This is a genomic window from Pseudomonas sp. B28(2017), assembly GCF_002113025.1.
GTDB lineage: Bacteria > Pseudomonadota > Gammaproteobacteria > Pseudomonadales > Pseudomonadaceae > Aquipseudomonas.
In genome coordinates, this window is sequence record NZ_NEJH01000010.1 from 57,256 (window position 1) to 114,926 (window position 57,671).

Consider the following 57,671-nt stretch of genomic DNA (forward strand, 5'->3'; position numbering starts at 1 on the left):
CACAACCTGACGCCTTACCTGGAATGGCGTTCGTGGCCGCTGATCATTGCCTGTGTGTTGTTGTTTGGTTGGGCACTGATTGCGAGCCGGATGGCCAAGACCGTTTAAAAGCTTCCTCGGATCGCCTTCGCGATCCGACTTGCCCGCGAAGGTGTCATCACAGACACCTCATCAACCAGCGCCGACATCACCTCAATAGAACAACGAATAACCGATCTGCCCCACCGCCTCGTTCATCAATTGCCCGTTCTGCCAGATCGCCTTGAACTCCGGCATCCAGCCACCCAATGGCCGCGCATTGTCGCCGCCCAGAAACCCTACCGGTGCCGGCACCACCTCAAACCCGGCCTTGCGGAAACTCCAGACCGCTCGAGGCATATGCCAGGCCTGAGTCACAACCACCACACGCTTGATGCCCTGAGGCAGCAATACCTCGGCGCTCAACTGCGCATTCTCCCATGTCGTGCGGCTGCGCCCCTCCTGCCAGCGCACGGTCACGCCAAAATCGTCACGCAAGGAGTCAGCCATCATCTGCGCCTCGCTGGGCGGCGTGCCATAGTGCAAGCCGCCACTGGTCAGTACCGGCAGGCCGGAAGCCTTGGCCAGCCGCGCGGCAAAGCGCTGGCGTTCCAGACCGACGCCCGTGGGCTGATCAGCGCCCCAGGCCACGTCACCGCGCTCGCGCCCCGAACCGAGAATCACGATTGCATCCGCCCGTTGCCCCAGGCCTGCCCATTCATCGCGGGTCAACGGTGGCTCCCGCTCGAGCAGGCCGGCACTCCACTGCACCACCACCGGCAGGCTCATCAACCAGAAGCCCCCCAGTCCCAGCGCAAAGCACACACTGGCAAGCCTCGGCCTTGAGCGGCGCAACCACCAGGCAAGCAAAAGCAGCAGCAATAGAATGCCAGGGGGCAAAAGAAGTTGTTTTACGAAATAACGAAATGGCATCGAGCATCTCCCGGAGATGCCCGAAGCCTAGGTGGGTTGATGCAATGCGACAATCAATACGGAAGGACTATGCTTCAAAAATACTTGGAGCATGGCTCTGTACCCTATTTGAACTGCAAAGACCGGACCTTTACCGCGTCTCTGCCGCGAACCTTATCCTTGAGCCAAATGATCTTGGCCGAACGTGGTGCATCGAGTTGTTTTACCGCCTCTGACAAGCATCCGTGTGTCTCACGCTCACTGCGATCCAGATACGCTTTGACCAGTGCAAACTCTGCGGGGCTCAGGCCGCGCAGCTCCAGTTCCAGAGGGCGTTCGTCGCGCAACCGGCTAGCGGTCCTTGCCGCATCCAGGGCCAAGGCCAAACGATCGATCAGCCTTTCGTACAGCTCCGGTTTTGTAGCTTTTTGCTGTGACTCAACCATCCCTCACCTCATTGGAAGATAAGACCTACTCCCCAGTTAGAGCTTAGCTTCCATGAACAAACCGGCTGAACGCCGCGACCAACGGCCCTCACAGCGGTTTTTGCAGGACGTGCGGCAGCAATCAGGGTTTCCCTCGGCAGAGCACGGTCATGTATGCTACGGCGCTTCCTGTAACTCCACTTCCAGCTCGGCTGGGCATCGAAAACGCCAATGTGGCGCGATCACCGTCCAGCGTTGCATTGAAGAGGATTAGGCCACCCCTATTCAGTTCAAAAGTAGCCATGCACGAACAATATCAGCCCCGTGAAATCGAAGCCGCCGCCCAGTCGTTCTGGGACGAGCAAAAGTCCTTTGAAGTCAGTGAACAGCCAGGCAAGGAGACTTACTACTGCCTGTCGATGTTCCCTTACCCCAGCGGCAAGCTACACATGGGGCACGTGCGCAACTACACCATCGGCGACGTGATCTCCCGCTACCAGCGCATGCAAGGCAAGAACGTTCTGCAACCAATGGGTTGGGACGCTTTCGGCATGCCGGCGGAAAACGCCGCGATGAAGAACAACGTAGCGCCGGCCAAGTGGACCTACGAAAACATCGCCTACATGAAATCCCAGCTACGTAGCCTGGGCCTTGCGGTGGACTGGTCGCGCGAAGTGACCACCTGCAAGCCGGACTACTACCGCTGGGAACAATGGCTGTTCACTCGCCTGTTCGAAAAAGGCGTGATCTACAAGAAAAGCGGCACCGTGAACTGGGACCCGGTCGACCAGACCGTCCTGGCCAACGAGCAAGTGATCGACGGTCGCGGCTGGCGTTCCGGCGCGCTGATCGAAAAGCGCGAAATCCCGATGTACTACTTCAAGATCACCGCCTACGCGGATGAACTGCTGGAGAGCCTCGACGAACTGACTGGCTGGCCTGAACAGGTCAAGACCATGCAGCGCAACTGGATTGGCAAGTCCCGCGGCATGGAAGTGCAGTTCCCGTACAACGTCGATTCCATCGGCGAAGCCGGCACCCTGAAAGTCTTCACCACCCGTCCGGACACTTTAATGGGAGCGACTTACGTCGCCGTGGCCGCCGAGCACCACCTGGCCACACTGGCCGCGCAGAACAATCCTGAGCTGCAGGCATTCATCGCTGAATGCAAGGGCGGCAGCGTGGCCGAAGCCGACGTCGCCACCCAGGAGAAAAAAGGCCTGCCGACCGGACTGTTCGTCGAGCACCCGCTGACCGGCGAAAAACTGCCGGTATGGGTCGCCAACTATGTGCTGATGCACTACGGCGATGGCGCGGTAATGGCAGTTCCAGCCCACGACGAGCGTGATTTCGAATTCGCCCACAAGTACAACCTGCCGGTCAAATCGGTAGTACGCACCAGTTCCGGCGATAGCAACCCGACACCATGGCAAGACGCCTACGGCGAGTACGGCACATTGATCAACTCCGGCGAGTTCGATGGCCTCGATTTCGCGGGTGCCTTCGACGCCATCGAAGTCGCGCTGATCAAGAAAGAACTGGGCGCCTCGCGTACCCAGTTCCGCCTGCGCGACTGGGGCATCAGCCGTCAGCGTTACTGGGGCTGCCCGATCCCGATCATCCACTGCAACACTTGCGGTGACGTGCCGGTGCCGGAAGATCAACTGCCTGTCGTGCTGCCGGAAGACGTCGTACCCGACGGTGCCGGCTCGCCACTGGCGCGCATGCCCGAGTTCTACGAGTGCACCTGCCCTAAATGCGGCGCACCGGCCAAGCGTGAAACCGACACCATGGACACCTTCGTCGAGTCCTCGTGGTATTACGCCCGTTACGCCTCGCCGCACTATCAAGGTGGCCTGGTCGAAAAATCCGCGGCCGATCACTGGTTGCCGGTGGATCAATACATCGGCGGCATCGAACACGCGATCCTGCACCTGCTCTATGCGCGCTTCTTCCACAAGTTGATGCGTGACGAAGGGCTGGTGAGCTCCAACGAACCGTTCAAGAACCTGCTGACCCAGGGCATGGTGATCGCCGAGACTTACTATCGTCGCGAAGCCAACGGCGCTTACACCTGGTTCAATCCGGCGGACGTCGAGCTTGAGCGTGACAGCAAGGCCAAGGTTATCAGCGCGAAGTTGAAAGCCGACGGCTTGCCGGTGGAAATCGGCGGCACCGAGAAGATGGCCAAGTCGAAGAACAACGGCGTCGACCCACAGTCGATGATTGACCAGTTTGGCGCAGACACCTGCCGCCTGTTCATGATGTTCGCCTCGCCACCTGACATGAGTGCTGAATGGTCCGACTCGGGCGTTGAAGGTTCGCACCGTTTCCTCAAGCGCGTCTGGCGTCTGGCTCAAGCCCACGTCACCCAAGGCCTGCCGGGGAAACTGGACGTTGCCAGCCTGAACGACGAGCAGAAAGCCGTTCGCCGCTCGATCCACCAGGCCATCAAGCAGGCCAGCCACGACGTCGGCCAGAACCACAAGTTCAACACCGCCATCGCCCAGGTGATGACGCTGATGAACGTGCTGGAAAAAGCCGCGCAAGGCACCGAACAGGATCGCGCACTGGTCCAGGAAGGCCTGGAAACCGTGACTCTGCTGCTGGCCCCAATCACCCCGCACATCAGCCACGAGCTGTGGCATCGCCTGGGTCACGCCGATCCGGTGATCGACGCCAACTGGCCGGTACTGGACGAAAGTGCACTGGTGCAGGACAGCCTGCAACTGGTGATTCAGGTCAACGGCAAACTACGTGGTCACATCGAAATGCCAGCCAGTGCCAGCCGCGAAGAAGTCGAAGCAGCCGCCCGAGCCAACGAGAACGTCCTGCGCTTTGTCGACGGTCTGACCATTCGCAAAGTGATCGTAGTGCCCGGGAAACTGGTCAATATCGTCGCCAGCTAATTGGATCAGGCGCCAGGTGAGCCTGGCGCCGAGTAAAACCTTTCGGGCCGCTTGATCGGCCCACATGGTTTCAAGGGGAGCAACAAGATGATCAAACGCAATCTGCTGGTGATGGGTCTCGCGGTTCTGCTGAGTGCCTGCGGTTTCCAGCTGCGCGGAACCGGCACCGACGAACTGGCGATCAAGGAACTCGACTTGAGCGCCCGTAACGCCTATGGCGAAACCGTGACTCAGTTGCGCAAGGCACTCGAGGGCAGCGGCGTCAAGGTCTATAACGGTGCACCGTACAAACTGGCGCTGACCAATGAACAGGAAAGCCAGCGCATCCTCAGCTACGCAGGTGCCGGTCGTGCAGGCGAGTACCAGGTGACCACCGTGCTGAACTACGACATCCGTGGTCGCGGCGATCTGCCACTGATGAGCGACAAGCTTGAAGTGCAGAAAATCTACATGCACGATGGCAACAACCTGGTGGGCTCCGACCAGGAAGCCGCAACCGCACGGGCAGAAGGCCGCCGGGAGCTGGTCCAACGCATGATGCTGCGTTTGCAACAACTGACCCCGGGTCAACTGGATCAGTTGCAGCAGACTGCCGAAGCCAGGGCCAAGGCTGACGCCACAGCACTGGAAGCGGCGAAGAAGGCTGAAGCGGAAACCCCGCGCCAGTCGCCAATCGAACTGCCGCAGCAGTAAGACTTACGGGGCGCTCAGGCGCCCCGTTCGCCCTCTCTTATGAAGCTCGCCCCCGCCCAACTCGCCAAACACCTGCAAGGCGCCCTTGCGCCGGTCTATATCATCAGCGGTGATGACCCGCTGTTGTGCCAGGAGGCGGCCGACGCTGTTCGCGCTGCCGCCCGCCAGCAGGGATTCGATGAACGCCAGGTGTTTGCCGCCGACGCCAGTTTCGACTGGGGCACGTTGCTGCAAGCCGGCGCCAGCATGTCGCTGTTCGCCGAAAAGCGCCTGCTGGAACTGCGCCTGCCTTCCGGCAAACCCGGCGACAAAGGTGCCGCCGCGCTGATCGAGTACTGCTCGCGCCCGGCCGACGACACTGTGCTGCTGATCAGCCTGCCAAAACTCGATGGCAGCGCGCAGAAAACCAAGTGGGGCAAAGCGCTGGTCGAAGGACAGCAGACCCAGTTCGTGCAGATCTGGCCGGTCGATGTCGCCCAGTTGCCAAGCTGGATCCGTCAACGTTTGTCCCAGGCCGGGCTTTCCGCCAGCCAGGACGCCGTTGAATTGATCGCTGCGCGGGTCGAGGGCAACTTGCTGGCCGCCGCCCAGGAAATCGAAAAGCTCAAGCTGATGGCCGAAGGGGGTCAGATCACCGTTGAAACCGTGCAGGCTGCGGTGGCCGATAGTGCGCGCTTCGACGTCTTTGGCCTGACCGATGCAGTTCTCAATGGTGAAGCAGCCCACGCGTTACGCATGCTCGAAGGGTTGCGCGGTGAAGGCGTCGAACCGCCGGTGATTCTCTGGGCCCTGGCCCGGGAGTTGCGCCTGCTGGCCAACATTTCGCTGCAATACAGCCAGGGTACGCCGCTGGACAAGGCCTTCAGCCAGGCCAAGCCGCCGGTCTGGGACAAACGTAAACCGTTGATGAGCAAAGCACTGCAACGCTACTCGGCACAGCGCTGGGCGCAACTGCTGCTGGAAGCACAACGTATCGACGCGCAGATCAAGGGCCAGGCTGCGGGTTCGCCGTGGATGAGCCTGAGTCGGTTGACGTTGTTGATGGCTGGGCAGCGCTTGTCGTTGCCGGGGGAGTGAAAAGCCTTACGCAATGCAGGGACTAGACAGATCCACCACTTCGGCCGATGATTCGCCTCGCAAAACCCACTTACTTGCGAGAAATCATCATGAGCAAAAAGCCATCGAAGCATGGCCCCAACAAGGCCAAATCCATCATCGCCCAGCCATTGTTCCGCAGCCGCCAGGAACGCCCTGGCAAGGGAAAAGGCAGCTACCGCCGCGAAGCCTTCCAGTCTGACAGCTGGGAGGCTTCTTACTTTCTGGCAGCCTGAAAGGCAAGCATCCGCTCAACATGTTAAGGTCTGCACCTGATACGTTTTCCCTGGACCTGTGCATGCCCTTTTGTATTTCCCGTCGTTGGCATCTGCGCCAATTGATTGCTGCCTCCAGCCTTGTTTTGCTAGTCGCCTGTGCGGAAAAACCGACCGCCGCCGACGCACAGCCGCTTCAGACGCTCCCTGTCGCCACCGCTCCCGCAGTCATTGCGCCTGTGGTTCCGAGCGCCGAAAACCTCGATATCCAGCCAACCCAGACCTTTGCCGAATGGCAAGCGGGTTTCCGCAAGGATGCCCTGGCCGCCGGTATCCGCGCCGATCTGTTCGACCGCGCCTTCGCCAATGTCAACTTCGACCCCAGTGTGATTCGTGCCGATCGTAGCCAACCGGAATTCGCAAAACCGGTGTGGGAATACCTCGACGGCGCCTTGTCGCCGCTGCGGGTACGCAAAGGTCAGTCGCTGCTCAGCCAATACGACGGTATCTTGCAGAGCATCGAACAGCGTTACGGCGTCGACCGTGAGGCACTTGTCGCTGTGTGGGGCATGGAAAGCAACTTCGGCCAGTTCCAGGGCAGCAAGTCGGTGATCAATTCGCTGGCAACCCTGGCCTACGAAGGCCGACGCCCGGGCTTCGCCCGCGCGCAATTGATTGCCGCCCTGCAGATCCTGCAACAAGGTGATATCGAACCGGAGAAAATGCTCGGATCCTGGGCCGGTGCCATGGGCCAGACCCAGTTCATCCCGACCACCTACAACACCCATGCCGTGGACTTCGATGGCGATGGACGCCGCGATATCTGGGGGAGCTCGGCCGATGCCCTGGCCTCGACTGCGCATTACCTGCAAAGCTCAGGCTGGCAGAAAGGCCAGCCGTGGGGCTTCGAGGTGCAGTTGCCAGGCGGATTCAACTATGTGCTGGCCGATGGCACGATTCGCAAAAGCGTCGCGGAATGGCGGCAACTGGGGATTACGCTGCCCAATGGTGGCCAGGTCCCTGCCGGTTCCGAGCAATTATCCGCGGCCCTGTTGCTGCCGGCCGGTTACCGTGGCCCGGCGTTTCTGGTGCTCGATAATTTCCGGGCAATTCTCAAGTACAACAACTCATCGTCCTACGCCTTGGGCGTGAGCTTGTTGTCCGAACGCTTCAATGGCGCAGGCCTGATCAGCAGCACGTGGCCAAAAGATGATTTGCCGCTGAGCCGTACCGAGCGGATCGAGCTGCAAAACTTGCTGAGTGCCCAGAATTACGACGCGGGCAATGCGGACGGGATTATCGGTGCCAATACCCGCAAGGCGATTCGCAGCGCACAGCAGTCGTTTGGCTGGCCGGCGGATGGGTATCCGACGCACAAGTTGCTGGAAGGGTTGCGTAACCGCTAAAAGCATCGTCGGAACGCCGCCCGGAGCCGGCTCACTCCCACAGTGGTTTGTGTCGTTCACAGATCCAGTGTGGGAGCGAGCCGGCTCGCGAAGGCGGACTATCAGGAGATGGAGACCTACTGCCTGACCACCACATCCTGCTCCAACACCAACTCCCTGTTCCCCGCATCCAGCCTGACCAGCGCGCCCATGGGCAATGTCAGGTTCGGATCGCAATGCCCGCTTCGCCATCCGGACAACACCGGTATCCGCAACGGCTCGAACGTCTGCTTGAGCAACCGCTCCAGCGCAGGTACCTCCACCCCCGCCACATCCCCCACCAGCACCCCACGCAACTTGCCCAGAGTGCCAGCCAGCCGCAGTTGGGTCAGCAATCGATCGATGCGATACAGCGGCTCGTTGATGTCCTCGATAAACAGGATGATACCCTCGGCATCGATCTCATAAGGCGTGCCCATGGTCGCGGCGATCATCGACAGGTTGCCCCCCAGCAAACGACCGTGGGCAATGCCTGGCTCGATCATCGTCAATGGATAGACAACGGGATGCGCCAACACGCTGCCGGCCTTCACCTGACCGCGCAGCATATTGAAAAACGAAGGTTCGGTGGGCTTTTGCTTGTCGCCCAGCAGATCGGCATTGAGCATCGGGCCATGGAAGGTCACGAAGCCTGCATAACGACTGATCGCCAGATGCAGTGCAGTGATGTCGCTGTAGCCGATGAACGGCTTGACGTTGTTACGCAGCAGTTCGAAATCGATTCGATCAAGCAACCTCGGTGTGCCATAACCACCGCGCAGGCAAATGATGGCATCGACCTCGTTGTCGGCGAACGCCGCGTGCAGGTCATTGAGCCGCACCTCGTCACTGCCAGCAAGATAGCCATCCTTCTCGTAGACGCCGGGAAAGATCTTCAGCGAATAGCCGCGGGCGCGCATCCATTGCACAGCTCTATCGGTGTCCAGTGGCGCGGGACCGGCAGGCGCTATAACGCCAATCAGCCCTTGCGACGGCAAAGCCGGAACCGGGGTGTGAGGGCAAAGAGTGTGAGACGGTCGAACGGTCATCCTTGAATCTCCCTGGGTGAAAACGTCACCACACAGTAGTCAGGAACGTGGACAAACAGAAGCGGGGTCGTTACCCCGCAAATTGCAGGAAACGGCTGCTGTTGCCGTAGGCAAGGCAAAAAAACGCCCGCAAGACTAAACGCCATGCGGGCCATTTTCATTGCTGCCCGCCGGTCAGGACGACATCAGCTCGGCCTTGACCAGCTTCGCTTGCTCGTCGGCGTGATACGAAGAACGTACCAGAGGACCAGACGCGACATTCTTGAAGCCCATCTTGTAACCTTCCTCGGCGAACCAGGCGAAGGTGTCGGGGTGCACGAAGCGCTGCACCGGCAAGTGGCTACGCGAAGGTTGCAGGTACTGGCCCAGAGTCAGCATGTCGATGTCATGCTCGCGCATGCGCTTCATGACTTCGATGACTTCTTCATCCGTTTCCCCCAGACCCAGCATCAAACCGGATTTGGTTGGGATGTGCGGCATCATCTGCTTGAAGCGTTGCAGCAGAGTCAGCGACCACTGGTAGTCCGAACCCGGACGTGCAGCCTTGTACAGGCGCGGCACGGTTTCCAGGTTGTGGTTGAACACATCCGGCGGCTCGGCGGCGGTGATTTCCAGGGCGATGTCCATGCGGCCACGGTAGTCCGGGACCAGGGTCTCCAGCTGCACGTTCGGCGACAGCTTGCGGATTTCACGGATGCAGTCGGCAAAGTGCTGGGCACCGCCGTCGCGCAAGTCGTCGCGGTCCACCGAAGTGATCACCACGTACTTCAGACGCAAGTCGGCAATGGCGATGGCCAGGCTTTCCGGTTCGTTGACGTCGAGTGGTTTCGGACGGCCGTGGCCGACGTCGCAGAAGGGGCAACGACGGGTGCAGATGTCACCCATGATCATGAAGGTCGCGGTGCCGCCAGAGAAGCACTCGCCCAGGTTCGGGCAGGAAGCTTCTTCGCACACGCTGTGCAACTTGTGTTTGCGCAGCAGGGCCTTGATGCGGTCGACTTCCGGCGAAACCGGGATGCGGACGCGAATCCAGTCCGGCTTCTTCGGCAGTTCGGTGGTCGGAATGATCTTCACCGGAATGCGTGCAACCTTTTCGGCGCCGCGCAGCTTGACGCCGGCTTCAACCTTGGGACGCGGGGCCGGGCGCTCGGTGGCATCGAGCGTCGGGATCATGGTTTGCACTGCATCAGTAGTCATATCAGTCGATTCCGCCCGTCAGGGTCGTCTGCTCAGCATAGTCGAGGTGTTTGACGAGCTGCGCACGCAGCCGGGCACTTACCTCGGCAAATTCAATCGATCCTGCGTGATCGCTCAGCTGGGTCATCGCCAGCCCGGCATAGCCGCAGGGATTAATCCGTCGAAACGGTTCAAGGTCCATGTCCACGTTCAAGGCCAGGCCATGAAAGGAACAGCCGTGGCGAATCCGCAGCCCCAAGGAAGCGATTTTCGCTCCGTCGACGTAGACACCCGGTGCATCGGGCTTGGCCACGGCGGTCACACCGTAACTGGCCAGCAGCTCGATCAGGCATTGCTCCATCCGGCTGACCAGATCGCGCACGCCAAAACCCAGCCTGCGCACGTCCAGCAGCAAATATGCCACCAGTTGACCAGGGCCGTGGTAGGTCACCTGACCACCACGGTCGACCTGCACCACCGGAATATCACCGGGAAGCAGCAGATGCTCGGCCTTGCCGGCCTGCCCCTGGGTGAACACCGCAGGGTGTTCCACCAGCCAGATCTCGTCGGCAACATCGGTGCCGCGTTCGTTGGTGAAGCGTTGCATGGCATGCCAGACCGGCTCGTAAGCCATCTGGCCAAGCTCGCGAAAGCCCAGCGTGCCGGACATCACAACACCATGTGCACGAAACCGGTAGCCCGCAGTTCGCTGTTGATGTTGTACAGCTGGTCCTGGTCGGTCGCGACGATGTGCAACTGAATGGTGGTGTATTTGCCGTTGGTGCTTTGGCGCTCATCTACGCGGTCATGGTTGATCGTCGCGTGTTTCTTGACGATCTCGATGATCTTGTCCTTGTTGCCCACACCCGTATCGCTGATCACCTTAACCGGGTAATCAACGTTGGGGAATTCGATCTTAGGCGCCTTTACTTCGGTATCGGTCATGGCGTAACGGCCTCGTAAGCGTAAGCCGTGGCGACGGGCATGGCCCCGTGCCGGATCAGCGCGGGGCCATGCAGGTGCACACTATCAGTTGAACAAGCCGTAGAAGAATAGACGGATGCTATCCCACATGCGACGGAAGATACCACCCTCTTCGACGCCATCCAGAGCGATCAGGTCGGCGCTGTGCACTACCTTGTCGTCCAGTTTGACTTCGACTTTACCGATCACGTCACCCTTGGCAATTGGCGCAACCAGTTGCGGGTTCATGGTCATGCTGGCAGCGAGCTTTTTCAGTTGGCCTTTCGGCAGGGTCATGGTCAGGTCTTCAGCCAGGCCGGCCTTGACTTGATTGGTGGAGCCTTTCCAGACAGGCGCCTGGGCCAGTTCGGCGCCCTTCTGATAGAAGGTCTGGGTTTCGAAGAAACGGAAACCGTAGGTCAGCAGCTTTTGGGTTTCGGCGGCACGGGCCACTTCGCTGTTGGTGCCGAACACCACGGCGATCAGGCGCATGCCATCACGTACGGCCGAAGACACCATGCAGTAGCCGGCTTCGTCGGTGTGGCCGGTTTTCAGACCGTCGACGGTCTTGTCACGCCACAGCAGCAGGTTGCGGTTCGGTTGCTTGATGCCGTTCCAGAAGAACTCTTTCTGCGAGTAGATCGCGTAGTGAGCCGGGTCTTCGTGGATGATCGCACGGGCCAGAACAGCCATGTCGTGAGCCGACGAATAGTGCTCAGGGTTCGGCAGGCCGGTCGGGTTCATGAAGTGGGTGTTGGTCATGCCCAGGTCGGCGACGGTCTTGTTCATCAGGTCGGCGAACGCGTCTTCGCTGCCGGCGATGTGCTCGGAGAGCGCGACGCTGGCGTCGTTGCCCGACTGGATGATGATGCCGTGCAGCAGGTCGCTGACAGTGACCTGCGAGCCGACCTTGATGAACATCCGCGAACCGCCGGTACGCCAGGCGTTTTCGCTGACGGTCACCGGATCGTTTTCACCGATCTGGCCACGGCGGATTTCCAGGGTCGCGATGTACGCAGTCATCAGCTTGGTCAGGCTGGCCGGTGGCAGACGCTGGTCACCATTGTTCTCGACCAGCACGTTGCCGCTGCTGGCATCCATGAGCACGTAGGCCTTGGCGGCCAGTTGTGGTGGCGACGGCATCATCTCGACCGCGAACGCGGCAGGTGAGAGGAGCAGCGGGACTAGCAGGAACAGGCGTTTGGCAAAGGTGGTGATGTTCATCCGTCTCTCGAAATCGCTAATGGAAACTGCCCGAAGGCAAAACTAATCAGACAGCTTTCTAACGAGCTGTCGCGTGTTCAGTTGTTCACTCAGAACCCTTGCCGGGCTTTTGTTCTTCAACGAGCCAACAACCAGATTCACCCCCCAAAACCGCAAGTGAACCGTCAATCAAGATCTACGTATTACTCTGCGACCACGCTCGGCGAACCGAGATTGGCCAGGCGCACGCTGTTCTGCACCTGCTGGACTTCACCCGGCGATCCGATCGGGCCCAGACGAACCCGATGCAGGGTCTGCTGATTGCGCACGATCGAGCTGATGAACACCGGAGCGCTCACCATCCCGCTGAGCTTGGATCTCAGGAGTTCTGCAGCGTCCGGGTTGGCGAACGCGCCCACCTGCAGATACTGGCCAGAGGCTGGCACAGAAGCGTTTTTTTTTGCATCAAGCTGCACCGGAACCACTGCGGCGGCGTGTTGCTGCGGCGGCGGTGTCCATTGCTCGACGGTGCCGGCCGAAGCCGTGATCACCGGGGCGCTATTCTGCGCGACTTGCGGCTCGTTGAGCATCAAAGGCGCCGGACGGCCTTTGGCCGCCCAATACGCCTGTGGATCGATGCCCTCGACCTTGACCCGCGCAGTGCCGATTTCGGCATAACCGAGCTTCTTGGCGGCGGCGTAGGACAGGTCGATGATTCGGTCCGAGTAAAACGGCCCACGGTCGTTGACTCGCAGGATAACGCTCTTGTTGTTGTCCAGATTGGTCACCCGGACATAACTTGGCAGTGGCAATGTCTTGTGCGCGGCACTCATGCCGTACAGGTCATACACCTCACCATTGGCGGTGTTCTGACCGTGGAACTTGGTGCCATACCAGGACGCCGTGCCCGAGGCCACGTAGGTCCTGGACTCTTGCAACGGGAAGTAAGTCTTGCCGAGTACAGTGTACGGATTTGCCTTGTACGGGCCGGTGTGCAGGGTCGGCGTGGCGTCCGGGATACGCGAAACATCGACATCCCACCATGGCGCGCCATCCTTGTGGGCGCGATTGATGTCCAACCCCGGCGTCGAGCGCACGGCGGTGGAGGACTTCTGGGCCGGCGCACGGCTGGTCGAACAACTGGCGACCAGCACTGTCAACGCGGCGAATGCCATCAGCTTCAGGGGTTTATTGATAGGCAATGCCCGCATTACTTGACGCCCCGTGCTTGGACCAGCTGTTCAGACAGTTGATGTACGGCCATGGCGTACATCACGCTGCGGTTATAACGCGTGATCGCGTAAAAATTCTTCAGGCCCATCCAGTACTCGGAGCCATTGTCGCCTTCCAGGCGGAAAGCAGTAACCGGCATATCATCGCGCAGCGCATCATGACTTGACCACCCCAGGACTCGCAACTCCCCGACGGTTTTCGCCGGTTCGATTCCAGTGGTCAAACCCTCGTCGACCTGATCGCCACGGACATCGGCGCGGCTGACTACCGGTTCGCCGGCGACCCAGCCATGACGCTTGAAGTAACTGGCGACACTGCCAATGGCATCGTCCGGGTTGGTCCAGATGTTGATATGACCATCACCATCGAAATCCACCGCATAGGCGCGGAAACTGCTCGGCATGAATTGTGGCAATCCCATTGCGCCGGCGTAGGAGCCTTTGAGCGTCAACGGATCGACTTGCTCTTCGCGGGCCAGCAGCAAGAACTCACGCAATTCCTTGCGGAAAAACTCGGCACGGGGAGGATAGTCGAAACTTAGGGTCGACAAGGCATCGATCACCCGGAAATTTCCGGTATTACGGCCGAAAAAGGTTTCAACGCCGATGATCGAGACAATCACCTGGGCCGGCACGCCGTATTCCTGCTCGGCACGGGCCAGCACCGCTTCGTGCTGACGCCAGAAGTCCACACCCCGGGCTATGCGCGCATCGGTGATGAACATCGGGCGATATTCGCTCCACTGCTTGACCCGTTCGGCGGGTTTCGAGATGGCGTCCAGAATCGACTGCTTGCGCTCGGCTTCGCGGAACACACCCATCAATTGTTCACCGGCGAAACCGTAGTCGCGGGTCATTTCACCGACGAATTCGGCCACCTGGGGTGAGCCTTCGTAGTCGCCGGCCAACGCTTCCTGCACGGTGCCAAGGATGCTTACCAGGCCGACCCATGGCGCATATCGAGTCGCCCAGCCACGCATTACTTGCATTGAAAATTTCACCTTATTCAAACCTGCGCGATCCACTTGCGATGGGTATGGATCGACATCAAAACCCCAAACGCTGACAGCAGCGTCACCAGCGAAGTTCCTCCGTAGCTAATGAATGGCAACGGCACCCCCACCACCGGCAACAGGCCACTGACCATACCGATGTTGACGAAAACATAAACAAAAAACGTCATGGTCAGGCTGCCCGCGAGCAACTTGCCGAACAATGTCTGCGCCTGGGCGGTAATCACCAGGCCGCGGCCGATCAACAGCAGGTAGATCAGCAACAGCGCGCAGATTCCCACCAGACCGAACTCTTCACCCATGACCGCAATGATAAAGTCGGTATGGCTTTCCGGCAGGAAATCCAGGTGCGACTGGGTGCCCAACAACCACCCCTTGCCGAATACGCCACCGGAGCCGATGGCCGCCTTGGACTGGATGATGTTCCAGCCCGTGCCGAGCGGATCGCTCTCCGGGTCGAGGAACGTCAGGATTCGCTGCTTCTGGTAGTCGTGCATGATGAAGAACCACATGGCGATGGCCACGGGCACGGCAGCGGCCAGCACGCTGAGGATCCAGCGCCAGCGCAAGCCACCCATGAACAGGACAAAAGCTCCGCCGGCCAGGATCAGCAGCGAAGTGCCAAGATCCGGTTGTCGCACGATCAGAATGAACGGAATGCCGATAAGCATCAGGCTGATACCGACGTGCTTGAGCTGTGGCGGCAAGGTGCGTTTGGACAGGTACCAGGCAATGGTTGCCGGCATCAGAATCTTCATGAACTCCGATGGCTGGAAGCGGATGACACCGGGGATGTTGATCCAGCGCGTGGCACCCATCGCGTTGTGGCCCATGACGTCCACTACCACCAGCAACAACACACCGATCACATAGCCGACCGGTACCCAACGTGCCATGAAACGCGGTTCGAACTGGGCGATGACGATCATCGACACCAGGCCGATGCCGAACGAAGTGGCTTGTTTGGCCAGCAGATCCCAGCTTTTTCCACTGGCCGAATACAGGACGAACAGGCTGCCGGCGGCAAGCGTCAGCAGCAGGATCAGCAACACGCCGTCGATGTGCATTCGTTGCAACAGCGTTGCACGGCGACGCATCACATCCTCGCTGGAGAGCATGCGATCAAAATTATTCATCACGGGCTGTTGCCTCTGCACTGATAGGGCTGGCGTATTCGGGCTTCAACCGACCGTCCTGGTCCAGGAGCCAGGCGTCCATGACCTGACGCACAACCGGTGCGGCCACGCCGGAGCCCGACTCACCGTTCTCGACCATCACCGAAACCACGATTTTCGGATCGTCGGCCGGTGCGAAACCAACGAACAAGGCGTGATCGCGATGGCGCTCCTGCACCTTGGAGCGGTCGTACTTCTCGCCCTGCTTGATCGCGACCACCTGAGCCGTACCACTCTTGCCGGCAATCCGGTACTGCGCGCCGATCGAGGCCTTGCGCGCCGTACCGCGGGCGCCATGCATCACCTGTTGCATTCCATGGTTCACCCGGGTCCAGTCCGCCGGATCGCGCAGGATGATGTCAGGCATCGGGTTCGGATCCACCGGCTTCTCGCCTTCGATGGTCTTGGCCAGGTGTGGACGGTTCCAGACACCCTTGTTGGCCACCAATGCGGTGGCCTGGGCCAGTTGCAACGGCGTCGACTGCATGTAGCCCTGACCGATACCGAGAATCAGTGTCTCCCCCGGGAACCACGCCTGACGACGCGTCGCACGCTTCCATTCCCGGGTCGGCATCAACCCCGGCGACTCTTCGAACATGTCCAGAGAGACTTTCTGGCCGATACCGAACTTGCTCAGGTACGCCGACAGCCGGTCGATTCCCAGCTTGTGGGCCAGGTCATAGAAGTAGGTGTCGTTGGAACGCATGATCGCCGTATCGAGGTCGACAAAGCCATCGCCGGTACGGTTCCAGTTACGGTACTTGTGATCGTAGTTGGGCAGCATGTAGTAACCCGGGTCGAACACCCGGGACGAGGCCGTCACCACGCCCGCATCCAGTCCGGCAATCGCCACGGCCGGCTTGATCGTCGAGCCCGGTGGGTAAAGGCCACGCAACACGCGGTTGAACAGCGGCCGGTCGATGGAATCGCGCAGCTCGGAATAGGCCTTGGAGCTGATGCCGGTGACGAACAGGTTCGGGTCGAAACTCGGCTGGCTGACCATCGCCAGCACTTCGCCGGTTTTCGGGTCCAGGGCCACCACCGCACCACGACGACCACCGAGTGCGGCTTCAGCGGCTTCCTGCAATTTGATGTCCAGGCTCAGGACAATGTCCTTGCCGGAAATCGGTTCGGTACGCTTGAGTACCCGCAGTACACGGCCGCGAGCGTTGGTCTCGACTTCCTCGTAACCCACCTGACCGTGCAATTGCGGCTCGTAGAAACGCTCGATGCCAGTTTTGCCAATTTGATGGGTGCCGCTGTAACTCACCGGATCGAGGGTCTTCAGTTCTTTCTCGTTGATCCGCCCCATGTAGCCCACCGAGTGCGCAAAGTGCGCGCCCTGGGGATAGTGACGAACCAATTGCGCAACCACTTCCACCCCGGGCAAGCGGAACTGGTTCACGGCGATCCGGGCGATCTGCTCTTCGGTCAGCTCGAACAGGATCGGCACCGGCTCGAACGGCCGGCGCCCCTGACGCATGCGTTTCTCGAAAATCACCCGGTCCTCGGGCGTCAGTTCCAGCACTTCGACGATCACGTCGAGCACCTGCTGCCAGTCGCCGGAACGCTCGCGGGTCATGCTCAGGCTGAAGCTGGGCCGGTTATCGGCAATCACCACGCCGTTGCGGTCGAAAATCAAGCCACGGGTCGGCGGAATCGGCTGCACATGGACGCGGTTGTTTTCCGACAGGGTCGAGTGGTACTCGTACTGAATCACCTGCAGGAAATACAGACGCGCGATCAGCACGCCTATCAGTGCCACCACTGCAATAGCCCCGAACACGACGCGGCCACGCACCAGACGGGCGTCTTTTTCGTGGTCCTTGATACGGATCGGCTGGGACATGAGGGCAGAATTACTTGTGGTAAGGGTGACCGGACAGCACGGTCCAGGCACGGTACAACTGCTCGCCGATCAGAATCCGCACCAGCGGATGCGGCAGGGTCAGCGGCGACAACGACCAGCGCTGGTCAGCCCGGGCACAGACTTCCGGCGCCAGCCCTTCAGGGCCGCCGACCATGAAGTTGACGGTGCGCGAGTCCAGCCGCCAGCGATCGAGCTCGACCGCCAGTTGCTCGGTACTCCAGGGCTTGCCATGGACTTCGAGTGTGACAATCCGCTCGTTCGGCCCGACCTTGGCCAGCATGGCTTCGCCTTCCTGGCGGATGAAACGGGCCACGTCGGCGTTCTTGCCACGGGTATTGAGCGGTATTTCCACCAGTTCCAGCGCCAGCTCGGACGGAAGACGCTTGGCATATTCATGCCAGCCTTCTTCCACCCACTTGGGCATGCGTGAACCGACGGCGATCAGTCGCAGTCGCACAGCGGTCCCTTATTCCTGATCTTTGTTGAGCTTGTTGAAGTGCTCGTGACCAACTTCAGGGCTGTGGTGCTTGCCATCGGCCGCACGGCTCTGCTCGGCACCTTTCCACAGGCGCTCCAGGTCGTAGAACTGACGAGCGCTGGCAGTCATCATGTGAACGATCACGTCGTCCATGTCCAACAGCACCCAGTCGCTGTCGCCCTTGCCTTCTTCACCCAGCGGTTTGATACCCAAGGCTTTGACGGCCTCGCGGACCTTGTCCAGCATCGCGCCGATCTGACGGTTGGACGTACCGGTGGCGATGATCATGTAGTCAGTGATGCTCTGCTTGTCGCGAACATCAATCACCAGCACGTCCTGGGCCTTGACGTCTTCCAGGGCGGCTACGGCGATCTTGACCAGCTCGTCGCCTTTGGGTGGCTCGGCAGCAAGGACCTTCTCAGGCAGCGGGGCACTCTTGAACGTGCCTTTGCGCTTAACTTTGTTTACGTCGTTGTTCGTCATATAAAACTCGTTTTGCTCGTATGTTCGGGCGCTTCAATACACGTTGTTGCCACGTGCCTTGAGGCACTCCTATTCAGTTCGACGCACGGTAGAGTCCGTGCGCATCGATGTAGGCCAGGACCGCGTCGGGCACCAGGAAACGTACCGACTTACCGCTGGCCAGCAGTTGACGGATCTGGGTGGCGGATACCGCGAGCGGTGTCTGCCAGACGAATGCAATCTGTCCGCTCGGCCCTTTGAGGGCCAGCGGGTCGCTCACCGAGCGCGCTGCCAGCAGGTTGCGCAAGGCATCCGGCGGTTCGCTGTCGGCATCCGGGCGTTGCAACACCAGGATATGGCAATGCTGGAGCAACTCTTCCCAGCGGTGCCAAGTGGGCAGGCCGCAAAAAGCGTCCCAGCCCAAAAGCAGAAAAACCTGGTCTGATACGGCCAGTTCGGCACGCATCAGTTCCAGGGTATCAATGGTGTAGGACGGTTTGTTCCGCTGCAATTCGCGGGCATCCACCACCAACGGCGCCACACCGGCCACCGCGCACTCGACCATCGCCAGACGGTCTTTCGCCGACACCTGCGGCGTATCCCGATGGGGAGGCCTGGCACTGGGTGTCAGACGCAGCTCATCGAGCGCCAGGGTTTCGGCGACTTCCAGCGCACCGCGCAAATGGCCGATGTGCACCGGGTCGAACGTTCCGCCCAGCACACCAATACGGCGAGGGGCAGGCTCGCTGACGGTGACCGGGGCTGACGGGTCGAAGTCGCCCAAGTCAGACCGGCTCCTGTCCGCGCAACTGCCCGTCGCCGACCACGATGTACTTCTCGCAGGTCAGTCCTTCGAGACCCACCGGGCCGCGGGCGTGCAGCTTATCAGTAGAAATGCCGATCTCGGCACCCAATCCGTATTCGAAGCCATCGGCGAAGCATGTCGGGGTATTGATCATCACCGACGAGGAGTCGACTTCAGCCACGAAACGCCGGGTGTCGCCCTGGTGTTCGCTGACAATCGAATCGGTGTGATGGGAACCGTAATGGTTGATGTGCTCGATGGCCTGGCCCAGTCCATCGACCACACGGATCGACAGAATCGCTGCCAGGTATTCGGTACTCCAGTCTTCTTCAGTAGCGACCACGGCATCGATGATTGCCCGGGTACGCTCGCAACCGCGCAGCTCGACGCCTTTTTCGCGGAACTGTGCCGCCATCGCCGGCAGGAACTCCCTGGCGACGCTTTGATCGACCAGCAGCGTTTCCATGGCACCGCAAATGCCATAACGGTAAGTCTTGGCATTGAACGCGATGCGCTGGGCCTTGGCCAGGTCGGCGTGTTCACTCACGTAAACGTGGCAGATGCCGTCCAGGTGCTTGATCACCGGTACGCGGGCATCACGGCTGACGCGTTCGATCAGGCCACGGCCGCCGCGCGGCACGATGACATCGACGTATTCAGGCATGGTGATCAGCGCGCCGACGGCAGCGCGATCCGTGGTTTCGACCACTTGCACCACCGCGGCCGGCAGATCGGCCTCGGCCAAGCCACGCTGAATGCAGGCGGCGATGGCTCGATTGGAATGAATGGCCTCGGAACCGCCACGCAGGATGGTCGCGTTGCCGGACTTCAGGCACAGACTGGCCGCATCGATGGTCACGTTCGGCCGAGACTCGTAGATGATTCCGATCACGCCCAGTGGCACGCGCATCTTGCCGACCTGAATACCGGACGGGCGGAAACTCATGTCACGGATCGCGCCGACCGGGTCCGGCAGGGCTGCCACCTGACGCAGGCCGACGATCATGCCGTCGATACGCGCCGGGGTCAAAGCCAGGCGCTCAAGCAGGGCTGGCTCCAGACCATTGGCGCGACCGGCGGCCAAATCCAGCTCATTGGCCGCCGTCAGCTCGGCGCGGGCAGCGTCCAGCGCATTGGCGGCGGCCTGCAGGGCGCGGTTTTTCTGCGCGGTGCTGGCACGGCCGATCACGCGGGAAGCTACGCGGGCGGCGCGCCCCAGGCGGGTCATGTAGTCAAGAACGGACTCAGTCATGGTCTGGCGTGGTCTTTGATTAGGTCTTGGTAAAGAGTAAAGCGGCAGATTATAGCTGTCGCGTCCCGGGACTAACAGCGGTGACGGGCGGATGGTCGAAATGAAGGGGCATTTGCCGATGTTCAGCCGGGATTAAGCTGCAAATTGTTATCATCACGACTCATTCAGCCCTGACAAACGCCGGTCATCATGTCCAATCTGACTGTTCGAGCGTCCGCCATGAGCCTGCCCGCAGGCCTTCCGGACGCGTTTTTCGACCGTGACGCCCAGATTCTGGCCCGGGATTTACTGGGTAAAGTCATTCGCCATCGAGTTGGCGACCTGTGGCTCAGTGCCCGAATTATCGAGACCGAAGCCTATTACTGCGCGGAAAAAGGCAGCCACGCGTCCCTCGGCTACACAGAAAAGCGTAAGGCTTTGTTTCTGGATGGCGGCCACATCTATATGTATTACGCCCGGGGCGGTGACTCCCTGAACTTCAGCGCCCAGGGCCCGGGAAACGCGGTACTGATCAAATCCGCCTACCCGTGGGTCGATCAATTGAGCGGGCCGGCCAGCCTGGCGCAGATGCTGTTGAACAATCCCGACGCCCAGGGCCACCCTCGCCCGTCACAAAAACTCTGTGCCGGGCAAACGCTGCTGTGCAAGGCGCTGGGCCTGAAAGTGCCGGTATGGGACGCGAAACGCTTCGATCATGAAGTGTTGCTGGTGGAACATGTCGGGCAGACGCCCGCCCACATCATCCAGACTACACGCCTGGGCATCCCCCACGGGCGCGACGAGCACCTGATGTACCGCTTCGTCGATGCGGCTTACGCGCCGTACTGCACGCGGAACCCGCTGCGACGGGGACAGGTTGAAGGTCGCGATTATTTTGTGCTGACCTGAAATGGATTGATCCATTGTGGGAGCGAGCCTGCTCGCGAAGGCGGAGTGTCAGGCGATATCAATATCGACCGAAAGGGCCTCTTCGCGGGCAAGCCCACTCCCACAGGGCTTTGTGGTGTTTTGAAGAATTGTTTTGTCCCCAGGGACCAATTGAACATTCAATGGAGTGGTTTTTATGGGCCCATGGCTCGATAGCGTGACCGGATGGCTGGCGGCGAACCCGCAGTGGCTGGCCGCGGCGGTGTTCATTGTGGCCTTCGTGGAGTGCCTGGCGATTGCCGGGCTCATTGTGCCCGGCACTGTGCTGCTGTTCGCCGTGGCGGTTCTGGCCGGCAGCGGAGCGCTCTCGTTGAGTGAAACACTGCTGCTGGGCTTCCTGGCCGGCGTGCTTGGCGATGTGGTCTCGTACTTCCTGGGGCGCCATTTCCACCAGAACATCCGACGCCTGCCTGGGTTGCGCCATCACCCGGAATGGATCGCCGGGGCCGAGACCTATTTCCAGCGCTATGGTATCGCCAGCCTGCTGGTCGGGCGTTTTATCGGACCGCTGCGACCGATGCTGCCCATGGTCGCCGGCATGTGCGACATGCCCTTCCCACGCTTCTTCGCCGTCAGCCTGCTGGCTGGAGCGGGCTGGTCGGTGGCTTATCTGCTGCCAGGCTGGGCTACCGGCGCGGCGATTCGCTTGCCGCTGCCTGAAGGCTTCTGGACTCAGACCGGGATCGTTGCCGGCAGTATTGCCGTGATGGTGGGGTTGAGTGCCACCAGTAGCCTGCGCCAGCATCGCAGGGCTACAGCGTTGATCACCGGAATGAGCTTTCTGATTCTGGCAGGACTGTTCATCGGCTATCAGCACCTGAGTGCCCTCGATCAAGGGCTGATGACCCTGGTGCAGGAGCATCGCAACCCGATGTTCGATGAGGTGGCGGTGGTCTTCACGTTGATTGGCGAATTCCGCAACATGCTGTTGTTCAGTGCATTGTTGGTAGCACTGCTGTTGATTACCCGGCAATGGAGACAGGCAGTTTTCGCGTGCAGCACCCTCCTCTGCACAGCATTGGCCAACACCGCAACCAAACAGTTTTTCGCCCGCGTGCGCCCGGAAGTATTGAGCGATCCATTGACCAGCTACAGCATGCCCAGCGGCCACGCCTCAGGCGCGTTCGCGCTGTTTCTGACCCTCGCCGTGCTGGCCGGTCGCGGGCAACCGCCACGCATGCGCCTGACCTGGTTGCTGGTGGCCTGCTTGCCGGCGATGGCGATTGCCCTTTCCCGGGTGTACCTCGGGGCACACTGGCCAACCGATGTCATGGCCGGCGCGATGCTGGCGGCATGTGTCTGTGCAGCCAGCCTGTGGCTGATCCAGCGCAAGGCCCCGCTGAACGCCTTGCCACCCAAGGTCTGGTGGCTGGTGTTGCCGGCGCTGATGGCATTGTTCGGCTTCTTCGTATTGCGGCATTTGCCGCATACTATGTTGCGGTATGCGTATTAGTAAAAATGCTCCTCAAGCAAACAACTCACCCTGCAACTCATCCAGCAACGCCTGAATCGCATCCAGCCGCTGCTGCGGATCGTCAAGCTGCAGCAGGTCGATCTTGTCCAGCTCGGCAAAAGGCAACAGGTACGCCAACTGATTGGCCAGTGACTGTTGCCCGGTCGCTTCAGTGCCCATGTTCAAGGCTTCGACCATCGGGTGTTCCGCCAGGGCCTTGAGCAATGCAACCAGGTCAGCGTCCTCATCCTGCAAAGGCTGCTCCGGTTCGTCCTCCAGCCACTCGACCTCGGCGACGGTCAACTGATCGCGCTGGACTTCCGCTTTCAATACATGGAAACGCCGCCCACCCTGAACCCGAATCCCCAACAGGCCGTTGTCCTGTTGTTTGAAATCGGTGATCAGTGCTTCACAGCCCACCAGCGCATAGCCAGCCGGGGCGATCCCGACTTCTTCACCCTCGAGAATGCACACCACGCCGAAACCACCGCCCTGCTTCATGCAGCGACCGATCATGTCCAGATAGCGCGCCTCGAATATCTGCAAGTCAAGGATGCAGCCTGGAAACAGCACTGTGTTCAACGGAAAAAGCGGCAGACTCATAGACATTTCCTTACACCACCATCGACACCGCCAGCGGCAGCAGCACCGCCGTGGCCACGCCCATCAAACTCATCGCCAGCGCCGCGAAGGCACCGCACTCTTCACTTTCCTGCATCGCCACTGCCGTGCCGACCGCGTGGGCCGTCATGCCCAGTGCCATACCCCTGGCTTCCGGGCTATACACGCCCAGCCGGGTCAACAGGACCGGACCGAAAATCGCCCCGATCACCCCCGTAATCAAGACGAACACCGCTGCCAGCGCTGCGACTCCACCGATCTGCTCAGCTACCAGCATGGCGATTGGCGAGGTCACCGATTTCGGCGCCATGGTCATCAGAATCATGTGCTCGGCACCGAACGACCAGCCCAGCAACACGCCCATCCCCGTGGCGACCACCCCACCTATCACCAGCGTAGTAAATATCGGCCAGAACAACTGCCGAATCCGTCGCAGGTTGAGATAAAGCGGCACCGCCAGCGCGACAGTGGCCGGACCGAGCAGGATGCTGAGAATCTCGGTGCTCTTGCGGTACTCGGCGTAGGTCAGGCCGCAGCCCACCAGCACGCCGATCACCAGCAACATGGAGACCAGCACCGGCTGCAAAAAGATCCATCGGGTTTTCTCGAACACGCCCAGTACAAGCTGATAGGCGCCGAGGGTAATGCCTATGCCGAACAACGGATGGTGAATCACCGACGTCCAGGCGCCGTGCCAGTCGAAGATCATTGGCTGTCCTCAGGCTGAGCGTGCCGCTTGACCATGCGCTGCATCAGCACCCCGGCGAAGGCCATCGAAAGCAGCAGCGACAACACCAGCGCACCGACAATGGCCCAGAAATCCGCAGCGATGTCAGCGGCATAGACCATCACGCCCACGGCTGGCGGCACCAGCAACAGCGGCAGGTAGCGCAACAGGCTGCTGGCCGCCTGGTTCAGTGGCTCGCCGACCTGTCCGCGACAGATGAGGTAAACCAGCAACAGCAGCAACCCAACAATCGGCCCCGGCAGCACAGGCAAAAACAAATGATTGATCGCAGTGCCAAGCAATTGGAACAGCACCAGCCACGTCAGGCCCCGTAACAACATCGTTGATCTCCTGCAAAATCCGTCACCCGCATTGGCCGGGCATTATAAGCATGCTCGCGCTATAGACCGGCATTCGCCAAAAGCATGGTCAGTTGACCGAAGCGTTTTGCCATGTTGATCTAAAGTAGTAAGCCGGGAAGTCAAATCCCCGCAAGCCAAAACTATAAAACCGATGAACCCAAGGAGAGTCTCAATGCCCTATGTTCCAGTTGCAGAGCTCAAAGATTATGTCGGCAAGGAACTCGGACGTTCCGAATGGCTCACTATCGACCAGGAACGCATCAACCTGTTCGCCGAAGCCACAGGGGACTATCAGTTCATCCACGTCGACCCGGTCAAGGCCGCGCAAACTCCATTTGGCAGCACCATCGCTCACGGCTTCCTGTCGTTGTCGCTGATCCCGAAACTGATGGAAGACATCCTCGTCATGCCCGAAGGCTTGAAGATGGTGGTCAACTACGGCCTCGACAGCGTGCGCTTCATTCAGCCGGTCAAGGTCAACTCGAAAGTGCGGCTCAAGGTCGACCTGACCGAAGTCATCGAGAAAAAACCCGGCCAATGGCTGCTCAAGGCCACCACCACCCTGGAAATCGAAGGTTCGGACAAACCGGCGTATATCGCCGAACCCCTGTCCCTGTGCTTCGTATAAACCTTCCCGGATGCGAAGCAGCTCATGCTGTTTCGCGCCCTCTCGCGGCACCTCACCCTATATAAGGACACATAGCTGCGGCATACTCCCTCGCCTAATTGCCCGGAATCCGCTATGCGCCCACTTGCACTCCTTGCCTTGACCCTGATGCTCACCGCCTGCGGCGACGGCGAATCGCCTTTGCCCCCCGACGCGCGCCTGCCGGACGGCGGACGCTATCGCGGCGACCTGGTCAATGGCTTGCTGCAAGGCAAGGGGCGCATCGACTACCCGAACGGCAGCTGGTACGCCGGCGAATTCGACAAAGGCCAGTGGCAGGGCCAGGGCGAATGGCATGGCAGTAATGGCGAAGTCTATCGTGGACAGTTCAATCAGGGACTGTTCGACGGTCAGGGGACGCTGACCACCAACGGCAACAGTTACAGCGGCGGTTTCAAGGCAGGCCGGCGCGACGGCGAAGGCACACTCAAAGAAAACGGCATGAGCTATCGCGGAGAGTTCAAAGCCGATCAATACGCCGGCCTGGGTCGCCTCGAGCTCGAGGACGGCAGTTCCTATCAGGGCCAGTTCGCCCACGGCAAACCCAATGGCGAAGGCCAGCGCGGCGACGGCAACGGCAATCAGTTCACCGGGCACTTCGTCGACGGCCAACTGGAAGGCAACGGGACGTTCAACAGCGCCGATGGCGACATTTATGTCGGCAGCTTCAAGAACAATCAACTGCACGGCAAAGGCCGCTACGAAAACGCCGACGGCGATGTCTGGCTGGGCCAGTTCAAGGAAGGTTCACTGAACGGCAAGGGCGAGTTGATCGGTGCTGACGGCAGCCACTACATCGGCCAGTTCAACGACTGGCACTTTTCCGGCCAGGGCCGACTGAACCTGTCCGACGGCAGCTTTTACACCGGCCAGTTCGACAACGACAGTTACCAGGGGCGCGGCACATTGGTGCTGACCGACGGCACCGTGCTCAGCGGCACCTGGATCAACGGCCAGCGCGTGCGCGACGCCGAGGGCAAATTGTTGCCCGACACTCTGGAGCTCGGCCTGCTGGCGCAGGGGCGCTTGCTCGACTCGGCGCTGACCAACATTCCGCCCTCGACCCCGGCAGTGGAGCTGTATGCGTTGACCCTGGGCGGTGATGGCAAGCAAAGTGTATTTCTGCGCGAATCCGACTACGTCGCCAATATGCTCACCACCCGTTTCGGCGCCTTTGGCCAGATCCGCTTGGTGAACCATCGTGACCACCTCGCCGACCGCCCGATGGCTACCCGGGAAAACCTGCGCCGCGCCGCCTTGACGCTGGCCGAACGCAGCGGTCCGGAAGACCTGATTTTCATCTACCTGTCCAGCCATGGCACCAGCGAACACGAGCTGGTGCTGGACCAGCCGCGCATGGAGCTGGCCGATCTGCCAGCCGACGAATTGGCCGCTGTTCTCGCCCCGTTGAAAAACCGCGACAAGATCATCGTGATTTCATCCTGCTACTCCGGCGGTTTCATCCCCGTCCTCAAGGATGAACGGACCCTGATCATGACGGCCTCGCGGGCCGACCGGGTGTCCTTCGGCTGCTCGGAGGAAGCCAACTTCACCTACTTCGGTGATGCACTCTTCGCCCAGGCCCTGAACCAGACCGACGATCTGGACCAAGCCTTCAAACTGGCCAAGACCACTGTCGCCGAACGTGAGCTGGCAGACGGTTTCGAAGCATCCGAACCACAGATCTGGGCACCGAAAACCGTCCTCTCGCATTGGCAATTACTGCGCAAACAACAGGCACGAAAAGCACTGCAAAGTGCGTCAACCGAAAGCAAGGACGCAAACAGCAACTAAGCTGAACAGTATCAAGGGAGAAACACTATGTACTTGACGCCTCAGCACGTGCTGCTCGCCGGTGCCACCGGTTTAACGGGTGAACATCTGCTTGATCGCCTGCTTAACGAGCCAACGATTACTCGGGTATTGGCCCCGTCACGCAGGCCACTGGCCGAACATCCGCACCTGGAAAACCCGGTCGGCGACCCTACGGCATTCCTGCCACAACTGAACGGGCGGGTCGATATCGCCTATTGCTGCCTGGGCACCACGATCAAGCAGGCCGGTTCGGAACAAGCGTTCCGCGCAGTGGACCTGGACATGGTCGTAGCCTTTGCCAAACGCGCACGGGAGATGGGCGCACGGCACCTGATCGTGATCAGTGCTCTGGGAGCCGATCGCAGATCCTCGATTTTCTACAATCGGGTCAAAGGCGAGATGGAGTACGCATTGCGCGCGCAAGACTGGCCGCAGCTGACTATTTGCCGCCCTTCGCTGTTGCTGGGCGAACGCACCGAACCACGCTTGGGCGAAAAATTCGCCGGGCCGTTATCACGGCTGATTCCCGGCAAATACCACGGCATCGAAGCCTGCCAACTGGCCCGGGCAATGTGGCGCCTGGCGCTGGAAGAGCAGGACGGCGTCAGGATTGTCGAGTCGGATGAGCTTAGGAAGTTGGGCAAGTAATTTGATGGTGCCTGAGCGGGCCTCTTCGCAGACAAGCCCGCTCCCACAGGATTTTGTGTCGTACACAATTTTTTGTAATCGCTGAAAAACCTGTGGAAGCGAGCTTGCTCTCTTACAACCCACCCGTCGCCTGAAAACTCACGCCGATCACCGTCAGCAGCGACAACGGCAACAGCAGCGTGTCGAGCAACGCACTCGCCGGCAGGTCGACACCGGGATAGCTCGGCGCTTGCGCGCCGAAACGGTCCTTGGCGCAGCACCCGCCGTTCATCGCGTACAAATCCAGCCGCGTCCCCGAGTACACCACCGGCGCTCCCGGCTTGGCCGCATCGAGCGTGCGCGCCGTGGCGCACCCGGCCAGTTGCAGCACCAGCACCATCACCAGCAGCTTATTCATCGCTGGTCAGATGATGCTCGCCCCAACGCGGCAACATGTCCTGAGGGATATTCAGCAGGTTGAGGATCCGAGCCACGACGAAATCGATCAGGTCGTCGATGGTTTGCGGCTGATGGTAGAAGCCCGGTGATGCCGGCAGGATTGTCACGCCCATATTCGACAACTTGAGCATGTGCTCCAGGTGAATGCTCGAATACGGCGCCTCGCGAGGCACAAGAATCAGCTGCCGACGCTCTTTCAGCGTCACGTCGGCGGCACGCTCGATCAGGTTGTTGCAGGCACCCGTGGCGATGGCCGACAAAGTACCCGTCGAACACGGCACCACCACCATCGCCGCAGGCGCGCCGGAACCCGAGGCCACCGGCGACATCCAGTCTTCCTTGCCATACACCCGGATCTGCCCGGCGGCAGCGCCAGTGTATTCGGTGAGGAACGCCTGCATCATCTGCGGCTTGGACGGCAGCGTGACATCAGTTTCGGTGGCCATCACCAACTGCGCGGCCTTGGAAATCAGGAAGTGCACTTCACGATCGTCCCGCACCAGGCAGTCGAGCAGGCGCAAACCATACTGGGCGCCTGAAGCGCCGGTCATTGCCAGGGTGATGCGGTCCGGGCCGTTGTTCATTTCAGCGCCTCGGCCAGCTTGCCGTGCAGGCCGCCGAAGCCGCCGTTGCTCATGATCACCACGTGAGTGCCGGGTTGGGCCTGGCTCTTCACGCGCTCGATGATGCCTTCAAGGGAGTCGCTGACAACCGACGGCACCGTGCACAGCGCCGCCGTGCCCGCCAGGTCCCAGCCGAGGTTGGCGGGTGCGTACCAGATCACCTGATCGGCATCGACCACGCTTTCCGGCAATCCGTCACGGTGCGCACCGAGCTTCATGGAGTTGGAGCGCGGCTCAATGATTGCAATTAGCGGTGCATCGCCAATGCGCTTGCGCAGGCCGTCGAGTGTGGTGGCAATGGCGGTCGGGTGGTGAGCGAAGTCGTCATAGATGGTGATGCCACGGACTTCCGCAACTTTCTCCATCCGGCGTTTCACGCTCTTGAAGGCGCTCAATGCGGCGATGCCCATGGACGGCACCACACCGACGTGGCGTGCGGCGGCCAGTGTCGCGAGGGCGTTGGCGACGTTGTGCTGGCCAGTCATGTCCCACTCGACCACACCCTGGGCGACGCCTTCGAACATCACTTCGAACTTCGAGCCATCGTCACTGAGCAGCCTGACCTGCCACTGACCACCGGTACCCGTGGTTTGCACCGGCGTCCAGCAACCCATCTCGATAACGCGCTGCAACGCCGGCTCGGTGGTCGGATGAATCACCAGGCCTTCGCTGGGGATGGTCCGCACCAGGTGATGGAATTGCCGCTCAATGGCCGGCAGGTCCGGGAAGATGTCCGCGTGATCAAATTCAAGGTTGTTCAGGATTGCCGTGCGCGGACGGTAATGTACGAACTTGGAACGCTTGTCGAAGAACGCACTGTCGTACTCGTCGGCTTCGATGACGAAGAACGGTGTATCGCCCAGGCGCGCCGACACCGAGAAGTTTTGCGGCACGCCGCCGATCAGGAAGCCGGGGGCCATGCCTGCGTGTTCCAGTACCCAAGCCAGCATGCTGCTGGTGGTGGTCTTGCCGTGCGTACCGGCAACGGCCAGTACCCAGCGACCTTGCAGCACGTGATCCGCCAGCCATTGCGGACCGGAGACGTAAGGCAGGCCTTTGTTCAGCACGTACTCCACCGCCGGATTGCCCCGTGACATGGCGTTGCCGATCACCACCAGGTCGGGGGCCGGATCGAGTTGCGCCGGGTCGTAGCCTTGGGTCAACTCAATGCCCTGGGCTTGCAGTTGAGTACTCATCGGCGGATAGACGTTGGCATCGGAGCCGGTCACGTGATGGCCCAGCTCTTTGGCCAGAACCGCCATTGACCCCATGAAAGTGCCGCAGATACCAAGAATATGAATGTGCATAGTCGACCTCGTAAAACATGGCCGCAGGTTAGCTTAGGGAGGGGAAATTCGCACCTTGTGTTTCAGACTTCAGGACGCCTTCGCGAGCAAGCCTGCTCCCACAGGGACCGTGCATAACCTGTGGGAGCGAGCCTGCTCGCGAAGGGCGCGACCCGGATTAGCGGGCGATACCATGCTTACGCAGCTTGCGATAAAGGGTATTTCGACTGACGCCCAGTTGCTCCGCTGTATGCGTCATATGCCAGCGCGTCTGCTCCAGCGCATTCAACAACGCTAAACGCTCGGCATCCTCCAGCGGATGCTCCGACGGCTCTTCAACGGTCTGCATTACCACCGGTCGGGCCTGACGAATCATGGCCGGCAAATCCGCCAGACCAATCCGTCCGCCATCGCATAACGCCGCCAACGTACGCAGCACATTGCGCAACTGCCGCACGTTGCCCGGCCAGGCGAACCCCAACAAGGCCTCCCGCGCCGCCCCGTCGATCAACACGGTTTCCGTGCCCGCCTCCTCCGCCAGCAAAAAGTCGAGCAACTGCGACTTGTCACTGCGATCGCGCAATGCTGGCAGCGCCACCTCCAACCCGTTGAGCCGGTAATACAAATCCTCGCGAAAGCTGCCGTCCTGCACGCGCTCCAGCAAATTGCGGTGGGTGGCGCTGATGATCCGCACGTTAACCGCTTCCGGCTCGCCACCAATCGGCACCACTTGCCGGTCTTCCAGCACCCGCAGCAAGCGTGTTTGCAAAGCCAGCGGCATGTCACCGATTTCATCGAGGAATAACGTCCCGCCGTCGGCCTGTTGCAACTTGCCGCGCATGCCCTCCTTGCGGGCGCCGGTGAAGCTGCCGCCGCGGTAACCGAACAGCTCGCTTTCGATCAGGCTTTCGGGAATGGCCGCGCAATTGAGGGCGACAAAGGCTTTTTCCGCCCGCTGGCTGGCATGGTGCACCGCTTTGGCAAAGGCCTCCTTGCCGGACCCGGTTTCGCCATTGATCAGCAGCGGCACGTCGCGCTCGTAGACGCGCAAGGCCTTGCGGAAGTCTGCCTGCAACGTCGCGTCATCCAGGCAAATGCCCGCAAGGCGCGGTACTTGTGCAACATGGGGAGCAGGCGCCCTCGGAGTCGGCAGCGGCCGCCGCGCCTCACCGCGCAATACCGCGAACAGCTTGCGACCATCACGGGTACGCAATGGCCAACTGGCCGCGGCACCGATACTCGCCCGCCCCAGCAACTCATCGAGCGAGCAATCGAAAAACGCCTCCACCGTTTTGCCCAGCAAGCCGCCACGAATGTGTCCAAGCAGGTTCAGCGCACTTTGGTTGACCGCACAAATGCGCCCTTCTCCGTCGAACGCCAGCAAGCCTTCGCTGAACAAACCGACGGACTCAGCCTGCAAGTGAAAACGCAGCAACCATTGATTGTCGAAGCAGCGCAGGAAGTAACAGCTCTCGATCATCTTCGCCGACAGATTGACCAGAGCCATGGTGTGGAACTGACTTTGCCGCGACACATCGCGCCGCGCCGACGACACGTCGAGCACCGCCAGCAATTCGCCATGGGGATCGAAGACCGGGCTCGCCGAGCAGGTCAGGCCGGTGTGGCGGCCACGAAAGTGTTCGTCCTGATGGATGGTCAGCGACTGACGCTCCACCAGGCAAGTGCCAATGCCGTTGGTGCCTTCGCAGGCCTCGCTCCAGTCGGCACCAAGCCAGAGCCCGGCACGCTCGAAAATCTGCCGTTCAGCGGGCGCGGTGACGCAATTGAGGATCACGCCGCGGGCATCGGTCAGCAGCACTGCATGACCGGCACCGGAGAGTTGCTGGTGCAGGCTGGTCATTTCATTGCCAGCGATGTGCAGCACCTGCTGCAAGCGTTCGCGACTTTCCAGGACACGGCCATGTTCCAGCACCGTCGGTGCGATGCTCAACGCCGGATCGAGATGATAGTCCTCGAGGCAGCGCAGCCAGGAACGGGCGATGGACGGATCGCTGCCAGGGCCGTGCAGGTGGGCCTTGCCCTGGGTCACGGTCAATACTTGCTGGGCATGGCGACTCAAATGGTTGTCGTGCATTTCTTATTATTCTCCCCGGGGCTCGGCGTCCCGTGCATGAGGTGATGCCGAGCATCCTCCAGCCGGGCCTGCATTGCAATGCCTGCAAGACCACCCGGTCACAGGTTGCGCCAGAAACGATACAAAGTGTCACGCAAGCTGTACCGAAAGCGTCACAGGCGCGCTCCGTCCGTCCGACAAAAATCGTGCAAGGTCTTGATTTACCTGAGATACAACGCGATGGCCCGGCCCTTGCTCTACGCTTAAAGCAAGCGCACATGCGCGTCTTCCTTATAAGCACAAGAACCAAGGAGAAACCATCATGCGTTACGCTCACCCCGGTACTGAAGGCGCTATCGTTTCGTTCAAAGCCAAATACGGTAACTACATCGGCGGCGAGTTCGTCGCGCCTGTCAAAGGTCAGTACTTCACCAATACCTCGCCAGTGAATGGCCAACCGATTGCCGAATTCCCGCGCTCCACGGCCGAAGACATCGACAAGGCCCTGGATGCTGCCCACGCCGCTGCCGATGCGTGGGGTGCCACGTCCGCCCAGGCGCGCTCGCTGGTGCTGCTGAAAATCGCCGACCGCATCGAGCAGAATCTGGAAACCCTGGCGATCACCGAATCCTGGGACAACGGCAAAGCCGTGCGCGAAACCCTCAACGCCGACATTCCGCTGGCCGCCGATCACTTCCGCTACTTCGCCGGCTGCCTGCGCGCCCAGGAAGGCAGCGCTGCCGAAATCGACGGCAACACCGTGGCCTATCACATCCATGAACCGCTGGGCGTGGTCGGGCAGATCATCCCGTGGAACTTCCCGATCCTGATGGCCGCCTGGAAACTCGCCCCGGCGCTCGCTGCCGGCAACTGCGTGGTGCTCAAGCCTGCCGAACAAACCCCGCTGGGCATTACCGTGCTGGTCGAGCTGATCGGCGACCTGCTGCCACCGGGCGTGCTGAACATTGTGCAAGGCTTCGGCAAAGAAGCCGGCGAAGCGCTGGCCACCAGCAAGCGCATCGCCAAGATTGCCTTCACCGGCTCAACCCCGGTCGGCTCGCACATCATGAAATGCGCCGCCGAAAACATCATTCCGTCTACCGTGGAGCTGGGTGGCAAGTCGCCAAACATCTTCTTCGAAGACATCATGAAGGCCGAACCGTCCTTCATCGAGAAAGCCGCCGAAGGCCTGGTGCTGGCATTCTTCAACCAGGGCGAAGTCTGCACCTGCCCTTCCCGTGCACTGGTGCAAGAGTCGATCTACGACGAATTCATGCAGGTGGTGATGAAGAAGGTCCTGCAAATCAAACGTGGCGACCCGCTGGATACCGACACCATGGTCGGCGCCCAGGCGTCCGAGCAGCAATTCGACAAGATCCTTTCGTACCTGGAAATCGCCAAGGGCGAAGGTGCCGAGCTGCTGACCGGCGGCAAGGTGGAAAAACTCGAGGGCAACCTGGCAAGTGGATACTACATCCAGCCTACGCTGCTCAAGGGCACCAACAAAATGCGCGTGTTCCAGGAAGAAATCTTCGGCCCGGTGGTGAGCATCACCACCTTCAAGGACGAAGCCGAAGCCCTGGCCATCGCCAACGACACCGAGTTCGGCCTGGGTGCCGGCCTCTGGACCCGCGACATCAACCGCGCCTACCGCATGGGCCGCGCCATCAAGGCAGGTCGTGTGTGGACCAACTGCTACCACCTGTACCCGGCGCACGCCGCGTTCGGCGGGTACAAGAAGTCCGGCGTCGGCCGTGAAACCCACAAGATGATGCTCGACCACTACCAGCAGACCAAAAACCTGCTGGTGAGCTACGACATCAATCCGTTGGGCTTCTTCTAAAAAACCGGGGGGCGATGCAGGTATTCCTGTGTCGCCCTTTAAGCAGCCATCGCGAGCAAGTCGAATCGTCGCACCGTCGCTCCCACAGTGGATTTGCAACCCACCAGAGATCCCTGTGGGAGCGAGCTTGCTCGCGAAGGCGTCTTAAATGACACAACACAAAAGGCTGGCCGCTCTGGCACGGGCCTTGCGTACCCGTCATTCAGCGCTTGACCCAAACCGCCGCACCCGAAAGTCCGCAAGATCGAACAATAAAAAATAGAGAGGACTTATGACTACTTCGTCCACACAGCTCAAACCCACACTCGGCACCCTGCATTTATGGGGCATTGCCGTCGGCCTGGTGATTTCCGGCGAGTACTTCGGCTGGAGTTACGGCTGGGGCACCGCAGGCACACTGGGTTTTCTCGTCACCGCGTTGATGGTGGCGACGATGTACACCTGCTTTATCTTCAGCTTCACCGAGCTGACGACGGCGATTCCCCATGCTGGAGGACCATTTGCCTATAGTCGCCGGGCCTTTGGCGAGAAAGGCGGGTTGATCGCCGGCATCGCCACCCTGATCGAATTCGTCTTTGCACCGCCGGCCATCGCCATGGCCATCGGCGCCTACCTCAACGTGCAATACCCGGAACTGGACCCGAGGGTCGCCGCCGTTGGCGCCTATTTCGTGTTCATGGGCCTGAACATCCTCGGCGTCAGCATCGCGGCCACCTTCGAACTGGTGGTCACCGTGCTGGCCGTCGCTGAACTGCTGGTGTTCATGGGCGTGGTCGCGCCGGGTTTCAGTTTCAGCAACTTTGTGCTCAATGGCTGGTCTGGTGCCAACGAGTTCACGATGGGCTCGATTCCTGGCATTTTCGCCGCTATTCCCTTCGCGATCTGGTTCTTTCTCGCGATCGAAGGTGCAGCCATGGCCGCCGAGGAAGCCAAGGACCCGAAACGCACAATCCCCAAGGCCTACGTCAGCGGCATTCTGACGCTGGTGTTCCTGGCCATCGGCGTAATGGTGATGGCCGGTGGTGTCGGCGACTGGCGCCAGCTGTCTAACATCAACGATCCGCTGCCCCAGGCGATGAAAGCGGTGGTCGGCAACAATTCGACCTGGATGCACATGCTGGTGTGGATTGGCCTGTTCGGCCTGGTGGCGAGTTTCCACGGGATCATTCTCGGCTACTCGCGGCAGTTTTTCGCCTTGGCCCGTGCCGGTTATCTGCCCGCCGGCCTGGCAAAACTTTCGCGCTTCCAGACACCGCACCGGGCGATCCTGGCCGGCGGCGTGATCGGCATTGCGGCGATCTACAGCGATGGCCTGGTCAATCTGCAAGGCATGAGCCTGACGGCGGCGATGATCACCATGTCGGTATTCGGCGCCATCGTGATGTACATCATCAGTATGCTGAGCCTGTTCAAGCTGCGTAAGACCGAACCAAACCTGGAACGCACCTTCCGCGCCCCGGGTTATCCGATCGTGCCGGGGATCGCGCTGTTTCTGGCGGTGGTGTGCCTGGTGGCAATGGCGTGGTTCAACACCTTGATCGGCCTGATTTTCCTCGGCTTCATGGCTGCCGGCTACCTGTACTTCCAGCTGACCGCCAAGCAACGCTCCGAGGCACCGGCAGACGCTATGCTCGAAGGTATCTGAATGCACCGGTGCCGGGCCGCGAGCCTGGCGCCTGCTTTATTGAAGTGCATGCAATTCCCCTGTGGGAGCGAGCCTGCTCGCGATGGCGGTGTGTCATTCAGCACATGCGGCGGATGCAAGACTGCTAGCGCGAGCCAGCTCGCTGCCACAGAAAAGCGGATCGAATTTTTGAATTGATCAGGAGGCCCTGCCCCATGGCCGTATATGCCCATTCCGTCGGCGCCCAGACCTATCGCTTCGACAGCCTCAAGGAAGTGATGGCCAAGGCCAGCCCGGCACGCTCCGGAGATTTTCTGGCCGGCGTCGCAGCCCTTAATGACGGCGAGCGTGTCGCGGCACAGATGACGTTGGCCGACACCCCGCTAAGCCACTTCCTGCAGGAAGCACTGATCCCCTACGAATCCGATGAAGTCACCCGCCTGATCATCGACACCCACGACAAACAAGCCTTCGCCGTCGTCAGTCACCTCACCGTCGGCGGCTTTCGCGACTGGCTGCTCAGTGATGCCGCCGACGAACAGGCCCTGCGAGCCCTCGCCCCCGGCCTGACTCCGGAAATGGTTGCCGCGGTATCAAAGATCATGCGGGTGCAGGATCTGGTGCTGGTGGCGCAAAAAATCCGCGTGGTCACACGGTTTCGCGGCACCCTGGGTCTGCGCGGTCGACTGTCCACGCGCCTGCAACCGAACCACCCCACCGACGAACCGGCCGGCATCGCCGCAAGCATTCTCGACGGTCTGCTGCACGGCAATGGCGACGCGATGATCGGCATCAACCCCGCCACCGACAGCATCGCCTCGATTTGCGCGATGCTGGAGATGCTTGACGCGATCATCCAGCGCTACGAGATTCCGACCCAGGCTTGCGTACTGACCCATGTCACCACGTCGATCGAAGCAGTCAATCGTGGCGTCCCGTTGGACCTGGTGTTCCAGTCGATCGCCGGCACCGAAGCGGCCAACGCCAGTTTCGGCATTAACCTGAGTGTATTGAAGGAGGGCTATGACGCCGGCTTGAGCCTGAATCGCGGCACACTGGGCCAGAACCTGATGTACTTCGAAACCGGCCAGGGCAGCGCCCTTTCAGCCAATGCCCACCATGGGGTCGATCAACAAACCTGCGAAACCCGCGCCTACGCCGTCGCACGTCATTTCAACCCGTTTCTGGTCAACACGGTCGTCGGCTTCATCGGCCCGGAATACCTGTACAACGGCAAACAGATCATCCGCGCCGGCCTGGAAGACCACTTCTGCGGAAAATTGTTAGGTGTGCCCATGGGTTGCGACATCTGCTACACCAACCATGCCGAAGCTGACCAGGACGATATGGACACCCTGCTGACCCTGCTGGGCGTCGCCGGGATCAACTTCATCATGGGGATCCCCGGCTCTGACGACATCATGCTCAACTACCAGACCACCTCGTTTCACGACGCGCTCTATGCCCGGCAGACCCTGGGGCTCAAGCCTGCGCCGGAGTTTGAGCATTGGCTGGCGAAAATGGGCATCTTCACCCAGGCGGACGGCCGGGTTCTGTTTGGCAGCAACCTGCCGCCAGCCTTCCGCCAGGCCCTGGCGCAACTGGGATGAGTAATGACATGGACAAACTACCCTTCGATCCCCACAACCCATGGCTGGAACTGCGGCGCCTGACACCGGCGCGAATTGCCCTGGGCCGCACCGGCACCAGCATTCCCACCCGCGCCCAACTGGACTTCCAATACGCCCACGCCCAGGCGCGGGATGCGGTGCATTTGCCATTTGACCATGGGGGACTGCGCTCGCAATTGGCCGAACGCGGGCATGAAAGCGTTTTGCTGCATAGCGCGGCAATCGACCGAAACAGTTATCTGCAACGCCCCGATCTGGGTCGAAAGTTGAGTGCCGATTCGGTTCAGGTGTTACGCGATTACGCCTCGGCCAACCCGGGAGGGGTCGATCTGGTCATCGTGGTCGCCGATGGCTTGTCCGCTTTGGCCGTTCATCGCCATACCCTGCCCTTTCTGGCACGCCTCGAAGAACAGATTGCAGCCGAAGGCTGGACTGTAGCGCCGGTGATATTGGTGGAACAGGGGCGCGTGGCGGTCGCTGACGAAATCGGTGAATTGCTCGGAGCGAAAATGACCGTAATCCTCATCGGCGAACGTCCTGGCCTCAGCTCTCCGGACAGCCTGGGTTTATATTTCACCTACAATCCCAAGGTCGGCCTTACCGATGCCTACCGTAATTGCATCTCCAACGTACGGCTCGAAGGCCTGAGTTACGGCATGGCGGCACACCGTTTGCTGTATTTGATGCGCGAAGCCTGCCGGCGGCAGTTGTCAGGGGTCAATCTGAAGGATGAAGCACAGGTCCAGACACTGGAATCGGACGCGGGAACCAACATGAAAGGTAATTTCCTGCTCGGCCCGTCGAATGCCTGAACCGCTTGCGCATTGCACACCCGTACCAGTTTCAGGCAGGATCGTGGCGCGGCCGCCAAGGGTTTCCCATCGCCGTCAGAGACGCAAGACAGCCACTTGAAGATGAGACCTACCATGCGGATTATTCAAGCGACCCTCGAACACCTGGACCTGCTGACCCCGTTGTTCGTCAAATATCGCGAGTTTTATGGCTCCCTGCCGTATCCGGACTCGTCCCGGGCGTTCCTCGAAAAACGCCTGCGTCGCAAGGAATCGGTGATCTACCTGGCGCTGTCAGATGACGACAGCAAAAAACTGATGGGTTTCTGCCAGTTGTATCCGAGTTTCTCCTCGCTTTCGCTCAAACGTGTGTGGATCCTCAACGATATTTATGTCGCCGAGGACGCCCGCCGCCAGTTGGTGGCCGACAACCTGATCCGCACCGCCAAAAAAATGGCCAAGGAAACCAATGCCGTGCGCATGCGTGTTTCCACCAGCAGCAACAACGAAGTCGCGCGGAAAACCTACGAATCCATCGGATTCAAGGAAGACACCGAATTCAAGAACTATGTGCTGCCGATCAGCGACGAACTCTGAATCACCTGCACTTGTGGGAGCGAGCAGGCTCGCTCCCACAGGTTCGTTATCAAACATCAGCCCTGCCATGACATTCCCCGCTACAATCTCGACGCGATTTTCACCTCTCGCCTCGTATAATTCAGATCTTCCCGGCTTGTAAGAAAAACTACCCTTATCCGTAGTCTTACGCGAAGTCATCCGCACAGGCCTGCTGAGTCGGGCCGTTACCACAGGTGCTTTCCATGGATTTCAACCCGATCGACATCGTCCTGCATCTCGACGTCTACCTCGACATGCTTGTAACCAACTACGGGGCATGGATCTACGCCATCCTGTTTATGGTGATCTTCTGTGAGACTGGCCTGGTGGTCATGCCCTTCCTGCCGGGCGATTCCCTGCTGTTCATCGCCGGTGCCGTGGCTGCCGGTGGCGGCATGGACCCGGTACTGCTTGGCGGCCTTCTGATGCTGGCGGCGATTCTGGGCGACAGCACCAACTACATCATCGGACGAACGGCGGGTGAAAAACTGTTCAGCAACCCGAATTCGAAGATCTTCCGCCGCGACTACCTGCAACAAACCCACGATTTCTATGACAAGCATGGCGGCAAAACCGTAACCCTGGCCCGTTTCCTGCCCATCATCCGCACCTTTGCACCATTCGTCGCCGGTGTGGGGAAAATGCCTTATCCGCGTTTCTTCGCCTTCAGCGTCTTCGGCACTGTCCTGTGGGTCGGCGGGCTGGTGACGCTCGGTTACTTCTTCGGCAATGTGCCGTTCATCAAGAAGAACCTGTCGCTGCTGGTAGTCGGCATCATCCTGCTCTCGCTGGTGCCGATGATCATTGGCATGGTGCGTAACCGCCTTGCGGGTTCAGGCTCCAAAGCCGAATCGCGCTGACACGATGTGGTCTCTGAGCGCCTGGCGTCGCCGGCGCACCCTGGCAAAGCACCCGGTTGCCGATGACATGTGGCAACGGGTGCGTCATCAACTGAGTTTTCTCGATGGCCTCAGCGTCGCCGAAGACCAATGGCTGCGCGAAGCCTGCGTGCTGTTCCTCGAAGACAAGCACCTCACCGCCCTGCCCGGCGTCGAATTGCATCAGGAGCAGCGTTTGCTGCTCGCTGCCCAGGCGCAACTGCCACTGCTGCACCTCGGCGACCTGAACTGGTATCAAGGCTTCCACGAAATCATTCTCTATCCCGACGACTTTCTCAGCCCGCAGCGCCATCGCGATGCCAGTGGCGTCGAGCACGAATGGGACGGTGAGCACAGTGGTGAAGCCTGGCAGCAAGGCCCGGTCATCCTCGCCTGGCCGGGAGTGATGGCCAGTGGTGGCTGGGAAGGCTACAACCTGGTGATCCACGAGCTGGCGCACAAACTCGACATGCTCAACGGAGTTGCCAACGGCCTGCCGCCATTGCATCCCGACATGCGGGTCAGCGACTGGGCCAACGTCATGCAAAAGGCCTACGACGACCTCGACCGGCAACTGGAACGCAATCCCGACGCCGAAACGGCCATCGACCCGTATGCCGCCGAAAACCCTGCCGAATTCTTCGCCGTCACCAGCGAATACTTCTTCAGCGCCCCGGATTTGCTGCACGAGGCTTATCCACAGGTGTACGAGCAACTAAAGCTGTTCTATCGCCAGGATCCGCTGGCGAGGTTGAAGCAACTAAAGGCGCATGACCCTGTCTATCAGGCAGACCAGTAAGCGCCATACGACTTCTGGTACATGGCGTCGACCCAGGAATATGCCTATAATCGCCGCCACTTTTTGGTCAATCCGGCCAAGTATTTCTGGTCAACTAACGGGGGCAACGCCCAATGAGCTACAGCAAGATTCCGGCTGGCAAAGACCTGCCGAACGACATCTACGTCGCGATCGAGATTCCGGCCAACCACGCGCCGATCAAATACGAAATCGACAAAGACAGCGATTGCCTGTTCGTTGACCGTTTCATGGCCACCCCAATGTTCTACCCGGCCAACTACGGTTACATCCCGAACACCCTGGCTGACGACGGTGATCCCCTCGACGTGCTGGTTGTAACCCCTTACCCGGTTGCTCCAGGTTCGGTGATCCGCGCTCGTCCGGTCGGCATCCTGAACATGACCGACGACGGCGGCGGCGATGCCAAAGTCATCGCAGTCCCACACGACAAGCTGTCCCAGCTGTACGTGGACGTGAAGGAATACACCGACCTGCCAGCGCTGCTGATCCAGCAGATCGAGCACTTCTTCGCGAACTACAAAGATCTCGAAAAAGGCAAATGGGTGAAAATCGAAGGTTGGGACGGTGCAGACGCCGCCCGCGCCGCGATCACCAAGTCGGTTGCTGCCTATAAAGGCTAAGAGCAGCCGCGAGCTTCAAGCTCCAGGCTTCAAGAAAAACCCCGGGTGATCCGGGGTTTTTTGTGGGTGCTTGACAAGCACGCCAAACGGTCCGTTTAACCGGGCCTGCTCCTGGTTTTTGCATGTTTAAAATTCCCCAAGAGCGTCTTACATCCGGTCGTAAATTTCCCACTAAATTTGAACGAGGCGTTTATTCAAACCCTTACCAGCCGCCAGTAGACTCGTGTTCATGAAAAAGAACACTAGCGGCCCACGCTTTAAAGCGCTCCTCGAAGCAGCGAACATCACGACCACCGGATTTGCCGATTTTCTGGATACGGCTCCGCAAAATGTACATAACTGGTACACCCGTGGCGTGCCCGCCCACTGCATGGAAGAAATCGCCAGAAAACTCTCCGTCAGCAGCGACTGGCTGAAAACCGGAGAAGGCTTGAAAGACGCCCAACGCCTGCGCCTGCTCGACGAATCCGGCAATACCTTCGATGCCCAGACCATCCGCGGTGTCTACACGGTCATCGAACCTGTCGACGTCGAACTGCCATTCTACAAAGAATCTTTTACCGCCCCGGGCTCCAACAAAACCCACGTCATAGAAGACCCCAAGCAATCGATCCGCCTGCCCCGCAGTCACCTTGACTCCCTGGAAATCAACCACGCCGACGCCATCTGTGCCTTCATGAGCGGTAACAGCATGGGAGAGAAAATTGAAGACGGTTCGACCCTGGCGATTGACCGAGGCCTGACCCAGATCATCGATGGCGAGATCTACGCCATCGAACATGACGGCATGCTACGCATCAAGTACCTGCACCGATTACCGGGCAACTCCCTGCGACTGCGCAGCCACAACCGTGCCGAGTACCCGGATGAAATCTTCAGACCCGCACAAATCGAAGAGCAGAACATCAGGGTGCTGGGTTGGGTGTTCTGGTGGTCGACCTTGAACAAACGGCGGCCGGCGGTGCCGTTTCTTTAAGCGTTCCAGAACGCCCATCGCTGCCCCACTCGAGTGGCCGGGCGGCTCTACCTTGCACTTCCCGCTGGGAATTTCCCGCAAACCTGCGTATGCTGCGCCCCACATTTGCGCATCGACCCGCCTTGCGGCTCAGATGCACTGGCCTGGCAGATGACTTTCTCACCAGGTCCCACAGCCGGACGCAAGATCCGGGTGTACGTTTTGAAGGCTGGCGCGGTTTACCAAAAATGATCCAAGCCAGTCCCCGAGAAGCCGGCCACAAGCCGGCTTTTTAATGCCCGGAATAATCCCGCCCCCTTCTCCTCGAACTCAGTCTGCGACAATTTGCGCGCCACCCTTGCGCGGCACCACACTGAAAAACAGAACTTTTACCACGATGACCAACACGGCCAGCGCGGCAAACAGCAAACCACTGTAAAGCGTGCCCTGCAGTCCCATCCGCGCCAGGAACCAGCCTCCCGTGGTAGAACCGATGGTCACGCCCAGGTTGATGAACGAGATGTAGATAGCGGTAGCGAACTCCGGTGCTTGCGGCGCTTCGGAAGTCAGCCATATCTGCGTGACGATCAGCCCGCTGGTATGTGTTGCGCCCCAGATCACCACGATCACCAGCATGGTCATCAGCGACGGGCCGGCAAACAGGTACAACAGCCCATAGGCAGCAGCCAGCAGGACCGGATGCAAAATTGTCGTCCTGACCATGTTCTGACTGATCAGTTTCCCGGCATACAGATTGCCGGCGACGCCACCGATGCCGAAGAGCACCAGCAGAATACTGATCAATTGCGCGCTCATGCCTGCTTCTTTGGCCAGGTACTCAGCCGAGTAGCTGTACACGGAAAACATCGCGGCGAAGATCAGGGTCGAAGCGGTGATGTTCAGCCACAGCGGGAATTTACGCAGGATGGCCAACTGTTCTTTATAGGAAATCGCCAGTTTACTCGGGGTGTCCGGCAGCCTGACAATGATCCCCAGGCCCGCAATGCCATTGACCCCGGCGCAGAACAGAAACGAGGCTTCGTAGGAGAACTGTGCCGCGATGAGTGTCGTCAGCGGCACGCCCAACACCATGCCCATGCTGGTGCCGACAAAAGCCTTGGCGGCAGCGCGGGGCGATTCCCCTGACGGATAAAGCGAAGTGGCCGCGACGAACGCCAGGGAAAAATACACGGGGTGAAACAGCGCCGGGATGACGCGCAGCACCAGCAGCGAGTCAAAATTGGGCGCATAGGCCGACAACACACTGGTCCCGGCGAAAATGAACAGGGCAATCGTAAGCACCTTCTTGCGGTTGAAGCGCGATAGCAGCAACACCATGATCGGGCCGAATACCGCAATGATCAGTGCGAACAGCCCCACCAGCAGGCCCGCCTGCGACGCATTGATCGAAAAGCGCTCGATGATCACCGGAAGAATCCCGACCACGCCGAACTCGATGGTGTAAACGCCGAACAGCCCTAGCGCCAGGAAGTAAATCGGATGGAGCGTTTTCATGACTCAGACTCCAGCGTGACGACGGCTTTTGCGAACGGATCGCCCGCTTGCAGATAACGGTGGACGGCGACCATCTGATCGAACGCGAAGGTTTTCGCAATGATCGGGGGCAGCATGACCTTTCGAGGCAATCGTGTGGTCACTGCCCGTAGACGGCGTTGCAGAGGTCTACGGTGAACTGCCCGGACATGCCTTCGAAGGCCGTGTTGGTGAAGGCGACCACGGTCAGTTGCTCTGCCAGGTCGACGAACCACGAATGCCCATAGGCACCGCCCAGTCGCCAGCTGCCGGCCGACTCGGCGGTTTGTGCTGCAGCCGGATCCTTGAGTACCGTGAAACCCAGACCGAAGCCGCGACCGGGCCAGTTGTCCAGTTCCAGTTCGCCGGTCTGGTTACTGCCCATTTCATCGACCAGTGCCTTGGGCAGTAACGGCGCACCGCCCTTGCGCAAGGTTTCGAGCAGATGAAGAAACTCACCCGCGGTGCCGACCAGGCCGGAGCCGCCGGAGTTATAGGCCTGTGGGTCCAGTGCCCGGGTCGGTTGCAGCCTGATGCCGGCAGTCCCTTCGAACACCGGAATCACTTCCAGTTCGTTCATTCGCCGGGGCTGCGGCTGATCATTCAGGTACGCAGGACTGAGGCGACTGACCTCTGAAACCCTGAAGCTGATATCGCGTAACGCCAGTGGCCGGGTAACCAACTCGTCGATCGCCTCGGCAAGGGACGTACCGTTGACCGCGGCGATCAGTGCGCCCAGCACGTCGGTGGCGATCGAATAGCCCCAACCGCTGCCGGGCTTGTACAGCAAGGGGGCATGACTCAGGCGGCGCAGGTTTTCTTCCAGCGAAATGTCGCTACGGTCCAGACCGTCGGACACCCCGGCATCGCGATAAGGGCCGCCTTGATCGCTTTCCAGAAAACCATACGTCAAACCGGCGGTATGGCTCAGTAACTGGCTCACAGTGATGGTCGCAGGCTGGCCATCACCCAGAGTCGGCTTGAAGTAGGGCAACCACTGGCTGATGTCATCGTCCAGTTTGATTTTGCCTTTGGCGACCAGTACCAGCGCCGCCACCGACGTGATGGGCTTGGAGACCGAAGACAGCAGAAACAAGGCATCCTCGTGCATCGGCAATTGCGCTTCACGGTCGGCCAGGCCAGCCGCTCGGTGATAGATGAGCTTGCCCCGGTGAGCCACCAGCACTACGGCGCCGATCAGGCGTTGCTCGTGCAGCGTCTGCTCAAGCACGGCGTCGACCCGTGAACCGAGCTCGACGGGTTCGAACGAGCGAAGTGACTGTAATGGGCGAAGCGGTTCGTTGACTGACATGTCTGACCCCGAAATGGTTGGATGATCTACCTGAATATCGCGATGGTAGAGCCGGCCGTTACGGGGAAACAGAGGTTACACTTCCGAGGTCCACGGACCTTTTTGTCCGCAATCAAAGGAGTGAGCGTTGGATAAGCTCAATGGCATCACGGTGTTCGTGCAGGTCGCCGAAAGCCGCAGTTTTGTAGGGGCCGGCCGTTTACTCGGCATCTCCTCCTCGGCAGTGGGCAAGAGCATTGCGCGCATGGAAGAGAAACTCGGCGCGCGCCTGTTCCACCGCAATACCCGCAGCATCAACCTGACCAGCGAGGGCTCGTTGTTTCTGGAGCGCTGTCGCAGAGTGCTCAACGAACTGGAAGCGGCTGAGCAGGAACTCTCCAGCGCCAGCGAGACACCACGAGGCAAATTGCGCATCAGCCTGCCGCTGCTCGGCAACGTACTGTCAATGCAACTGTCACGGTTCATGCAGCGTTATCCGCAGATACAGCTGGAGCTGGACTTCACCGATCGGCTGGTGGATGTGGTCGAAGAAGGCTTCGACGCTGTGGTGCGCACCGGTCAACTGCACGACTCCCGGCTGATGGCCAGGAAACTCGACAGCTTTGGGTTCTACCTCGTCGGCGCACCGAGCTACTTTGCGAGCAACGGCTACCCGCAGAGTGTGGAGCAACTGCAGGAACACCATTGCCTGCATTACAAGCTGCCCTCCACGGGCAAACTGGAAAAATGGCCATTGTCGGGGCTTGCCGAAGGCACAGAGTTGAAAGTGCCGACAACGATGGTCTGCAACAATCTGGAAATGCTGATCCACATGGCCAGACAAGGACTGGGCATCGCCTGCATCCCCGAATTCGCGGTGCGCGAAGCGCTGGACGCCGGTGAACTGGTGTCGATATTGCCCGATCAGGTGCTGCGCACCTTGAACATACAAGTGGTGTGGCCATCGAGCCGGTATCTCACACCGAAGTTGCGAGCGTTTATTGATTTTATGTGTGATGGGGGGGGCAGGAGTGAAGCTTTGGCCGGGTATGAATTGAAACAGCGTTCAGTTGCAGAGCGGGGGAAACTCGGGGTAACGCCTTCCGAGCTTCTGCAATACTTGCCCGCCGGCCCGCACAAAAACACAATCAACACAGAGATGCGCCCATATCAGTTCCGACCTACGATCAGTTCATAGAACCTATCCTGCGTTTTCTCACCACGAAACGCCTGTTGAACCTGATGTAACCTCCACCACCGCTAGCCCGGATGACCAGCTCGTGCAAGCGCTCCAAGAGTTACGCGACGCCACAGCGGTAGACCTTTTGGATAACTTGTTACAGGCCCTCACGGATAACTAAACCCCTTCACCAACGTCAGCTCCCCCACCGCACGCATCGGCACCAGAAACGTTTCCATCTTCTCGCTCGGCGTGCCTTCCTCGGTAATCACCGTTACCTGCGCGGTGGTCAGCGCTTGCACTGCGTCTTCCTGCCCCTCCTCATCACTGCTGTACCCGCCACCGTAGTAGTTCACATACACCAAGTACTGGCCCTTGATCGGCGCGGGCATGGCGAAGATTTCCGGGCCGTAGCCGGTGGTGACGTCGACGTCGAGCGCTGCACCGTTGGGGACGATGCGCTCGCCGTACCAGATGTGCGCACCGTCGGGGGTGATGAGGTGCAGGTCGAGATCGGTGTTGTCGCTGTCCCAGGACAGTAAAACGCGCAACTTGGCCGGGGTCGCGCCGCCGCTGCTGTTGAGCAACTGCGTGCGGTGATGTTGTTGGCCATCAGGGCTGCGAACCTCGACGCTGTTGCTGCCGTTGGGGAATGAAAACGGGCGGTCGAAACGGCCGGCTGGATCGATTTTCAGTGGCATGCTCACCCCGTTGACGATCAGCCGACCGGGCTCTGTCGATTTGGCTGTGGCTTTGATCTGCCCACTGATGCGAGCGGTATTGGCCTGGCCTGCCGGGGTATTCACCGACGAGGCCGGGTAGTTGACGGTCTGCCGGAAGCTTTCCCCTTCGCCCTCGGGCGCACCGTTGCGCCAGCCGCCTGTGGGGGTGTCGAGCTTGACGCTGTCGGCCGCCATCACCGATGACAGCGCCACCAGCGGACAGAGCAACAGCAGGACCTGTGGATAACGGAGTTTCATGGCCTATTCCAGCAAGAGGTGGCGGGCGAGCCCTTCGATGTAGGTTTCATCCTGGCCGTTGGGGTGTGCTTCGAAGGCCAGGTGCAGGTATTCGTGGGTCAGGTCAAGGCGCTCTTGCAGTGTCTGCGCGCCACGCACGTAGATACGCTGACGTTCGCGGTCGACATAGGGCCGACCGAAGGCAAGGCGGCATACAGCGAAAGTGCTGACTTCGTTGTAGCCCGTTTCGCTTTCAAGCATTGGACGCCAGCCGCGCCGTTGTTTCTGCAGCCACTCCTGTGCGGCGGGCAATGCTTCACAGGACGCGACCGGGTTGTCCCAGCGGCTGAGACTTGCGCGTGGGTAGGCGTGCATCAGGATGGTGTCGTAGCGCTGACCGGCCTGGGCCTGTGTGACGGCTTGCTGCCAGGACAGTTTGTCCGGCCCGGGTTGATCGGAATGGTAGGTAACGGTGCTGCCGGCCAGGACCAGGTCGCTGGTCCACGCGGCGATGTCGCGAGAGCCGGACGCCGCCGGACGCGGTGCGACCCGCTGGCGGCTGCTGCTGTCGTCGATGCTCAGGCAGTCACCACTGCGCGTGGCGTTTTGCAGCAGGTACGTGCGGATGGCCACGGCCAGGGCTTTGGCGGCCTCGGCCGGTTCGGCACTGGCTTCGCGCTGGAGAACACGGGCAACGTACTCTTCGCGATCCAGACGAGCCACGAGCTTGTCGTTCAGCAGAAACAGTTCGCCGTCGCTGTGGATATCCAGCGCATTACCGTTGGCGAATTCAACGCTGTAGTCCCCCTGCAACGTTCCGGAAGTCACCACTGAGCCCTCCGACAACACGCGTCGAAGTGGATAGCGGGAGAACAACTCGACTTCTACGCATTTCCCTGCATCCGCAGGCCATGAAACAGGCATCGCCGTAGACAATGCCTGTGCGTAATCACGCAATACTCGCTGACTGGTGCCCCGGCCTCCGGCCCAGACCGGTGTGCCATCCGCCGTCCAACCGGCAAACCCGCCCTGGCGCGATGTAGCATCCTGATCAGCCAACCAGCTCCAGGTCTTCACTCGCAGGCGGCTTCCGAGTTCGCCGACGACATGGCCATCGGCGGCATTGAGCACCACATCGAGCAACACACGCCGGGCTTGTTCCTGTGCTGGCAGTACCGACAACACCTTCAACAACTCCGCCACCGAAACCCGAGTAGTCGGTTGCAGCGAAGGTAAATCCAGCAACCATGGTGGCGCCTGCCGCATCTGCCAATAGGCTCGCCAGTCGGCATCGCGGATGCCCAACCGCGCGGGCTCGAAATACAAGCCACATGACTTCACCAACGCCTGATCGCGCTCGATCCTGCCGCCAGCCGTGCAGCAATAAATCTCTTCCTTCGACTGGCCGCGACATTCATAAGCCGACTCATGTGCACCGCTATCGACCAGCCAGGCGTAGACGAACAACTTCCACACGCTGCCCAGCGGCGTCTGCAGCGTCTGCGGCAGCAGCTCGCGGCTGATCACCTGAGTTCGATTCAACGACAACAAATCACCCTTGAAAGCCAGGCGCAGCGGTTCGTCCTGCGCTGTCGCCAGCGCAGGGATCAAACACAGCAGACACCCCATCAGCAGCCTGTGCACGTCAGTGAACCGTGACCTGGCCCAGGACTGGCTTTTGTTCCATCGCCTGATGCTGCGGCACATACACTTGGGTGAATCGCACCGGTGGCAGGTTGAACTGCCCCTTCTGCGAGAAACGCACCAGATGCCGCAGACGCAATTCGCCACTCAAGGCGTCGACCGGAACGGCGTAAGCCATTTGTCCTGGTTCGAATCGCGCCTTCTCCAGCGCCGTTGGCTCGGTGCCAGCCTTGCCCATGAGCTTGATGCCCCAGGTCGTGCGTTCGACATCCGCGCCCGGTGGCAATGGCACTTCCAGCAGGCCATAGCGCAGCGGTCTGGCGGCTTTGCTGGTGACGATCACTTCGTCGAGATAAAGGTTATCGCTGGACAACGGCGCGTTGCCGACCGCTTCGAGCTTGAAGGTGAAGGCTTCATCCCCCGGCACCAGTCGCGACAGGCGACGGGTGATGGTCACGGCCATCGGATCGACCGCCGGCTGCCGGCTCCGGTAGCTCAATGCAGCACGCAGCGGACGCTCTTGCGCGCCGGTCAGCGACAACACGCCCGGCAACTGCGCGCCTTGCCACACCCAATAGGTTTCGCCAGTAGCGCCCTGTTCCGGCTTCCAGCCCTCGCCCGGCTTCAAAGCAACGGCCGGCGCGGCCTGCTCGATGCTGTGTTGCAGCCAGGTCAACGCCAACGCTCGTTCCAGCGTGGGTTGTTGTGGCAGCAAACGTTGCAGCAATGCCTGAACCTGCGTCTGATCGAAGGGTTGCTGCGGCAGGTTCAGTGCTTCGGCAAACGGCTGCGAACTGACCGCCAGACGCTGCTGCGCATCGCCCAGTTGTCGCTTGAAAGCGTCCGGTAGATTGACCTTCGACTGCTTGGCCAACGAGGCGGTCAAGACGCGTGCTGCGGCCAGGCCCAGCGCCGAATCCGGGTCGCTCATGACGAGGCTGTCTTCGCCATCCTCCAGCAGGTTGGCGGCATTACCCTCGCCGGCCTTCGCCAGATCGTCCATCAAACCGCTGAGCAAGGTGTTCACCGGTAATTGCATCTGTTTAGCGAACGACAGAATCAGCGCCCGCTGCAACAGCGGCGTGTTGTTCGCCTGTTTGGCGTAGACCTCCAGCACCCGCTGCCAATGCTCCGGCGGCAGGCTCAGTTCCAGCAGCTGGCTGGCGTGCCAGTCGGCGTAATAGGCGTAGGCGGTGAGGAATGCATCCGGCTCACCGTCCATGCCCCACCAGGTGAAGCATGCCGAAGGGCCGGCCATTTGTACCAGGCGCAGGCGACTGTTTTGCATGATCAGGCGCAAGCGATCGCGGATCTGTGGATTCGTCGCCAGCGTCGGGTAGGCGATGCTCAACGGCAACAGGTGACTGGCCGTCTGCTCGACGCCACCGTAGGGATAGCTCAACAGGTCGTCGAGGGCAGAACGGAACAACGCTTGCGGACTGTCATCCAGACGCAGGCGAATATCACTGGCGTCTGCCGGCAATGTCAGCGGTGTATCGCCGCCGCCCACTTCAAGACTCTGCGATTGTGTCACTTGCCAGCCTTCACCGGTTGCGGTCAGGTGCACCGCGAGGGTATCAGCGGTTTTGCCGTCCTGTACCAGCTCGGCGCTCCATTCGCCATTCGCCAGCTCAAAGGCCGGCAACGGGATGTAATTGATGCCGCTGTTCAAGGTCAACGGCACGCGCTGTTCGTTGCCGGCGTAATGAGTCACCAGTTCGGCCTTGACCGGTTTCTCGGCCTGGCTGAACGCAAATACGCCGAGGTCCGGTTTGTCGCCTGCGCGGAATCGGCTCGGTCCGCTCCACTTCAAGTACAGCGGTTTTTCCGAGCGTACGAATTGCTTCTTCTGCCCGACCTGACCGTCATCGGCAATGGCCCTGGCGGTGATGCGCCAGCGGGTCAGGGAATCGGGCATCTTGAAGGTGAAGCGGGTTTTGCCATTGGCATCGGTCAGCAATTCAGGTTGCCACGCAGCCGTGTCGACGTCCTCGCGACGCGGCCGCTCGAGTACCTTCACACCGCGCTCACTGCGATTGGCTTTGCCCGGTGCACCGGGGCTGCCCGGCAAGGCGACGTCATAACTGATGAACGACAGACTGGCGCTGGTGCGCACGTTATTGCGCCGTGGGTGATAGAAGAACTGGTCGATGCTCGGCGCGACTTCAGGTTGCAGGGCGTAGACCATTTCGTCGACCACGCTGACCGTCAGGTGCGCGGGCATCGGCTTGCCGGCGAACCGGGTGGTCAGGTCCACCGAGACGGTTTCACCCGGCTGATAGGTTTCCTTATCAGTGGCGATGGCCACGTCGATCTGTGGCGTTATCACCTTGATGCCGGCGTTCTGGAAGCTGTACTGGCCGCCCTTGGTGTACAGCACCGAGAAGGTCAGGTTCGGTGCGAAACCGTCCTTCACCAGGATGCGCGCGCGGTATTGGGTATCGCTGAGTTTTTCCATCTTCAGCCAGTCGCCGCCCCTGGCCAGCAACGCAGTCGCCTCGACCTTGTCCCGCTCCAGCGACAGCAAGGCATCGTTGACCGGCTCCGGGAAAGTGATCAACGCCAGCGCTTCATCGCCGGCCTGGTACTCGGGTTTATCGAGGACGATTTCAACCGTGCCAGGTACGGCTTTGACACCTTCGCCGGTAACCGAATGCCCGGTGGCGCCGACCACACGACCGTGGTCATCCTTGAGCGTCAGGTTGTAGGTGCCCGGCCGGTCAAAGGCCAGGGTGAAACTCTGGTCGGTTGCCGCGAGCTTGCCTTCGCCGGTGCTCTGGTCCTCCAGGCGCACCCAGCCGTAACTGCCAGGCGCAACGGCTTCGACCTGCTCGCCTTCGCGGGTATAGCTGAAGGCAACCTTGTCACCCACCGCGCTGAAGCGCCGGGGGGCACTCAAGCGGAAATTTGCCGCACCGCGGTCGATGAGGATTTCCTTGGTGGTCTTGACCCGATACGCCGCGCCATCGCTGGCAAACACCGTGAGCATGTAGCGACTCGGTTTGTCGGCGGCCGGCAAATCGAGGGACGCATTGCCCTTGGCATCGGTGGTCAGTTCGGTACTGGTCAGTTCCACCGGAAATTGCCCGAGGTATTGCAGTTCGTTGTCGACCATCGACAGCTGTTGAGCGCGCAGACTCAGGTTCAATTTTGCATTGGCCACCGGTTTTCCGTCCGGGTACAGCAGCACCAGGTTGCCCTTGACCGGTTCGCCGGTACGGTAATCCTGTTTGGCCAGAGTGAGCGAAATCTCGAAGTGCGGCTTGATGTATTCAGCGACGCGCAAGGCGCTGCTGTAGGCCTGATCCCTGTAGTTGAAACGCAGCTCATAACCTCCGGCCACAGCGTTGTCCGGCAACTCGAAACGGCCCTGGGTGCCGGCCCTGGAATCGAGCTTCAGATCGAGGGATTGCAGCGCCGTGCCGGTCGCATCGAGTACGGTCACGTTGACGTCGGCAGCGGTTGGCTGCACCGAGTCCCGTGCGTTCTTGAATTCACGTCCGACGATTTTCAGCGACACCCAATCCCCCGGCCGATACAGCGGCCGGTCGGTGAAGGCATAAAGTTTGGTGTCGTATATTTCGCTGTCGTAGTAGAAGTTCTCGGAGACGAACACCCCGCCCTCTTCGTCTTCGCCGATCACGAACGAACGCTCGGGGCTGACGTGTTTCAGGCGCAGCAAGCCGTCGCTATCCGTGGCGCCGCTGCTCATCACGCCGAGGCCATCGGTCCACAGCACATTGACCTTCGGCACCGAGCTGCCTTCGTGTTTGCGCGCAGCCCACACCAGCAATTCGTCACTGGCAATCTTGCTCACCGCCACGGTGTTGGAGACGAACACCATGGTCGTCGCGCGGTACTTGCCGATCAGCGCTTCCACCAGATAAAGACCCGGCTTGAGATTGCCCAGCGGGATGTACACGTTGCCCGGCGCGACGCTGACGAATTCACTGGAAGAACCGGCCAGGTTCACCCCGTCAGGTGGCTGGATCGGCTTGGCCTGCCACAGCGGATAACGGAACTGGCTGACCACCGGTAAACCCGGTATCAGCGCGAATTGCGGCTGTGCATCGTAGGGCGTTGGCGCGGCCATCGCATTGCCCATCTTCAGTTCCGGCACTTCCTCGGTGACTTGTTTACGCGACTCGTAGGAAAACGCCCGCTGCATCACCCGACGGGATTTGCGATACCAGTTGTCCCACAGGTAAGCGAGGGTGTTGGACAGACCTTCACCCTTGAACTGGCCATCGCTGACCACCCGATGCAGGTTCTTCTGGCGCTTGAGAAAATCCAGCGGTTTGTCGATGCGATACACCCGAATGTCGGCACCGCCGTAGGGTTCCATACGGAAGCGGCGATAGTCGCGGCCCGGCGCTTCAAGGCGCACCATCGCCTGTTCATCGCTGGCAAAACTGCTGTCGGCCAGCAGGAAAAAACTCTCGCCGGCCACCGGCGTGTAACCGCTGGGTGCAACGGAATCGTCCGCACGGACCACCGACACGGACAACAACAGGACTAGCAGCAACGGCAATTTCGAGCACAGGCGCAGCATGCGGGCACCGGTCATTGGGAGAGAAAATTCAGTCGATAGACGCCGATGAAGTTGGGGTTGGCTGCGTCGGGTATCCATCGGGTGTCCTTCCATGTCATGAGTTGCTGCAGGCTTGCCGAACGCATGCCGTTGTCGGTGGGTGTGGTGGTGCCGGTGTGATAGGCGATGTAACGGCCCATCCAGATCATCAGGTGCTGTTCGTCACCCTGATCGAAAAACATCAGGTCGCCAGGGCGTGCCTGGGCCACATCGCGGCTGACCAGATGGCTGTTGAACTGGATCAATTTGATCGCATTGACGTACGGCCCGACCTTGCCGCCGCCCTGCTGCCATTGCTGGGCGAGACCGCGTTGAGCATCACTCAATCGCAGCTCCGGCGGCAGGTAGCGATTGGACAGGCCATTGCTGCGCAGCCATTTGTCGTCATGGACTTTCAGCGCTTCGTTAGCAGCGAAGCGCACCAGCCCGGCGCAGTCTTGCTGATACCAACGCGGGCTCGGGCCCTGGCTCAGTTGCTCCTGGGCAATGCGCACGAACCAGGCGCGGAATACCTGGGACTGCTGTGGGTCGAGCGGTGGTGTCTCAACGGCTCGGGCGCCCGCGCTCAGCAATAACGCCAGCAGGCCGAGACTGCGGATCAATGCCGTCACAGGGCTTTCCACTCCAGCGGCAGCCACTGCCAGTGGCCGTCGGGCTCGCTGCCCTCAGGCAAGGTCAGAGCGTATTTACCGTAGCCGCCGAGCTTGCGCAGTTTCGGGATCAGCCAGGTTTGCGCGGCGTTGTAGAACACTGGTTCCATGTCCTGGGGCAGGCTGTCGAGGGTTTCCTGCTGCATCAGTTGCGCCATGGAATCCGGGCCGAAATAGACCGGCATCAGCAGGTCTTTGGGCACCACGTCGGCCATCGGCGGGAAGCGTTTGTCGAGGGTGCCGAGGGCCTTGTCCACAAGCTTGTCGTCGAGGGAAAACAGCAACGTTGAACCGTGGCGCACCAAGCTGACTTTCATGAACGCCTTGCCGGTGATAGCGTCGGGGTTTTCGGCCTCTTTGGCCACATAGGGACCGAAACTGGAGCTGACCTGGCGTTGCCACTGGCGGCTCTGGCCTGCCTGTTTTTCCACCACCGGGAAGGCACCGTCTTCGACGTTGTTCTCGTAAGCACCGACCATCGAGCCGAACAGTTTGCCCAAATCGCCATCGAGTTTGCCGCTGTCGTCACCGTTGAGGCTGGCCACCAGCAAGGGCGTGTACAACCGTGAATCGGCATACCAGCACAGGCCCGCCGCGCCCGCCATGTGCTCTGTCAGCGCCTGGGCTACCTTCTCCTCGGCACCGAGTTTGACCAGCAGCGGTTTCTGTTGTTCGGCCGCCAGCGGCAACGCTACGCAAGCGCTGGCCCCCATGGGCATGGCTTGCCAGATCGGTTTGAAATCGAAGTCCGGCTGATTCTCCAGTTCATCCATGGCCAGAAAGCTGTGCCAGCCCTTGTCGTCCATGTCGAAGCGCAGGCCGGCGAAGTTCGGGATAAAACGCTGGTAACCCATGGCCAACACGCTGGCATTCACCGACAGGCGCTGTTTCACTTGCGGCTCACGAGGCACCAGGCCGAAGGCTTCGGGAAACAGTTTTTCGCCATTGAGCAGCGCAGCAATGGCCGTGGTCGACACGCTGCCCGGTTCCTCCGTTGCACCGCTTTGCGGATCGTAGAGTTTCGCCGGATTGGACAGAACTACCAGTTTGTCGCCATGGGACGCGAAAAGCAGCGCCTTGCTGGCGTTGTAATTGAGTTGATAGAGCGCCACGCCTTCGATACCGACCTTCAGGTCAGCGACTTTGCTCAGCTGCGAGTCGTCCAGCGCCACTTTGGCCAGCGGCTCCAGCACCTTGGCCAGCCCGCCGCGATCCATCACCAGCAGGAAATCCTTGAGCCGCCCATCCGCCCCGCGCCACAACGCCACGTCGGCAGGCTGATCGAACAACTGCTCGATCAAGGTGTCCTGCAGTTTCAGGTCGTGCTCGTAGATGATCCGCCGCAGGCTGCCGATCAACCCCAGGCGATCGGCGTGGTTTTCGTAATAGAAAACGAATTCTTCGGTCAGGGTTTCCTTGAGGAACGGCACTGCCAACAGGTCTTTGGGCAATTGGCTCAAGGAATGGGTTTCCAGCAGGCCATCAGGGCGACTCATACCCAGTTTGTCACTGGCCAACGCAGGCGCCGGGGCCTTGGGCTTGTGCATGAACCACCCGATCCCGCCGGCCACGACAACGACCAGGCATAACCCGATCAGCAACGTCGGCCAATGCAGAGAAGATTTGGCCGCGGGGGCGCCAGCGGCTGGGGTAACAGTGCTATCACTCATGTTCACAAAACCCGATGTTCATCCGTTGAGCGGGGATGCTTAGTAGTTGAAAGTCTTGACCAGCAGCAGGTCGCCGATTGCGCGCAAGGGCACGATGAACGTCTCGCGTTTTTCATCGACGGTGTTTTCGTTGAGCACCAGATTGATCTGCGAGGTGATCACCTCGTTCTGGTTGCTGGTCTCATCGAAGTTATAGCCGCCGCTGCCGAAGTTGCCCCAATAGTTCACGTAAACCAGATAGGTGCCACGCAGCGGTGCGGTCATGGTGAACATTTCCGGACCCGGGCCATCGACGCCGTCAGGGTCGAGGCCGCCGCCATTGGTCAAGGCCGGGTGCGCCCAGAAGGCATGCTGGCCATCGGGCGTGACGATGTGCAGGTCGAGCTCTGCCTTCGGATCGTCCCAGCCCAGCACCACGCGAATCTTTGCCGGCGTGCGCAGGTTGTTGGCTTCATAGAACTGGACACGCTTGAGGGACTGGCCTTCGGCGCTGCGGACTTCAACGCTGTTGGAACCGGCACCAAACGCATAGGGCCGGGCAAAACGCCCTTGCTCGTCGGTATAGAGATTCAGTGGATTGCCGTTGACCGCCAACGTGTGCGGCCCGCGCTGAGCGCCGATGGCCTTGAGTCGGCCCTCGATCATCGTGCGATTGCGCTGCACACCTCGGTCTATCGGCGGCGTGGGATAGGCGACTTGCGGGTTTTCGCCACGGTCCGGCAGGCCGTTGTAACGCCAGCCGCCCACCGGCTCCGACAACTCGGCATTCGGCGCGGCCAAAATCACCGGCGCGGTTGCCAACCCGATCAGCAGCAAAAGAAATGAGCGCATGTGACGCCTCCTGCCATGCATGACGAAACCTTGCGCCTGATCCTGGGCGCATTACAGATGTGGAGACTGCGTTTCGTCTGAAAGACCCCGTGACTACCGGGTCGTATAGGGCTCGAAGGTTAGCCATTCGGGTGCTTATTAACAATCGGACGTGTCTCAAAGTGCGGATGGATTCACGACACGCGGTGGACGGTGAGCCGAATAGCCTTTCCAATCGGCTCATCCTCTCTAGAGCATCAAGTACAGTACCCGGTACCAGATCAAATACCCCGATGAGGCGTAAACCTGAGGCCTGACACCGATGCACCAAACACCCCCGCTCATTTGCCCATAAACCCCCTATCTGCTAGTGTCGCGCCGGTTTAACGTCAACCGGAAATCGCCGCCATGGCCCGCAAAAAAGCTGCACTGGATTTCGAACAGTCCCTCGCCGACCTGCAAACGCTGGTGGAGCGTCTGGAGAATGGCGAATTGTCGCTGGAGGACTCGCTGGCCGCTTTCGAGCAAGGCATTGGTCTGACCCGCGATTGCCAGGCGGCGCTAGCCCAGGCCGAACAAAAGGTCCAGGTGCTGCTCGAGCGTGATGGCGAGTTGGCCGAGGAACCCTTCGACGCGGATCAGCCAGAATGATTGCAGCGTACTCGGCCACCAGCCAGGCCCGCGTCAACGCAGCGCTGGAAACTCTGTTCACCGCACCCAGCCCCGAGCTGGCGCGGCTGTACGAAGCCATGCGCTACAGCGTGATGAATGGCGGCAAACGCGTGCGTCCACTGCTGGCCTATGCCGCGTGCGAAGCGTTGGGCGGCAAGGCCGAGCAAGCCAACGGTGCGGCCTGTGCGGTGGAATTGATCCACGCTTATTCGCTGGTGCATGACGATTTGCCGGCGATGGACGATGACGATCTGCGCCGTGGCCAGCCAACCACCCACAAGAAATTCGATGAAGCCTGCGCGATCCTCGCCGGTGACGGCTTGCAGAGCCTGGCCTTCAGCGCCCTGCTTGACCCACGCCTGAGCGCGTCGGATGCCGAAATCCGCCTGCAAATGGTCAGCGCCCTGGCACTGGCGGCAGGCCCGGCGGGCATGGTCGGCGGTCAGGCCATCGACCTCGGTTCGGTCGGTCTGAAGCTTGATCAGAAAGCCCTCGAGTACATGCACAGGCACAAGACCGGCGCGTTGATCGAGGTCAGCGTCAAGCTCGGTGCCCTGGCCAGCGGCCGTGCCGAGAAAGACGAACTCAAGTCCCTGCAGGCTTATGCACAGGCCATCGGTCTGGCATTCCAGGTGCAGGACGACATTCTCGACGTCGAAAGCGATACCGAAACCCTCGGCAAACGCCAGGGCGCCGACATTGCCCGGGACAAACCGACCTACCCGGCCCTGCTCGGCCTCGACGCAGCCAAAGCCTATGCCCTGGAGCTGCGCGACCAGGCCCTGCACGCCCTGCGACCGTTTGACGCAGCGGCCGAGCCGCTGCGTGATCTGGCCCGGTATATCGTCGATCGCCGCAGCTGACGGCGAATCCGCCAAAAA

General features: G+C 60.4%; 52 protein-coding genes and 1 pseudogene (1 of these 53 running past the window's edge). 23 read left to right on the plus strand and 30 right to left on the minus strand.

All coding sequences use genetic code 11. The features are described 5' to 3' along the window. On the plus strand, positions 1-108 hold the end of the coding sequence (lnt, locus tag CAF65_RS21790; protein WP_085718153.1) for an apolipoprotein N-acyltransferase. 1,416 nt of this gene lie to the left of the window's left edge; only the last 108 of its 1,524 coding nucleotides appear in the window; the start codon falls outside the window, past its left edge; its stop codon occupies positions 106-108. Positions 109-192: 84 nt separating this feature from the next. Here lnt and CAF65_RS21795 read toward each other — a convergent pair whose 3' ends face one another. Continuing rightward, on the minus strand, positions 193-951 hold the full coding sequence (locus CAF65_RS21795) for a YdcF family protein (protein ID WP_085718154.1): 759 nt from the start codon (positions 949-951) through the stop codon (positions 193-195). A gap of 104 nt (positions 952-1,055) precedes the next feature. After that, the gene (locus tag CAF65_RS21800; RefSeq protein ID WP_085718155.1) at positions 1,056-1,376 is read right to left on the minus strand and encodes a hypothetical protein; all 321 of its coding nucleotides are present in this window, start codon (positions 1,374-1,376) and stop codon (positions 1,056-1,058) included. A 281-nt stretch (positions 1,377-1,657) separates the two neighbouring features. On the opposite strand from CAF65_RS21800, the gene leuS reads away from it, so the two are divergent. From leuS to CAF65_RS21825, 5 genes are all read left to right on the plus strand, one after another. Then, positions 1,658-4,264 carry a leucine--tRNA ligase gene (gene leuS / locus CAF65_RS21805; RefSeq protein ID WP_085718156.1) on the plus strand — a complete coding sequence of 869 codons (2,607 nt, stop codon included), beginning with the start codon at positions 1,658-1,660 and terminating at the stop codon, positions 4,262-4,264. A gap of 87 nt (positions 4,265-4,351) precedes the next feature. After that, positions 4,352-4,957: an LPS assembly lipoprotein LptE gene (gene lptE / locus CAF65_RS21810; RefSeq protein ID WP_085718240.1), complete on the plus strand. Its 606-nt coding sequence runs from the start codon at positions 4,352-4,354 to the stop codon at positions 4,955-4,957. A 39-nt stretch (positions 4,958-4,996) separates the two neighbouring features. Continuing rightward, on the plus strand, positions 4,997-6,034 hold the full coding sequence (gene holA / locus CAF65_RS21815) for a DNA polymerase III subunit delta (RefSeq protein WP_085718157.1): 1,038 nt from the start codon (positions 4,997-4,999) through the stop codon (positions 6,032-6,034). A gap of 89 nt (positions 6,035-6,123) precedes the next feature. Next, positions 6,124-6,288: an alternative ribosome rescue factor ArfA gene (gene arfA / locus CAF65_RS21820; protein WP_008022942.1), complete on the plus strand. Its 165-nt coding sequence runs from the start codon at positions 6,124-6,126 to the stop codon at positions 6,286-6,288. A 62-nt stretch (positions 6,289-6,350) separates the two neighbouring features. Further along, positions 6,351-7,673 (plus strand): lytic murein transglycosylase, encoded by a 1,323-nt coding sequence (locus CAF65_RS21825; protein WP_085718158.1) that lies wholly within the window; start codon positions 6,351-6,353, stop codon positions 7,671-7,673. Positions 7,674-7,789: 116 nt separating this feature from the next. Here CAF65_RS21825 and CAF65_RS21830 read toward each other — a convergent pair whose 3' ends face one another. The 13 genes from CAF65_RS21830 to CAF65_RS21890 all read right to left on the minus strand — a co-directional run bounded on the left by CAF65_RS21830 (position 7,790) and on the right by CAF65_RS21890 (position 20,369). Continuing rightward, positions 7,790-8,740 (minus strand): LD-carboxypeptidase, encoded by a 951-nt coding sequence (locus CAF65_RS21830; RefSeq protein WP_085718159.1) that lies wholly within the window; start codon positions 8,738-8,740, stop codon positions 7,790-7,792. Positions 8,741-8,914: 174 nt separating this feature from the next. Further along, positions 8,915-9,913, minus strand: coding sequence for a lipoyl synthase (gene lipA, locus CAF65_RS21835; protein WP_178076735.1), 999 nt, complete (start codon positions 9,911-9,913; stop codon positions 8,915-8,917). Between the two features lie 25 nt (positions 9,914-9,938). Beyond that, on the minus strand, positions 9,939-10,586 hold the full coding sequence (lipB, locus tag CAF65_RS21840; RefSeq protein WP_085718161.1) for a lipoyl(octanoyl) transferase LipB: 648 nt from the start codon (positions 10,584-10,586) through the stop codon (positions 9,939-9,941). Further along, a complete protein-coding gene (locus CAF65_RS21845; RefSeq protein ID WP_003215438.1) occupies positions 10,586-10,861 on the minus strand; it encodes a DUF493 domain-containing protein in 276 nt (91 codons plus the stop codon). The genes lipB and CAF65_RS21845 overlap by 1 nt, the downstream gene beginning before the upstream one ends. A gap of 84 nt (positions 10,862-10,945) precedes the next feature. Continuing rightward, entirely contained in the window at positions 10,946-12,103 is a 1,158-nt protein-coding gene (locus CAF65_RS21850) for a D-alanyl-D-alanine carboxypeptidase family protein (protein WP_085718162.1), read from the minus strand. Positions 12,104-12,285: 182 nt separating this feature from the next. After that, the gene (locus tag CAF65_RS21855) at positions 12,286-13,293 is read right to left on the minus strand and encodes a septal ring lytic transglycosylase RlpA family protein (protein WP_085718163.1); all 1,008 of its coding nucleotides are present in this window, start codon (positions 13,291-13,293) and stop codon (positions 12,286-12,288) included. Further along, complete coding sequence (gene mltB, locus CAF65_RS21860) at positions 13,293-14,303, minus strand: lytic murein transglycosylase B (RefSeq protein WP_085718164.1); 1,011 nt, start codon at positions 14,301-14,303, stop codon at positions 13,293-13,295. Before mltB ends, CAF65_RS21855 begins: the two co-directional genes overlap by 1 nt. Before the next feature lie 17 nt (positions 14,304-14,320). After that, a complete protein-coding gene (gene rodA, locus CAF65_RS21865; protein ID WP_052037671.1) occupies positions 14,321-15,424 on the minus strand; it encodes a rod shape-determining protein RodA in 1,104 nt (367 codons plus the stop codon). A 31-nt stretch (positions 15,425-15,455) separates the two neighbouring features. Continuing rightward, the gene (mrdA, locus tag CAF65_RS21870) at positions 15,456-17,351 is read right to left on the minus strand and encodes a penicillin-binding protein 2 (RefSeq protein ID WP_085718165.1); all 1,896 of its coding nucleotides are present in this window, start codon (positions 17,349-17,351) and stop codon (positions 15,456-15,458) included. Positions 17,352-17,361: 10 nt separating this feature from the next. Further along, positions 17,362-17,829: a 23S rRNA (pseudouridine(1915)-N(3))-methyltransferase RlmH gene (gene rlmH / locus CAF65_RS21875; protein ID WP_003185785.1), complete on the minus strand. Its 468-nt coding sequence runs from the start codon at positions 17,827-17,829 to the stop codon at positions 17,362-17,364. Between the two features lie 9 nt (positions 17,830-17,838). Beyond that, entirely contained in the window at positions 17,839-18,333 is a 495-nt protein-coding gene (gene rsfS / locus CAF65_RS21880) for a ribosome silencing factor (protein ID WP_085718166.1), read from the minus strand. 73 nt (positions 18,334-18,406) lie between these two features. Next, a complete protein-coding gene (nadD, locus tag CAF65_RS21885; protein ID WP_085718167.1) occupies positions 18,407-19,096 on the minus strand; it encodes a nicotinate-nucleotide adenylyltransferase in 690 nt (229 codons plus the stop codon). 1 nt (position 19,097) lies between these two features. Continuing rightward, positions 19,098-20,369 (minus strand): glutamate-5-semialdehyde dehydrogenase, encoded by a 1,272-nt coding sequence (locus CAF65_RS21890; protein ID WP_085718168.1) that lies wholly within the window; start codon positions 20,367-20,369, stop codon positions 19,098-19,100. A gap of 189 nt (positions 20,370-20,558) precedes the next feature. On the opposite strand from CAF65_RS21890, the gene CAF65_RS21895 reads away from it, so the two are divergent. Beyond that, positions 20,559-21,257, plus strand: a complete 699-nt coding sequence (locus CAF65_RS21895) for a DNA-3-methyladenine glycosylase (protein ID WP_085718169.1) — start codon at positions 20,559-20,561, stop codon at positions 21,255-21,257. Between the two features lie 175 nt (positions 21,258-21,432). Further along, positions 21,433-22,749 carry a bifunctional DedA family/phosphatase PAP2 family protein gene (locus CAF65_RS21900; RefSeq protein WP_085718170.1) on the plus strand — a complete coding sequence of 439 codons (1,317 nt, stop codon included), beginning with the start codon at positions 21,433-21,435 and terminating at the stop codon, positions 22,747-22,749. A 12-nt stretch (positions 22,750-22,761) separates the two neighbouring features. Here CAF65_RS21900 and CAF65_RS21905 read toward each other — a convergent pair whose 3' ends face one another. Genes CAF65_RS21905 through CAF65_RS21915 form a run of 3 tightly spaced genes read right to left on the minus strand, consistent with a single transcriptional unit; the run spans position 22,762 to position 24,438 of the window. Then, positions 22,762-23,352: an LON peptidase substrate-binding domain-containing protein gene (locus CAF65_RS21905; RefSeq protein ID WP_008022910.1), complete on the minus strand. Its 591-nt coding sequence runs from the start codon at positions 23,350-23,352 to the stop codon at positions 22,762-22,764. A 10-nt stretch (positions 23,353-23,362) separates the two neighbouring features. Then, positions 23,363-24,079: an LrgB family protein gene (locus CAF65_RS21910; protein WP_085718171.1), complete on the minus strand. Its 717-nt coding sequence runs from the start codon at positions 24,077-24,079 to the stop codon at positions 23,363-23,365. Continuing rightward, entirely contained in the window at positions 24,076-24,438 is a 363-nt protein-coding gene (locus CAF65_RS21915) for a CidA/LrgA family protein (RefSeq protein ID WP_008022908.1), read from the minus strand. The genes CAF65_RS21910 and CAF65_RS21915 overlap by 4 nt, the downstream gene beginning before the upstream one ends. A gap of 193 nt (positions 24,439-24,631) precedes the next feature. Between CAF65_RS21915 and CAF65_RS21920 the strand changes: the two genes are divergently transcribed. The 3 genes from CAF65_RS21920 to CAF65_RS21930 all read left to right on the plus strand — a co-directional run bounded on the left by CAF65_RS21920 (position 24,632) and on the right by CAF65_RS21930 (position 27,589). Next, complete coding sequence (locus CAF65_RS21920; protein WP_008022907.1) at positions 24,632-25,087, plus strand: MaoC family dehydratase; 456 nt, start codon at positions 24,632-24,634, stop codon at positions 25,085-25,087. 114 nt (positions 25,088-25,201) lie between these two features. Continuing rightward, positions 25,202-26,920, plus strand: a complete 1,719-nt coding sequence (locus CAF65_RS21925) for a C13 family peptidase (RefSeq protein WP_085718172.1) — start codon at positions 25,202-25,204, stop codon at positions 26,918-26,920. Between the two features lie 27 nt (positions 26,921-26,947). Next, positions 26,948-27,589, plus strand: coding sequence for an oxidoreductase (locus CAF65_RS21930; RefSeq protein WP_085718173.1), 642 nt, complete (start codon positions 26,948-26,950; stop codon positions 27,587-27,589). Between the two features lie 112 nt (positions 27,590-27,701). On the opposite strand, the gene CAF65_RS21935 is transcribed toward CAF65_RS21930, so the two are convergent. The 4 genes from CAF65_RS21935 to CAF65_RS21950 all read right to left on the minus strand — a co-directional run bounded on the left by CAF65_RS21935 (position 27,702) and on the right by CAF65_RS21950 (position 32,031). Further along, positions 27,702-27,986, minus strand: coding sequence for a YceK/YidQ family lipoprotein (locus CAF65_RS21935; RefSeq protein WP_085718174.1), 285 nt, complete (start codon positions 27,984-27,986; stop codon positions 27,702-27,704). Continuing rightward, the gene (ubiX, locus tag CAF65_RS21940; RefSeq protein ID WP_008022902.1) at positions 27,979-28,611 is read right to left on the minus strand and encodes a flavin prenyltransferase UbiX; all 633 of its coding nucleotides are present in this window, start codon (positions 28,609-28,611) and stop codon (positions 27,979-27,981) included. The genes CAF65_RS21935 and ubiX overlap by 8 nt, the downstream gene beginning before the upstream one ends. Further along, positions 28,608-29,957, minus strand: coding sequence for a UDP-N-acetylmuramate:L-alanyl-gamma-D-glutamyl-meso-diaminopimelate ligase (gene mpl, locus CAF65_RS21945; protein WP_085718175.1), 1,350 nt, complete (start codon positions 29,955-29,957; stop codon positions 28,608-28,610). Before mpl ends, ubiX begins: the two co-directional genes overlap by 4 nt. Before the next feature lie 157 nt (positions 29,958-30,114). Continuing rightward, complete coding sequence (locus tag CAF65_RS21950) at positions 30,115-32,031, minus strand: sigma-54-dependent Fis family transcriptional regulator (protein WP_085718176.1); 1,917 nt, start codon at positions 32,029-32,031, stop codon at positions 30,115-30,117. Between the two features lie 301 nt (positions 32,032-32,332). Here CAF65_RS21950 and CAF65_RS21955 point away from each other — a divergent pair, with 301 nt between their 5' ends. From CAF65_RS21955 to CAF65_RS21995, 9 genes are all read left to right on the plus strand, one after another. Further along, entirely contained in the window at positions 32,333-33,853 is a 1,521-nt protein-coding gene (locus tag CAF65_RS21955; protein ID WP_007994183.1) for an aldehyde dehydrogenase family protein, read from the plus strand. 271 nt (positions 33,854-34,124) lie between these two features. Further along, positions 34,125-35,498: an ethanolamine permease gene (eat, locus tag CAF65_RS21960; RefSeq protein ID WP_085718177.1), complete on the plus strand. Its 1,374-nt coding sequence runs from the start codon at positions 34,125-34,127 to the stop codon at positions 35,496-35,498. Positions 35,499-35,692: 194 nt separating this feature from the next. Then, complete coding sequence (locus CAF65_RS21965; protein ID WP_085718178.1) at positions 35,693-37,087, plus strand: ethanolamine ammonia-lyase subunit EutB; 1,395 nt, start codon at positions 35,693-35,695, stop codon at positions 37,085-37,087. Continuing rightward, positions 37,084-37,920, plus strand: a complete 837-nt coding sequence (gene eutC / locus CAF65_RS21970) for an ethanolamine ammonia-lyase subunit EutC (RefSeq protein ID WP_371919023.1) — start codon at positions 37,084-37,086, stop codon at positions 37,918-37,920. Before CAF65_RS21965 ends, eutC begins: the two co-directional genes overlap by 4 nt. A gap of 114 nt (positions 37,921-38,034) precedes the next feature. Further along, on the plus strand, positions 38,035-38,496 hold the full coding sequence (locus CAF65_RS21975; protein ID WP_085718180.1) for an N-acetyltransferase: 462 nt from the start codon (positions 38,035-38,037) through the stop codon (positions 38,494-38,496). A gap of 224 nt (positions 38,497-38,720) precedes the next feature. Further along, entirely contained in the window at positions 38,721-39,377 is a 657-nt protein-coding gene (locus CAF65_RS21980) for a DedA family protein (protein ID WP_057400587.1), read from the plus strand. 4 nt (positions 39,378-39,381) lie between these two features. Continuing rightward, entirely contained in the window at positions 39,382-40,194 is an 813-nt protein-coding gene (locus CAF65_RS21985; RefSeq protein WP_085718181.1) for a zinc-dependent peptidase, read from the plus strand. A 113-nt stretch (positions 40,195-40,307) separates the two neighbouring features. Then, positions 40,308-40,835, plus strand: a complete 528-nt coding sequence (gene ppa / locus CAF65_RS21990) for an inorganic diphosphatase (protein WP_007933577.1) — start codon at positions 40,308-40,310, stop codon at positions 40,833-40,835. Between the two features lie 229 nt (positions 40,836-41,064). Further along, complete coding sequence (locus CAF65_RS21995) at positions 41,065-41,811, plus strand: S24 family peptidase (RefSeq protein ID WP_085718182.1); 747 nt, start codon at positions 41,065-41,067, stop codon at positions 41,809-41,811. A 309-nt stretch (positions 41,812-42,120) separates the two neighbouring features. On the opposite strand, the gene CAF65_RS22005 is transcribed toward CAF65_RS21995, so the two are convergent. Both CAF65_RS22005 and CAF65_RS22010 read right to left on the minus strand, forming a co-directional pair. Then, the gene (locus tag CAF65_RS22005) at positions 42,121-43,305 is read right to left on the minus strand and encodes an MFS transporter (RefSeq protein WP_085718184.1); all 1,185 of its coding nucleotides are present in this window, start codon (positions 43,303-43,305) and stop codon (positions 42,121-42,123) included. A gap of 139 nt (positions 43,306-43,444) precedes the next feature. Beyond that, positions 43,445-44,635: a serine hydrolase gene (locus CAF65_RS22010; RefSeq protein ID WP_085718185.1), complete on the minus strand. Its 1,191-nt coding sequence runs from the start codon at positions 44,633-44,635 to the stop codon at positions 43,445-43,447. A 127-nt stretch (positions 44,636-44,762) separates the two neighbouring features. On the opposite strand from CAF65_RS22010, the pseudogene CAF65_RS22015 reads away from it, so the two are divergent. Beyond that, positions 44,763-45,638, plus strand: a pseudogene (locus tag CAF65_RS22015) (LysR substrate-binding domain-containing protein); the annotation flags it as partial. A 323-nt stretch (positions 45,639-45,961) separates the two neighbouring features. Here CAF65_RS22015 and CAF65_RS22020 read toward each other — a convergent pair. From CAF65_RS22020 to CAF65_RS22045, 6 genes are read right to left on the minus strand one after another with little or no spacing between them, the layout of a single operon-like run. Continuing rightward, positions 45,962-46,774 (minus strand): YfaP family protein, encoded by an 813-nt coding sequence (locus CAF65_RS22020; RefSeq protein ID WP_085718186.1) that lies wholly within the window; start codon positions 46,772-46,774, stop codon positions 45,962-45,964. Between the two features lie 3 nt (positions 46,775-46,777). Continuing rightward, positions 46,778-48,382 (minus strand): DUF2300 domain-containing protein, encoded by a 1,605-nt coding sequence (locus CAF65_RS22025; RefSeq protein WP_371919024.1) that lies wholly within the window; start codon positions 48,380-48,382, stop codon positions 46,778-46,780. A gap of 16 nt (positions 48,383-48,398) precedes the next feature. Further along, the gene (locus tag CAF65_RS22030) at positions 48,399-52,964 is read right to left on the minus strand and encodes an alpha-2-macroglobulin (protein WP_085718188.1); all 4,566 of its coding nucleotides are present in this window, start codon (positions 52,962-52,964) and stop codon (positions 48,399-48,401) included. Next, entirely contained in the window at positions 52,961-53,599 is a 639-nt protein-coding gene (locus CAF65_RS22035; protein ID WP_085718189.1) for a DUF1175 domain-containing protein, read from the minus strand. Before CAF65_RS22035 ends, CAF65_RS22030 begins: the two co-directional genes overlap by 4 nt. Then, complete coding sequence (locus CAF65_RS22040; RefSeq protein WP_085718190.1) at positions 53,596-55,308, minus strand: DUF2138 domain-containing protein; 1,713 nt, start codon at positions 55,306-55,308, stop codon at positions 53,596-53,598. Before CAF65_RS22040 ends, CAF65_RS22035 begins: the two co-directional genes overlap by 4 nt. Positions 55,309-55,347: 39 nt before the next feature. Then, entirely contained in the window at positions 55,348-56,139 is a 792-nt protein-coding gene (locus CAF65_RS22045; RefSeq protein ID WP_085718191.1) for a YfaP family protein, read from the minus strand. Between the two features lie 387 nt (positions 56,140-56,526). On the opposite strand from CAF65_RS22045, the gene CAF65_RS22050 reads away from it, so the two are divergent. Together CAF65_RS22050 and ispA are read left to right on the plus strand one after the other, a co-directional pair. Beyond that, the gene (locus tag CAF65_RS22050) at positions 56,527-56,769 is read left to right on the plus strand and encodes an exodeoxyribonuclease VII small subunit (protein ID WP_007970180.1); all 243 of its coding nucleotides are present in this window, start codon (positions 56,527-56,529) and stop codon (positions 56,767-56,769) included. Further along, entirely contained in the window at positions 56,766-57,653 is an 888-nt protein-coding gene (gene ispA, locus CAF65_RS22055; RefSeq protein ID WP_008018147.1) for a (2E,6E)-farnesyl diphosphate synthase, read from the plus strand. Before CAF65_RS22050 ends, ispA begins: the two co-directional genes overlap by 4 nt. Positions 57,654-57,671: the final 18 nt, after the last annotated feature.

Bases quoted from the DNA above. Each gene is read 5' to 3' on its own strand.
- CAF65_RS21795 (WP_085718154.1), bottom strand. From the start codon at position 951: ATGCCATTTCGTTATTTCGTAAAACAACTTCTTTTGCCCCCTGGCATT.
- CAF65_RS21800 (WP_085718155.1), bottom strand. From the start codon at position 1,376: ATGGTTGAGTCACAGCAAAAAGCTACAAAACCGGAGCTGTACGAAAGG.
- leuS (WP_085718156.1), top strand. From the start codon at position 1,658: ATGCACGAACAATATCAGCCCCGTGAAATCGAAGCCGCCGCCCAGTCG.
- lptE (WP_085718240.1), top strand. From the start codon at position 4,352: ATGATCAAACGCAATCTGCTGGTGATGGGTCTCGCGGTTCTGCTGAGT.
- holA (WP_085718157.1), top strand. From the start codon at position 4,997: ATGAAGCTCGCCCCCGCCCAACTCGCCAAACACCTGCAAGGCGCCCTT.
- arfA (WP_008022942.1), top strand. From the start codon at position 6,124: ATGAGCAAAAAGCCATCGAAGCATGGCCCCAACAAGGCCAAATCCATC.
- CAF65_RS21825 (WP_085718158.1), top strand. From the start codon at position 6,351: ATGCCCTTTTGTATTTCCCGTCGTTGGCATCTGCGCCAATTGATTGCT.
- CAF65_RS21830 (WP_085718159.1), bottom strand. From the start codon at position 8,740: ATGACCGTTCGACCGTCTCACACTCTTTGCCCTCACACCCCGGTTCCG.
- lipA (WP_178076735.1), bottom strand. From the start codon at position 9,913: ATGATCCCGACGCTCGATGCCACCGAGCGCCCGGCCCCGCGTCCCAAG.
- lipB (WP_085718161.1), bottom strand. From the start codon at position 10,586: ATGTCCGGCACGCTGGGCTTTCGCGAGCTTGGCCAGATGGCTTACGAG.
- CAF65_RS21845 (WP_003215438.1), bottom strand. From the start codon at position 10,861: ATGACCGATACCGAAGTAAAGGCGCCTAAGATCGAATTCCCCAACGTT.
- CAF65_RS21850 (WP_085718162.1), bottom strand. From the start codon at position 12,103: ATGAACATCACCACCTTTGCCAAACGCCTGTTCCTGCTAGTCCCGCTG.
- CAF65_RS21855 (WP_085718163.1), bottom strand. From the start codon at position 13,293: ATGCGGGCATTGCCTATCAATAAACCCCTGAAGCTGATGGCATTCGCC.
- mltB (WP_085718164.1), bottom strand. From the start codon at position 14,303: ATGCAAGTAATGCGTGGCTGGGCGACTCGATATGCGCCATGGGTCGGC.
- rodA (WP_052037671.1), bottom strand. From the start codon at position 15,424: ATGCGTCGCCGTGCAACGCTGTTGCAACGAATGCACATCGACGGCGTG.
- mrdA (WP_085718165.1), bottom strand. From the start codon at position 17,351: ATGTCCCAGCCGATCCGTATCAAGGACCACGAAAAAGACGCCCGTCTG.
- rsfS (WP_085718166.1), bottom strand. From the start codon at position 18,333: ATGACGAACAACGACGTAAACAAAGTTAAGCGCAAAGGCACGTTCAAG.
- CAF65_RS21890 (WP_085718168.1), bottom strand. From the start codon at position 20,369: ATGACTGAGTCCGTTCTTGACTACATGACCCGCCTGGGGCGCGCCGCC.
- CAF65_RS21895 (WP_085718169.1), top strand. From the start codon at position 20,559: ATGTCCAATCTGACTGTTCGAGCGTCCGCCATGAGCCTGCCCGCAGGC.
- CAF65_RS21900 (WP_085718170.1), top strand. From the start codon at position 21,433: ATGGGCCCATGGCTCGATAGCGTGACCGGATGGCTGGCGGCGAACCCG.
- CAF65_RS21905 (WP_008022910.1), bottom strand. From the start codon at position 23,352: ATGAGTCTGCCGCTTTTTCCGTTGAACACAGTGCTGTTTCCAGGCTGC.
- CAF65_RS21910 (WP_085718171.1), bottom strand. From the start codon at position 24,079: ATGATCTTCGACTGGCACGGCGCCTGGACGTCGGTGATTCACCATCCG.
- CAF65_RS21915 (WP_008022908.1), bottom strand. From the start codon at position 24,438: ATGTTGTTACGGGGCCTGACGTGGCTGGTGCTGTTCCAATTGCTTGGC.
- CAF65_RS21920 (WP_008022907.1), top strand. From the start codon at position 24,632: ATGCCCTATGTTCCAGTTGCAGAGCTCAAAGATTATGTCGGCAAGGAA.
- CAF65_RS21925 (WP_085718172.1), top strand. From the start codon at position 25,202: ATGCGCCCACTTGCACTCCTTGCCTTGACCCTGATGCTCACCGCCTGC.
- CAF65_RS21930 (WP_085718173.1), top strand. From the start codon at position 26,948: ATGTACTTGACGCCTCAGCACGTGCTGCTCGCCGGTGCCACCGGTTTA.
- CAF65_RS21935 (WP_085718174.1), bottom strand. From the start codon at position 27,986: ATGAATAAGCTGCTGGTGATGGTGCTGGTGCTGCAACTGGCCGGGTGC.
- ubiX (WP_008022902.1), bottom strand. From the start codon at position 28,611: ATGAACAACGGCCCGGACCGCATCACCCTGGCAATGACCGGCGCTTCA.
- mpl (WP_085718175.1), bottom strand. From the start codon at position 29,957: ATGCACATTCATATTCTTGGTATCTGCGGCACTTTCATGGGGTCAATG.
- CAF65_RS21950 (WP_085718176.1), bottom strand. From the start codon at position 32,031: ATGCACGACAACCATTTGAGTCGCCATGCCCAGCAAGTATTGACCGTG.
- CAF65_RS21955 (WP_007994183.1), top strand. From the start codon at position 32,333: ATGCGTTACGCTCACCCCGGTACTGAAGGCGCTATCGTTTCGTTCAAA.
- eat (WP_085718177.1), top strand. From the start codon at position 34,125: ATGACTACTTCGTCCACACAGCTCAAACCCACACTCGGCACCCTGCAT.
- CAF65_RS21965 (WP_085718178.1), top strand. From the start codon at position 35,693: ATGGCCGTATATGCCCATTCCGTCGGCGCCCAGACCTATCGCTTCGAC.
- eutC (WP_371919023.1), top strand. From the start codon at position 37,084: ATGAGTAATGACATGGACAAACTACCCTTCGATCCCCACAACCCATGG.
- CAF65_RS21975 (WP_085718180.1), top strand. From the start codon at position 38,035: ATGCGGATTATTCAAGCGACCCTCGAACACCTGGACCTGCTGACCCCG.
- CAF65_RS21980 (WP_057400587.1), top strand. From the start codon at position 38,721: ATGGATTTCAACCCGATCGACATCGTCCTGCATCTCGACGTCTACCTC.
- CAF65_RS21985 (WP_085718181.1), top strand. From the start codon at position 39,382: ATGTGGTCTCTGAGCGCCTGGCGTCGCCGGCGCACCCTGGCAAAGCAC.
- ppa (WP_007933577.1), top strand. From the start codon at position 40,308: ATGAGCTACAGCAAGATTCCGGCTGGCAAAGACCTGCCGAACGACATC.
- CAF65_RS21995 (WP_085718182.1), top strand. From the start codon at position 41,065: ATGAAAAAGAACACTAGCGGCCCACGCTTTAAAGCGCTCCTCGAAGCA.
- CAF65_RS22005 (WP_085718184.1), bottom strand. From the start codon at position 43,305: ATGAAAACGCTCCATCCGATTTACTTCCTGGCGCTAGGGCTGTTCGGC.
- CAF65_RS22010 (WP_085718185.1), bottom strand. From the start codon at position 44,635: ATGTCAGTCAACGAACCGCTTCGCCCATTACAGTCACTTCGCTCGTTC.
- CAF65_RS22020 (WP_085718186.1), bottom strand. From the start codon at position 46,774: ATGAAACTCCGTTATCCACAGGTCCTGCTGTTGCTCTGTCCGCTGGTG.
- CAF65_RS22025 (WP_371919024.1), bottom strand. From the start codon at position 48,382: ATGGGGTGTCTGCTGTGTTTGATCCCTGCGCTGGCGACAGCGCAGGAC.
- CAF65_RS22030 (WP_085718188.1), bottom strand. From the start codon at position 52,964: ATGACCGGTGCCCGCATGCTGCGCCTGTGCTCGAAATTGCCGTTGCTG.
- CAF65_RS22040 (WP_085718190.1), bottom strand. From the start codon at position 55,308: ATGAGTGATAGCACTGTTACCCCAGCCGCTGGCGCCCCCGCGGCCAAA.
- CAF65_RS22045 (WP_085718191.1), bottom strand. From the start codon at position 56,139: ATGCGCTCATTTCTTTTGCTGCTGATCGGGTTGGCAACCGCGCCGGTG.
- CAF65_RS22050 (WP_007970180.1), top strand. From the start codon at position 56,527: ATGGCCCGCAAAAAAGCTGCACTGGATTTCGAACAGTCCCTCGCCGAC.
- ispA (WP_008018147.1), top strand. From the start codon at position 56,766: ATGATTGCAGCGTACTCGGCCACCAGCCAGGCCCGCGTCAACGCAGCG.